Below are 55,650 nucleotides of genomic sequence, written 5' to 3'. Positions count from 1 at the left end.
TAGAGACCGCGGCTGCGCGGCGGAGCGTGCTCGACGGCCAGCGAGACCGCGCCGCCCATTTCGCCGCCGGTCGAAAAACCCTGCAGCAGCCGCAGGATCACCAGCAGAATCGGAGCCGCGACGCCGATCTGGCGGTATCCGGGAAGCACCCCGATGAGAATCGTGGCGATCCCCATCGCCACGATGGTGAGGATCAGTGCCTTCTTCCGGCCGAACCGGTCCGCGATGTGCCCGATCACGATGCCGCCGACCGGACGCAGCACGAACCCGACGGCGAAGGTGGCGAACGACGACAGCTGCCCGGTGAGCGGGTCCTCGGACGGGAAGAACACGGCCGGGAACACGACGGCGGCGGCTAGGCCGAACAGGTAATAGTCGTAGTACTCCAGCAGCGTGCCGATACTGGAAGCCAGCACCGCGGACCGGCGCGCCGAGCGCGCCGGAACCGAGCCTGCCGAGCCGGAGCGGTCTGCGCCCATGTCGCCCGCACCTCCTGATCCGATGGTGGATCAAGGCCGGTCGACCTCGACCCCAGCGCCCCCGAATCACGCATTTTCGAAATACCGTAGATGTGTCTTCTATTTCGGAAAGATTAGTCTATGCTGGCGGCGTCGGACAAGGGGAATCTCGGGGCGGGCCGACGGGTTTCTTCTCGTGCGCGCGGGCCGCCGAGCCGTGGAGGGGGCGTCCATGACGTTGAGCCGTCGTCGTCTTTTGCAGTTGTCCGCGGTCGCGGCGGGTGCGGCCGCGGTCGGGACCGGAACCGTCGCGGAGGCCGCCGGGAGGGAGCCGGACTGGGCCGCGTTGCGCAAACGGCTGCACGGCGCGCTGCTGCAGCGAAACCAGGCCGGCTACGAGGAAATCCGCCCGCCGTTCAACCTCCTCTACGACGATCGCTGCCCGCCGGCGATCGCCCGGTGCACCGACGCCGACGACGTCCGGAAGTGCCTGGAGTTCGCCGCGGTAAACACAATCAAGTTCGCGGCACGCAGCGGCGGGCACAGTTACGTCGCCTATTCCACTCCGGGCGACGGATTGGTCGCGGACCTGAAGCTGATGAACCGCGTGGAGGTCCGCCGGAACGGCACCGCCGTCGTCGGTGCGGGGGCCCGGTTGATCGACGTCTATCACGCACTCGCCGCCGAGGGCCGCGCGTTGCCGGGCGGCACGTGCGGTTCGGTCGGCATCGCCGGGCTCACGCTCGGCGGCGGAATCGGCGTCCTGATGCGAAAGTACGGACTGACCTGCGATCACCTGGACGGCGCGAAAGTCGTGACGCCGCGCGACTTTCGCGTGCGGTCGGTCGACCCGGGTTCGGACCTCGGCTGGGCGCTCACCGGCGGAGGCGGCGGGAACTTCGGGATCACCACGGAATTCACCTTCCGCACGGTGCCCGCGCCGCCGCGGGTCACGGTGTTCGTGGTGAACTTCCCCGAGGGCTCGGGCACCGACGTCTACGGGGCCTGGCAGGACTGGGTCACCGCCGCGCCAAGGGAATTCTGGTCGAACATCTCGGTGCTCGGCGGCCCGAACCCGGCGGCGGGCGTCCCCGGCTGTCTCCTCGGCGGCGAACAGCAGGCCCGCGAACTCATCGCCGATCTGGAGCGCCGGGCCGGGGTCAAGGGCACCGTCAGCGGTTTCCAGGAGATGGACTACCTCGGCGCGATGGATTTCTGGTCCGGAAGCCTGGGCCGCCGCCGATTCGCGGCCGCCTCCCGGGTGCTGGCGAAGAAGGCCGATCCCGCGCGGTTGAGCGCGCTCGTCACCGGCGAGACCAAGATCGCGCTGGAAATCAACCCGCTCGACGCGGCGGTCTCCGACGTCTGCCCCACCGAGACCGCGTTCGCGCACCGCGGGGTTTTCGGCGACGTGCAGGTGTATCTCAGCGCCGACCCGGACGTCGATCGGGAAACCGCGAAGCACGAGGTGAACGACGTTCAGGCGCGGCTGGCGGAATTCGCCACCGGCGGCGCGTACGTCAACTACCTCAACGACGACCAGAAGGACTGGGCCACGGCGTACTACGGGGTGAACCTTCCGACGCTCCGGGCGGCAGCGGCGAAGTACGACCCGAGTGGGGTGCTCGCGTTCGAGCAGGGTCTCTCGCCGCGCCCGGTGTGAAAGCCGGTCTGCGGCCGGCGCAGGACTCCGGCCGCAGACCGGCGGGCCAACCCCGCGGCCGCACACCTCCGATGCTCTTGCGGTTCGTGAGGGGAACCCTGCGGGAATGGGCCATCCAGTCAGCCCGCCGCGGCTAGGCGGCGACCTGCAGAATCCAGGTGACCCCGAACCGGTCCCGGAGCATGCCGAACGCCGGAGCCCACTGCGACGGGCCGAACGGCTCGATGACAGTCGCGTCCTCGGACAGCTTCTTCCAGAACTCGCCGACCTCCTCGACGGAATCGCCGCCGGCCGACAGGAAGAACTTCTCGGTGGTGATGGTCATCCCGTTCTCCCGGGTGGTCTCGCCGACCGGCGCGGCGGCGGCGACGCCAGGGGTGTCGTAAGCCATCACCTGGAACCCGCTCTCGTTCACCACCTGGCCGAACACCACGTGGTCCGCGCCTGGCGCGTCCTTGGGCATGCCGAAGTCGCCGTACGTGGCGATCCGGAGCTCCCCGCCGAACACCGACCGGTAGAACTCGAGCGCCTCCCTGGCCTCGCCCCGGAAGTTCAAGTGGGCGACGGCGTGCACTGCCATGATTTCGACTCCTCGATTCCCGCGCCGGACTCGTTCCCGCGCTGGAACCGAGACTCGCAGCAGTAGCGGTCAGGCAGTGACCGCTACTTCCGGCATGATCGAAACCATGCGAAAGGTAACCGACGCCGAGCGGCGCGACCGGATCGGGCTGCGGCACGCGTTGGCGACCGCCGCGTCCGGAGTGGAGGCCGCCGTCCGCGCGGTCACCTGCTTGCACGCGACTGAGGCCAGCAGCGTCTATCTGTCCGCATACGCCCGGTCTCGGGCCTCCCGAGAGTCCATTTCGGACGCTTTGTTCGGACGGCGGACTGTGGTGCGGCAGCTGGCGATGCGCCGGACCGTCTTCGCCTTCCCAGTCGATTTGCTCTCCGCCGCAAGGGGAAGCGCCTCAGCCCGGGTCGCGAAGCAGATGACCGCGCGGCTGGCCAAAGACGCCGAACTCGCTGGAATCGACGACGGTCCGGGGTGGGTCGCCGACCGGTGCGCCGAGGCGCTGAGGGCGATCCGCGAAGAACCCGGCACCACCGCGCAACTGCGCGCTCGCATTCCCGAGCTGAACACGCGGATCGCCGCCGAGGGACGGCCCGCGGTGCTCGCCCCGGTCGGCTCCCGGGTGCTTTCCGTGCTCGCGTCCGGCGGTTCGGTGGTTCGCGGGGACAACGCCGGGCGCTGGCAAGCGTCGCGGCCAGTGTGGACAGCGGTTGAGCAGTGGCTCGGCGAGGATCCCGGCGTCCTGGACGAACGGGAGGGTTACCGGGAGCTGGTGCGGCGCTGGCTGTGGTCGTTCGGGCCGGGGACCGAGGACGACCTGGTGTGGTGGCTCGGCGCGACGAAAACCGCGGTCCGCCGGGCACTGGCGGACCTCAGCGCGACACCCGCCCTGCTGGAGGACGACACTCCGGCGTGGCTGCACCCCGATGACGCGGAAGAAGTCCGCCTCGACCGGGACTGGGCGGCGCTTCTCCCGACCCTCGACCCGACGACGATGGGCTGGCGCCGCCGCGGCTTCTACCTCGGCGACCACGGCCCGCACCTCTTCGACGGCGCGGGCAACGCCGGTCCGACCGCGTGGTGGAACGGGCGGATCGTCGGGACCTGGACGCAGCAGCCGGACGGGACGGTGGAGGTCGTGCCGATCGAACCGCTGTCTCTCGCTGCCGCGGCGGCGCTGGAAGCGGAGGCGGCGAAGCTGACCGCCTGGTTCGACGGGGAGACGATCGCTACGGGTTACGTGCCGCCGATCGTCCGCGGCCGGGTCAGCCGTGGGTCCGCCGACGCAGCTTCGGGTCGGTAAGCGAAGGCGGGACGTACGACACGTCGATCGGCCCCACATCGGCGCCCGGCGCGACGATCTCGTCAATCCGGTCCAAGACATCGTCGTCCAGCCGGGTCTCGGTCCCCGCCAGCAAGTCGTCCAGCTGCGACAACGTCCGCGGGCCGAGGATCGCGGACGTCACGGCCGGATGGTTGACCGCGAACGCCAGTGCCAGATGGGTCAGCGAAAGCCCGGCTTCCTCGGCGACTCGCGCGAACTGTTCGACCGCGGCGTGTTTGCGTTCGTCGCTCATGTGCCGCGGGACGAACCGCAGCTGCGCTTCCCGCGGTCGCTCGCCGCCGGGTCGGTAGCGGCCGGTCAGCAGGCCCATCGCGAGTGGGCTCCAGACCAGGACACCCATCCCGTACCGGTGGCACACCGGCAGGATTTCACTCTCGATCCCCCGGTTGAGCAGCGAGTACGTCGGCTGCTCGGTCCGCAGCCGGGCCAGTCCCGCCCGCTGCGACACCCACTGGGCCGCCACGATCTCGGACGCCGGGAAGTTCGAGGACCCGACCGCGCGCACCTTGCCGCCGCGCACCAGGTCGGTCAGCGCGGAGAGGGTTTCCTCCAGCTCGGTGTCCGGGTCGGGGTGGTGGAGCTGGTAGAGATCGATGTGGTCGGTTCGCAACCGCCGCAACGACTGTTCGACCTCCGCGACGATCCAGCGCCGGGAGCTTCCACCGCGGCCAGGCCCCATCGAGCCGTTGACCTTCGTGGCTACCACCACGTCGTCGCGGCGGCCCCGCAAAGCCGCGCCAAGGATCTCCTCGGACTCCCCGCCAGGCCCGTAGACGTCAGCGGTGTCGACGAAGTTGATCCCCGCGTCGAGTGCCCGGTGCACCATCCGGACGCACTCGCCGTGATCGGGATTGCCGATCTGCCCGAATTTCATCGTGCCGAGACAGTAGGCGCTGACCTTGATTCCAGTCCGCCCCAGAAGCCGCATCTGCATGTGCCGGTTCCTTTCCTGATCACGCCACGGTCCCAGCGGAAGCGGCCAGGCAGTGTCCGCTACCGCGCGCGACGCCTGCGAAAGCGATCAGGTGACCGACGTCCTGCTGCCGTCCCGAATCCAACGCGGAGACCGGGTCCGGCTCGTCTCCCCGGCCAGCTGGCCCACCGAAGAACTGCTCGCGGACTCCGTGCGGACGCTGGAGAGCTGGGGGCTGACCGTCGAAGTCGGCAAACACGCCCTCGACCGGCACGGGTACCTCGCCGGGCGCGACGAGGACCGGCTCGCCGACCTCAACGACGCCTACCGAGATCCGGGAGTGCGCGCGGTCATCGCGACCCGCGGCGGGGCCGGGGCGTACCGGATCGCCGACGGGATCGAGTTCGCCGCCGTGCGCGCGGATCCCAAGCCGCTCATGGGGTTCAGCGACATCACCAACCTGCACCTGGCACTGTGGCGGCACTGCCGGATCGCCGGGATCCACGGCTTCCTCGCCGGCGCGCGCTCCGCCGGATCGACCCGGCGGCTGCTGTTCGAAACCGAACCCACGACGCTGCACCGGGACCCCACCGCACTCACCGCCGCGGTGTCGTTTCCCGGCACCGCCACCGGGAACCTGGTCGGCGGGCATCTCGGCTCCGTCGTCGGGTTCATCGGAGCCGGACTGCCCAGCCTCGACGGCGCGATCCTGTTCCTCGAAGCCCCGCGCGCGATCGGGCTTGGCCAGGTCGACCGGCAGCTGACGCACCTCATGCGGTCCGGTTCGCTGCGCGGCCTGCGCGGGGTCGCGCTCGGCCGGTTCCCCGGGTTCGAGGACTACACCGACCGCGGCTGGACCGTGCTGGACGTGCTGCGCGACCGGCTCGGCGCGCTGGACGTCCCGGTGCTCGGCGGCATCGACGTCGGCCACGGCGGCGACCCGCTGTCAGTCCCGCTCGGACCGGTCGCGAAGCTCGACGGAGACACGCTCACCGCCGGACCCGCGGTCAGCTAAGAGCCCCAGCTCAAATGCCGGTAGTACAGCCCGTTCTTCGACTCCCGCCACTCCCCGACGGTGTCCGGCTCCCGGCCGATCTCCGGCGCGTAGACGTCGCCCTCGAAGGACTCCCGGAGTTCGGTCACCTCGATCCGGTCGGCGAAGGGCAGCGACTCCTGGTAGATCCGCGCACCGCCCATCACCCACACGTCGCCGTCGGCGGCGGCAAACGCTTGCTCCAGGCCGGGGAACGTCTCCGCGCCCTCCTGCGGCGTACGGGACACCACCAGGTTCCGCCGCCCCGGCAACGGCCGGAAGCGCTCGGGCAGCGACTCCCACGTGCGGCGTCCCATGAGCACCGTCGCGCCCGCGGTCACCGTGCGGAAGTGCTTCATGTCCTCCGGGATGTGCCACGGCAACGCGTTGTCACGCCCGATGACGCGGTTCGCCGCCTGCGCCCAGATGAGTCCGATCATCAGACGGCCACCGGAGCCTTGATGCCGGGGTGCGGGTCGTAGCCCTCCAGCGAGATGTCCTCGTAGCGGTACTCGAACAGGCTCTCCGCCGGCTTCAGGCTCAGCGCCGGGAACGGCCGCGCGTCCCGGGAGAGCTGCTTGCACACCTGGTCGACGTGGTTGTCGTAGATGTGGCAGTCGCCGCCGGTCCAGATGAAATCGCCGACGCGCAGGCCGACCTGGCCGGCGATCATGTGCGTCAGCAGGGCGTAGCTCGCGATGTTGAACGGCACGCCGAGGAACAGGTCCGCGCTGCGCTGGTAGAGCTGGCAGGACAGTTCGCCGTTGGCGACGTAGAACTGGAAGAACGCGTGGCAGGGCGGCAGCGCCATCTGCGGGATGTCGCCGACGTTCCACGCCGACACGATGATCCGCCGGGAGTCCGGGTTCTCGCGCAGCGTCCGCAGCACGTCGCTGATCTGGTCGACGTGCCCGCCGTCGGGCGTCGGCCAGGACCGCCACTGCACGCCGTACACCGGACCGAGGTCGCCGTCCGGAGCGGCCCATTCGTCCCAGATCGTGACGCCGTGCTCACGCAGCCAGGTGACGTTCGAGTCGCCGCGCAGGAACCACAGCAGTTCGTACGCGATGGACCGGAAGTGCACCTTTTTCGTGGTGATCAGCGGGAATCCGTCGGCCAGCCGGTAGCGCAGCTGGTGCCCGAAAATCGACCGCGTGCCCGTACCGGTGCGGTCCCCCTTCGCGGCTCCGGTGTCGAGCACGTGCTGAAGCAGGTCTTCGTACTGCGTGTCCGGCATGTCCGCGGATGGTAGTCGAACCAGCGCCGTGCCAGCGGGATGTCAGCCGCAGCGGTGACGCTGGTCGCACCACCGCCGAGAGGGGACCCGCCGTCGCCATCGCCCTGCGGCGAGAGACGCCGAGCATGCCCGAGGCGCAGGAGGAGCACATCGCCGAAATCGCGCAGCGGCAGCTCGATCATCTCCGGTTCCGTCGCTGGTGATCTACGGCGTCCACGAGCTGCGCGTGACCTGGCGCGGCCCATGGCGTCAACGGACCAGTTGACGTGAGCAATCGTCAACCTATACGTTGACGACCATGACGGACTCCGTACAGGCCATGGCCACCCGGTACTTCCGGCAACGCGAGAACCCCTTCTTCATCGAGCTGGTCCGCGCGGCGAGATCCGGCCGCCCGCCCGGCGAGGACCTCAGCGCCGACGACGCGGCGGGGGCGTTGCACCTGGTCCCGGGCGTCCGGCACGACCTGGACCGGGCCGAGGTCACACTGATCGAATCGGTGCTCGACCGCGGCTGGACCTGGGAACAGCTGGGGGCGGAGTACGGCAACCGGTCCAAACAGGCAATGCAGCAGCACTACCGCCGGCGCGGCGGGAACCGTTCCTGGCCAGCCAAGGAACGCCCGCCGCGCACCGAGCCGCCGCACCGGCTGACCGACGAAGACCTGGATCCGGCCGACGTCGCGAAGGTGCGCGAGGCGATCAGCGCCTTGCTCGCCACCGCGCACGATGTCGCCGAGACCCACACCGTCGACGGGACGTGGACCGCGGGCGAACCGATCCTGGAGGAGATCTCGGCAGTCGGCCTGGATCCGTTGCCCCGTTTGGAAGTCGCGTGCCGCACCGCTGCCGGGGCCATCGAGGACATGGTCGCCGCGGGCTGGGAACGCCGCGATCCGGGATGGACGGAACGGCGACGGCTGTCGTGGACGGTGCGGCTGGAGGACGAGATGCGCGACATGGCCTCCTGGCTCGACCGGGAACCGCAAGGGCGGCTCCTCCCCCGCCTCGACCGTCCGCTCGCGGTCGGGACGACCACCACCGAACGAGCCGACCACGTCGAGATCGCCGCCGGGGACGTCGCGCAGGTACAGGAATCGATCAACCTGACACTCGCCCGGCTCGAAGCCCACCGCGCCGTGTTCGACCAGGTCATCGACGAGCTGAAGCGACGCCAGGCCGAATTGCCCTGAGCGGATTCACCGGGACCGCGACCACCGCCGTTGCTTGTCCTTCGCGAACGGCACCTCCGAAAGCAGCCCACGCGGAATGAGCACCAGCGCTTCCCCGGCGAAGCTGACACCGATCGCCAGCTGATCGGGCCTCGCCTGTTCGTGCAAGCCGAATTTCATTGCCAGCACAGTGAATCCGAGCGACGCGGCGACGCCGAGCACGAACAGCGCGAGGCTCGATTTCCGGTAGCGCTGCCACAGTTCGCCCTTCTTCGCATACAACCGGATCGTCGCGCCGCGCGCCGCGCCGAAGGCGAGACCGACCACGCAGCTGCCGACGATCCACCACACGTCGGTGCTGGTCAGCCCCTTGAAACCAACGACACCCGCGATACCGATGGCGATCAGCACCACCGGCGGCACCACGGTGTCGCGCCAGTTCAGCGGCTCCCCGAGCATCCGGAACACCAGCATCACCACGACGCCGGCGACCAAGCTCACAAGCACCCACCCGCTCATCGCGGACCCCCTTCCCCCCTGCGCCGGAGCCTCGTGGGTGCTGATGCCGGTCAGAACCGGCATCAGCACTCACGACCCCCTATTTAGCACCATCATGCTAACTGCCATCGTGGCATCGCCGTGCTATAAACGCAACCATGCCGAAGATCGTGGTGCCCGAAGACCGGCGGAAGGCCGTCAGCAAGGCCGTGGTCCGAGTCGTCCGCCAGTCCGGCGTCGAAGGCGCCACCCTCGGCAATGTGGCCAAGGAAGCAGGCCTCGCGATCGGATCGATCCGCCACTACTTCGCCGACCACGAAGCGATGATGATCTTCACCATGGACCAGCTCGGCCACCGGATCGGCGAGCGCGTCGCGGTTCGCGCGGACCGGCTGCTCGCCGCCGGAACCGACCGCCGGACGCTGGTCGAAGACCTGCTCGCCGAGTTCCTCCCGCTCGACGACGAGCGCCGGGACGAGGCGATGGCCTGGCTGGCGTTCGCCGTCGCCGCCCGCACCCGCCCGGCGTTCCGCGCGAGCGCCGACACCCAGCACCAGCACCTGCGCGACCTGATCACGCGGATCCTGCGCGAGGCCGTCGCGCTCGGCAGGCTCCCCGAAGAACTGGACCTGACCGTCGAGTCGGTCCGGCTGTCCGCGCTGCTGGACGGACTGACCATGCAGGCGGTGCTGCACCCGGAATCGACGCCGCCGGAACTGCTCCGCGCCGCACTGCGGCAAAGCCTGCCGTAACGCCCGGTCCCTTGTGGACCGAACCCCGGCAAGCGCGGTTCATCGCATGTGAACGCGTGGTGAATATTGCGAATTACCGGTCATCGCGGTGCTCGAAACCGCGGCGGTGCCCGTCATTTTCCCGCAGAACCGGCTGTGAACACTCACACCGCGTGCCGGAGCCGTTGCCCTGCGGGAGTGGGCCAGCACACAGTGATGCTCGGCCGGGGCAACCCCGCCAAGCTCCCTTCCCCGTCTGGCACAAGGAGATTCGATGGATTACCGACCCACTCGGCGGACAGTCCGGATTACGGTGGCGACCGGGGCAGCCGCGCTTGCCGTGGCGCTGCTGCCGGGTACCGCGCTGGCCCAGTCGAACGGTGACGCGAGCCAGCCGAACGGCCTCATCAAGACCGCGACGCACACTCAGGTGCGCGAGGTCCAGCCGCTCGGCGGAAGCGTGCACGCGGCGGCGCTGCCCGCGTCGAAGCAGCTCCAGTACAGCCAGCAGGTGCAGCAGAACGACCAGTGGTGCTGGGCCGCGGACGGCTCCAGCATCGAGCAGTCGCAAGGAGGCAGCGCCTCGCAGGCCCAGTTCTGCGCGGCGGGCAAGGGCACCCAGGCCGGGTACTGCCCGAACCAGGCCGCGCAGATCTACGAGATCGTGCGGGGCTTCCAGGGCACCGGGTTCTCCGCGCAGGACGCGGGCGGACCGATCAGCTACTCCTCGATCCAGAACCAGGTCAACTCCGGGATCCTGAACCTGACCGGCATCTACTGGACCTCCGGCGGCGGGCACGCCGAGGTGATCTACGGATACGACAGCTCGAACCAGTCGCTGATGGTCGGCGACCCGTGGCCGAGCTACCAGCGGTACCAGACCTGGGACTACAACCAGTACCGCAGCAACGGCCAGTTCAGGTGGAACGACACCGTCGTCAACATCAAGAAGGGCTGACCGGGCGCCATGAGTGAGATCTGCCGGAAGTTCGCCGCCGGCGCGGCGATCGCGGTCGCGGCGCTCCTGTCCGCCGGTCCCGTCGAGGCCGCCGGGGCCTCGTGGGTCGCGCCGCCGTCGGAGCAGGACGTCGCGGCCGCGGTCAAAGCCGCGGAAACGACGCGTGCGATCAGTTTCGCCACGTCGAACTTCCGGCAGGTCGGCCACACCGATCCGGGCCGGATCACCCTTGAGCACAAGGGTTTCCCGGTCTACACGCTCAATGCCGACTTCGTCACGGCGAAACCGGGGGCCCCGGCCGGGGTGCTGCGGGCGATCGCGGTGACCGCCACCGCGGCCACCGGGGCGAAAGCCACCCTCCGCGCCGCGCCCGACCAGGCCGCGCCGGGAGGCTGGTCGGTCGGGAACGTGTTGTCCGGCAACGACGAGGAGACGCTCAGCGCCCGGCTGCGCCCGGGTTCGGTGCTGCTGAACGAACCGCAGATCAACGGCTGGTACGACCTCGGCCGCGACGGCGTCGTGCTGTTGCAGGCCAGCCTTCCGCAGTCGCCGGTCGGCCAGTTCACGCCGATCGCCGAGTACCAGCAGCAGGTGCATTCCCGGTACGCGGACAAGCTGCCCGGCTCGGATTACCAGCGCGGCGGCGGGATCGGGTTCGCCCAGACCCTCCAGCGCGACACCGGACCGGCCGGTTCGCTGGTCGTCGCGCTGATCGTGGTCGGCTCCGCGGTGGCGATCGGCGGCGCGTTCGTGGCGTGGCGCTGGACGAAGCGGCGGATCAGTCCCAAATGAGATCGACCCCGGCGATGCCTACGCCGAGTTCCTCGAAGTAGGCGCTGACCGTGTTCCCCGGCCCGCAGAACAGCGGCTCGCGGACCAGCAGTTCCAGGTCTTCCCTCGGCCGGACGGTCCGCAGGCAGCGCGCGGGCAGCGCGGCCGGGTCGAAGCGCAGCCGCAGCAGGTAGGCCGACATTCGGGAGCGCACGACCCGATGGAAACTCCCCGGCCGGACCGAGGCGGCGGGACGCAGCGTGAACCCGAACGTGTGCGTCTCCCCCTCGGCGAGGCCCCGGTCGAAGAGCACCTCGAACACCATCCCCGCCGACCGCACGCTGCGGCGCACCCGCCCGACGCGGCAGCCGTCGACCGCGATGATCTCGGTCGCCGTCACGTCGCTGCCGTCCTCGTCCTGGTGCGTCACCAGGAAGCTGTCCGGGCCGGATCTTCGCGCGCGCACCACCATGGTCGACGAGATCTCCTCGGTCCGGCCTTGCGCGCCGAGCGTCAGCACGTCGACCACCGTCGCGACGTCCAGGTCCGCGTTCTCCTCGACGCCGGGCGTCCCGCTCAGCTCGTCGCGCAGTGCGAACGTCTCCGCCCAGCTCTGCTGGAGTTCCGGCAGGGACGGCCTGCGGTCGGCGTCCGCGCTCCGGTGCGGCCCGATCAGCACGACCAGGCTGTCCGGCGGAAGGTTCAGCACCGACTCCAGAGCGCGCACGACATCGAGCGACCGGGGCGCGGACGGACTCCGCAGACCACGCTGCCAGTAACTCAGCGTGGACTCGGCGACCGAAACCCCGTGCGCGGCGAGATGCGCGCGGAGCCGCGAAAGGGACAGTCCGCGCCGATCGACAGCCTCGGACAACGCACGGTGAAACGGGCCGGACCGGACTGTTCGCGCCGACCACCGGACCGCCAAGCTCTGCTGCTGCATCTGGCTTCCCCTGCTCGTGCCGAATAGCTGTTCAGCATGAGCAGTTCGTGACCGGGCAACAACCGTCCATGGTCGAGAATCGGACAAATCCCCCCACTTGCGGGGGTTCAGCTGTCCTGGAGAACCCGCCAGAAGGCGCAGTTGCTCGTCGGCCAACCGGTCGAAGAAGAGCGTCCGCGGGTCCTCGCGATGGCGGCGCCGAGCGAGGTCGGTTATCCGCATGCCGCGTCCCCGCATGCGCCACAGCCGCTCGTGCGTCAAGAGGAATCCGCTCCACGCCTGCGGTCCCCAGCGAAATAAGCCATCGAGAACTCCGTCAACCGTTGTGCCGCAGCGGAAAGATAGGCGTCCGCACGCCGCACCACCGTCAACGTCCGATAGCAATCCGGAGCATCCAGCTCCAGCCCGACGGCTGTCTCGTCCTTGGCGGCCCGCCGGGCGACCTCCGGCACCAGCCCGATCCCCAACCCGCTCGCGATCAGCTGGCCGGTCGCGCCGGGTTCGTCGCTCTCGCAGGAGTAGTTCGGTTCCAGCCCGGCCTCGGCGAAGAGCCGGTCGGCGAGGGTGCGCGGCCAATAGCCGGGCCGGGTGGTCACCATGGGCTCGTTCGCGAGGTCCGCCATCCGCACGCGTTTGCGCCGCGCGAGCCGGTGCGTGCTGGGCACGGCGAGAATCACCTCCTCACGCAGCAGTTCCCGCGCTTGGAGGCCGGGCTGCCGCAGCGGCTGCGAGGCGAAGCACAGGTCGACCTCGCCCGCGCACAGCTGCTGCGCCATGGTTTCCGCCGACGATTGGTACAGCCGCAGTTCGATGCCGGGGTGCTCCGCGCGGAAGGCGCTCATCAGGCCGGTGAGCGTGAGCAGGGTTTCCGACGCGACGGCGACCCGGCCGTGGTCCAGACCAGCCAGGTCGACGAGTTCCTGACGGGCGTCGTCGAGTTCGCGCAGGGCCCGGTCGACGCGGCGCAGGAACGTGGTGCCGAAGTGATTGAGCCGCAGGCCCCGCCCGGCCCGTTCGAACAGCGGCACGCCGAGATCCGCCTCCAGCCGCGCGATCGCCCGGCTCAATGACGGCTGGGCGATGTGCAGCTCGGCCGCTGCCTGGCTGAGGTGGCCGCGGTAGGCGACCGCCTGGAAGTAGCGCAGGTGCAGCAGATCCATCTCATAGCTCCGAGGTCATGAATACATGGCGAACTTGGTCTTGGACGGCATGAGAACTTCAGCTTAGCGTCTGAACGGGGGAATTCTTACGCGCACTAGGGGGAACAGTGGCCGAAGCGGCCCTGACACGCGGGCGGACGTTGCTGGTGGTGCTGCGGGTCGTCGTGACGGTGCACGCCGTCGCGATCCTGGGTCAGCCGGTGTTCGCCGGACGGTATCTGATCGGCGACTACGACATGCTGGCGCTGCACGAACTCGGCGCGAACATCGTGTCGACGCTCGCGCTGGTGCAGCTCGTGCCTGCCGCGCTGTACTGGTGGCGCGGCGGCGTCCAGTGGCCGTTCTGGGCGAGCCTGCTGCTGGCCGGCGGCGAGACCGCGCAGTACTTCGCCGGCCAGGCCGGTGCTCTTGACCTGCACATCCCGCTCGGCGTCGCGCTGGTCGCGATCGCGCTCGGCACACTGTTCGGCATCTGGCGGACCGGGGCTCGGCGATGAGCGGGATGTCACGCCGCCGGTTTCTCGGACTGGCGGGCGGTGCCGGAGTCGTGCTCACGGCCGGGTTCGTGACCCCGCGGTTGTTGCGCCCGGCCGCCGCTACCGGTGAGCTGCTGACCAGCGAAGTTCCGCTGCCGCGACCGTTTCAGGTTCCGTTGCCGCTGCCGCCGGTGCTGCGCCCGGTTTCCCGCGACGGTGGCGTCGACCGGTACGAGATCGTGCAGCGGGCCAGCACCGCGGAGATCCTGCCCGGACTGCGCACGCCGATCTGGGGCTACCAAGGCACCTTCCCCGGCCCGACGATCGAGTCCCGCAGTGGCCGGACCACGATCGTCCGGCACCGCAACGAACTTCCGGTCCCGACCGTCGTGCACCTGCACGGCGGACGCACGCCGCCGGAGTCCGACGGCTACGCCACCGATCTCGTCCTGCCCGCCGACGGCCGGTACCTGTCCAGCGCCGGGCACGGGCATTCGGGGATGGCCGACCCGGACGCCGTCGTGACCGCTGGCAGCCGCGAGTACACGTATCCGTTGCGGCAGAAGGCCGCGATGCTCTGGTATCACGACCACCGGATGGATTTCACCGGCCCGGCCGTATACCGCGGACTCGCCGGGCTGCACATCGTGCGCGACGCCGAGGAAGACGCACTGCCACTGCCGCGCGGCGAGCGAGAGATTCCGCTGATGATCACCGACCGCGCGTTCGCCGAAGACGGGTCGATGCGATACCCGTCGCTGGATCCTTCGCTGCGAACCGTGCCGGGAGTCGAAGACGCTTACGCGGCAGGCGTTCTCGGCGACGTACTGCTGGTGAACGGCGCGCCGTGGCCGGTCGCCGAGGTGTCGGCGACCCGGTATCGCCTGCGATTCCTCAACGGTTCCAACGCTCGCCGGTACGATCTCGCCCTCAGCCCACCGCCGCCGAGCGGACCCGCGTTCACGCAGATCGGCTCGGATCAGGGTTTGCTCGACGCACCGCGCGGCCACGCGCATCTGCCGATCGCGCCCGCCGAACGGTACGACCTGGTGGTCGACTTCGGCGCTTATCCGGTCGGCACCGAGGTCACGCTGGTCAACCGTCTCGGAACCGGGACCAGCGCGCAGGTAATGCGTTTCCGTATCACGCACCGGGCGAAAGACGAGAGCCATATTCCGGCGAAACTGTCCGAAGTGGAGCGACTCGACCGTGCACAAGCGACGGTGACGCGCGAGTTCGCGTTCCGAAGTGGACAGTTCGACGGCAGGCACGGCTGGACCATCGGCGGCGAGGCCTTCATCCCGACGAAGATCGCGGCTCAGCCGAAACTCGGCGACGTCGAGATCTGGCGGTTCGTCGCGGATCTGCACCATCCGATCCACCTGCACCTGGTGCACTTCCAGGTACTTTCCCGGGGCGGCAAAGATCCCGCCCCGCACGACGCGGGCCGGAAGGACACTGTGGACCTTCAGCCCGGCGAAGCGGTCGAGGTGATCGCGCGGTTCGACGGATATCGCGGGCGGTACATGTTCCATTGCCACAACGCCGAGCACGAGGACATGGGGATGATGGCCACGTTCAGGACCGTTTAGCCAGCTCGCGCCCAGGTTTTTCGCGCGCCTGCCGGTCACGAATGCGCACACCAGCAGCGGAAGCACCCCATCCGCGTCGCGGCAAACCCAGTCCGGCGCCGACGGGACCGGTCCCGGAACGTCCGTGAAGGACCGGCCACGGGGCTAGGCGGGTGCGGGTGCGGGTGCGGCCAGCCGATACCCGGCTCCGGCGACTGTCTCGATCACCGGCGGCGAACCCAGCTTCCGCCGCAACGTCATCACCGTGACCCGCACTGTGTTGGTGAACGGGTCCGTGTGCTCGTCCCAGGCCTTTTCCAGCAGCTGCTCCGCGCTCACCGCCGTCCCGCCGGCTCGCATCAGCACCTCCAGCACCGCGAACTCCTTCGGCGACAACGGCAGGAACCGGCCGTCCCGGGACGCCTGGTGCCGGGGCAAATCCAGCACCAGACCGGCCGCCTCCAGCACCGGCGGCAGCGCCGGACGCGCCCGGCGGGCCAGCGCGTGCACCCGGGCGACCAGTTCCGCGAAGACGAACGGCTTGGTCAGGTAATCATCCGCGCCGAGGTTCAGGCCTTCGATGCGGTCGGTGACGTCGGCGGCCGAGGTGAGCATGAGGACCCGGGTCTCGCCGCCTGCCTGGACGATCGCCGCGCAGACCTCGTCCCCGTGGACGGTCGGCAGGTCCCGGTCCAGCACGACCACGTCGTAGGAGTGCACGGCGACGCGTTCGAGAGCCTCGTCGCCGTCGTAACAGACGTCCACCGCGATGGAATAGCGGCGCAAGCCCTCGGCGATCGAATCCGCCAGGAGCGGTTCGTCCTCGACAATCAGTACCCGCATTCGATCATCATGCCTTGACCCGAGATAAAGGCGAGATAAGGATCAAGCGGGCAACCGCGCCTCCACAGTCAGCCCGCCGTTCGGATTCGCCCGCGCGCAGACGTCCCCGCCGTGCGCGCGGGCGACGGAACGCACAATCGACAGCCCCAGTCCGGAGTGCTCCGCCGCGCCGGTGCGATCGGGTTTTCCCCGCCGGAAGGGTTCGAACAAACCCGCGACCTCCCGTTCGTCCACATTAGACCCGGAGTTGCGCACACTCAGCGCGGGTGTCGCACCGATGGTGATCGACACCCAGCCGTCCGGGATGTTGTAGCTGATCGCGTTGCTCACCAGGTTCAGCACCAGGCGTTCGAGCAGCACGGCATCACCGATCACCGTCCGCGCGCGCAGCCGGGTCTCCACCGTCACGCCAGCCTCTTTGGCTTGTGCGGCAGTGAGTTTCACTACGGCACGGACCACTTTGTCCAGTCGCACCGGTGCCCGTGCACTCAGGCCGCGATCACTGCGCGCGAGCACCAGCAATCCTTCGATCAGCCGTTCACTGCGTTCGTTGGTCCGCAGCAAATGCGCGCCCAGTTTGGTCAGCACGGGACCGGCCTCGGGATTCTCCAAAGCGACTTCGATCAGCGTCCGCTGCACCGCGAGTGGCGTGCGCAACTCGTGCGAAGCGTTGGCTACAAACCGTTTCTGGCTGTCGAACGAACCGGCGAGACGGTCCAGCATGCTGTCGAAAGTGTCGGCGAGCTCCTTCAGTTCGTCGCGCGGGCCGTCCAGGTTGATCCGCTGATCGAGTTTCCCGGCTTCGAGCCGCCGCGCGGTCGAGGTGATCGTGTGCAACGGCCGCAGTGCGCGTCCGGCCATGAACCAGCCGAACAGCAACGCCAGCGCCGCGGTGACCACCAGCGCGACGGCCGACGCGAGGACCAAAGCGGACATTGTGGAGCTGCGGTAATCGGTGAGCACGACTGTCGCCACTCTCTCCGCCGACGCAGGGACAGCCTGCACTGGGAGTGTCGTCGCCTCCGCCGGGACCGACTCGACGTCGGCGGCGACCTGGCTCAGCTTCAATGAGGCGTCGTCGCCGAGATATTGCGCGGGCGCGGGCAGTTCGTTGCTGACCACGAGGTAGGTCACCACCACCAGCACGAGCCCGGCCAGCAGGAAGAACCCGCCGTGCAGCGCGGTGAGCCGGGTCCGCACGGACAGCCGCAGCGGCCCCCGGCGCGGGCCGGCGCTCTTCTCGGCCAAGGGATCCTCCCAGGTCGTGGCTGCCGGCAGTCTGCCGGATCCGGGCATAAGGAGAGGATAAACAAGATCGCTTAACGGGCCTGTATCGCCGCGTCGGTACTACTGGGCCACCGGCGGGAACGACCCGCCCGAGCGAAGGAGAATCCCGATGCGGAAAGCACGTCTGGCGGCCGTCGGAGCCGGACTGGCGCTGGCGCTGCTCACCGGGTGCTCGTCCGGGGACACCGCGCCGCAGGTGCCCTCGATCTCCAGCCCGAAGGCAAGCCCGGAGCAGGACGCCGCCGCGGGAAAAGCTGATCCCGCCGCGGACCGGGACGCGATGCGCGCCTACGCGAAATGCATGCGTGAGCACGGTGTCGACACACCGGATCCGGGTGAAAACGAAGCCCCGACCATCAACTTCTCCAACGATCCCAAGACCATGGCGGCGCTCGAAGCCTGCAAGAAGCTGCTGCCGGGCGGCGGAATGCCGAAGAAGCTGACGCCGGAGGAACTGGACAAGGCCCGCAGGGAAGCCAAATGCATGCGTGACCACGGCGTCGACATGCCGGATCCGGACGCGAACGGCGGTGCGCGGGCGCTGCCGATGAAGGACGACGGGACCACATTCGAGGTAGCGCTCAAGGCGTGCGGAATGGGAATGGCCGGAAAGTGACCGGGAAACGAGGACGCTGGTTCATCGCCGCGGGAGCGACTGCCGTCGTGCTCGGCACGACCTCGGCCGTCGTGCTGACCCACGTCGCTTCCGGCGGCGAACCGGCCGCGACGGGGAAGCCGGTGGCGACCGCCGAAGTGACCAAATCGGACTTGAAAGCGGAGGAGAACACGACCGGGAAACTCGGCTACGGCAAGGAATCCGCACTGGGCGGGAAGAAAAACGGCACCGTGACCTGGCTGCCCGGCCGGGGCGACGTGCTCGGCCGCGGCAGCACGGCCTACACAGTGGACGCCAAGCCGGTGCCGCTGTTCTACGGAAGTCTGCCGTTCTACCGCGTGCTGAACGGCGGCGTGGACAAGGGACCGGACGTCAAAGAGCTTGAGGAGAACCTGAAAGCGCTGGGATACGGCGGTTTCGGCAGTCCGGACGAGAAGTTCACCTCCGCGACCGCTGCCGCGCTCAAGCGGTGGCAGAAATCGCTCGGCCTCGCGCAGACCGGATCGTTCGATCCGGCCGACGTCGTGCTGGCTCCCGGCGAGATCCGGGTGTCGTCGGTGACCGGTCAGCTCGGCGGCCCCGGCGCGGGCGAGGTTTTCAAGTACACCGGCACGGCACGCGTCGTGGAGGCCGAATTGGACGCGACCAAGCAGAGCGTCGCGGTCAAGGGCTCGAAGGTGTCCGTCTCGCTCAATGGCCGCACGCTGACCGGCACTGTCACCGACGTCGGCGACACCGCCGCGGAGGACAAGGAAACCGGCAAGGCCAAGGTCACCGTCCAGATCCGGATGGCCGACCCGGCCGCCGCCGGAGACGTCGCCGACGTTCCGGTCTCGGTGCGGTTCACCAAAGAGGTCCACCAGGACGTCCTGGTGGTCCCGGTCGGCGCGCTGGTCGCGCTCGCCGAGGGCGGATACGCGGTCGAAATCGACGAGCAGGGCAAGCGGCGGCTGGTCAGCGTCGAGACCGGGTTGTTCTCCGGCGGCCAGGTCGAGGTCACGGCCACCGGTCTGCACGCGGGCCAGCGGGTGGTGACCACGTCATGATCCCCGTGCTGGCCGCGTATCGGGTGTCGCGCACCTACGGCGGGAACGTGCCCGCGCTGCGGAGTGTCTCACTGTCCTTTTCGGACGGGGAAATGGCGGCGATCGTCGGACCGTCCGGTTCGGGCAAATCCACGCTGCTGCAACTGATGGGCACCCTCGACCGGCCGACCGAAGGCCGGATCGAAATCCGGGGCCACGACGTCGCACAACTGTCCGACCGCAAACTCGCCGCGCTGCGCTCGCGGTGGATCGGGTTCGTGTTCCAGCAGTTCTTCCTGGACGACGGCGAAACCGCGGTAAACAACGTGTGCGGCGGCCTGCTGTACAGCGGAGTCCCGAAACGGAAACGGCGGACGCGGGCGTTGGAGGCGCTCGACCGGGTCGGGCTCGGGCATCGCGCCGGACACCTGCCAGGCGAACTGTCCGGCGGCGAACGGCAGCGGGTCGCGATCGCGCGGGCGGTGGTGAACACGCCGCCGATCCTGCTCGCCGACGAGCCGACCGGGAACCTCGACACCGGCAACGGCGCGGCGGTGCTGTCCTTGCTCGCGGAACTCAACGCCGACGGCACCACGGTCGTGCTCATCACGCACGACCGGGAGATCGCGGCCGGAATGCCGCGGCGGATCGAGATCCTCGACGGGGAACTGCGCCTCGACACCGGCGCGGCCGACCTGGCGGGAGCGCCGCGATGAGCGCACCTGCCCCGCCCAGCCCGAACCGGCTCGGTCCCGCCGATCTGCTTTCCCTTGGCGCGCACGGAATGCGCACTCGCCCGCTGCGCGCGATGCTGTCCGCACTCGGCATCGCCATCGGCGTCGCCGCGATGGTCGCGGTACTGGCCATCCCGGCGTCGGCGGACCAAGCGCTGCAGGACAAGCTCGCCGCGATGGGCACCAACCTGCTCCGCGCCGAAGCCGGGCAGACCCTCATGGGCGGCTCGGCGAAGCTGCCGGACTCGGCGGTCCCGATGGTGCGGCGGATCGCGCCGGTCGAGGGCGCGGNCGCGGTGGAGGTCGGCAAGGTCAACGCCAAGGTGTACCGCAACGACCGGGTCGGCAAGGACGATTCGGCAGGCGTCTCGGTGTTCGCCGCGCGGCCGGATCTGCTGCCGGTGCTCGGCGGAAAGGTCCGCACCGGGACGTTCCTCAGCCCGGCGAACCAGCGCTTCCCGGCGGTCGTGCTCGGCTCGGAAGCGGCTTCGCGACTCGGCATCGACCACCTCGGCCCGGCGCGGCCACCGCAGGTCCTGATCGGCTCGTCGTGGTTCAGCGTCGTCGGGATTCTCGCCCCGATGCCGCTCGCGCCGGAGGTCGAACGGTCGGTGCTGATCGGCTGGGACGTCGCCGAACAGGTCTTCGGCTTCGACGGCCATCCGAGCACGGTGTACCTGCGCGCGAGGGAATCGCAGGTCAGCGCGGTCCGGTCGGTGCTCGCCGCGACGATCAACCCGGCCGCGCCGAACGAGGTAGCGGTCGACCGGCCCTCCGACGCGCTCGCCGCGCGGCAGCTGACGAAGAACACCTACGGCGCGTTGTTCCTCGGCCTCGGCGGGGTGGCGTTGCTGGTCGGCGGCGTCGGCGTGGCGAACACGATGGTGATCTCGGTGCTGGAACGACGGCGGGAGATCGGATTGCGGCGCGCGCTCGGGGCGACCAGAGGCCAGGTCCGCGGGCAGTTCCTCGCCGAATCGGTGCTGCTGTCCGGATTGGGCGGGCTCGTCGGGGTGGTGCTCGGGGTCGGCGCGACGGCGGGCTATGCGCTCAGCCAGGGCTGGCCCGCGGTGCTGCCGCCGGTCGCGCTGGCGGGCGGGGTGGCGGTTTCGGCCGCGGTCGGCGCGATCGCCGGGGCGTATCCGGCGATGCGGGCCGCGCGGCTTCCCCCTGCTCAAGCACTGGCCTGACCCCGTTGACGGCCCGCAGGACCGGACCGCGTGAACGCCACCCGGTCGTGCGGGCAATCATCAACACTGGACTCCCGTCTAGTGCTATCGTGCAACTAAGGTTACAAGCACTAACGTTCGATTAAGTCCTTAACTGATGCCGGGCTGTCGAGGTACCGCAGGCACTACCGCGTCCCGGCAGTGCGGGGGATCGGCCCCGCGCGCCGGACCGCGGATCCTCGGCCCAGCGGAGGATGCGGCGCGGCCGCCGGGAACGACTGGTCTGTGAGCTGACATGAGCGCATTGCCCGAACGAGTGGCGATCATCGCCAACGACCCGATCAGCGGCGAAGGAGCCGCCGCCTACCTGCGCGGCACGCCCCGCTACGCCGTGATGGCTGCCGGCGAGGTCCCGCGCGCGGACGTCCTGCTCGTGATCGTGCCGGAGGTCCGCGAGAAAACCCTGGCCGACCTGGCGCGGATCCGCCGCACCGCGCTCGTCGCGGACGTGCGCGCGGTGCTGGTCACCGACCGGATCGAGAAGGCCGAACTGGGCAGGCTCGGCGGATTCGGCCTGTCCGCGGTGCTGTACCGCGGTTCCGCGACGCGCGAGAAAATCCTGGACGCACTGGCCGCCCGGGTGCCGTCGGCCGAACCGGAAGACACCCGCGCGACGAGGCTGACGCACGAGTTCCGCACCAGCGAGGGCGAAGCCCGCTACCCTCGGGGCTTCCTCGACCGGCACCGGCTGCAGAGCCGCGAGGTGGAGATCCTCGGCCTGCTCGCGGACGGCTTCGGCACGGTCGAAATCGCCGACCGGATGGCGTATTCGGAGCGGACGATCAAAAACATCATCAGCACGCTGCTGGTCCGGTTCGATCTGCGGAACCGCTCGCACGCGGTCGCCTACGCGCTGCGGACCGGCATCATCTGAACGGCCGCACCGGGAGCCCCGGGCCTTCGCGGGCCGCCCGCCTCAGATCGCGCCGTTCCGGAGCGCGCAGGCGACCGCGTGCGTCCGGTTGCGCAACTCCAGACGCTGCGACAGGTCGTGGATGACGTTCTTCACCGCGCGTCCGGAGAAGGTGGTTTTCTCCGCGGTTTCCGCCGTGTCGAGGCCTTCGGCCAGCAGGCGCAGCACGTCGATTTCCCGTTGGGTCAAGCCGGAACTGTGCTTCGGACAGGGTTCGATCGGGCGGCGGAAGTGGCTGAGCAGCGCGCCGCGGGCACCCTGGAGCGGCTGATGACGTTGGCGCCGGGGAAATTCCACCTGCTCGCCGGGTACGGGCTGGTCGCGGCGTGGTCGCCGGGTAGTTCGTGCTGCCGCTGTCCTACGCCGTCGTACGCCTTAAAGCCGCCTCATAAGCCGCGCGGTTGCGGTTGAGCCATTTCGCGAAGTACTGATCGGACTGGGTGTAGACATATCCCGGCGGGACGAACAAGACAGCGAAGACCACGAACCCACCAATCCCGATGATCGCCAGCTTCAACTCAGCGTCCGGCGGCGGGGAGGACATAAAGGACAGTCCACAAACGACAGCAGCCAAGCAACCCATCCCCACCGCGGCACTGAAAGCGCCACGCACGTTCCCCGGCGTACGACCAGCAGACGGATGCGCACCCGGGCTCAACGCACGCTCGGTCGCGGGCCTGCTCCGCCAGCTCAAGACTCCGCCGAGCCACAGCACCGCGAAGAAGACACCGCCGCCCGCCAAACTGAACCCTCCCGCCGCGGAATGGGCCAGCACTCCGACCAAAAGCCCGCTGAAGCCGAAGAGCGCGGCGAGGCTGGCCGTCATCACCCGGTATACCCGACGCATGGTGACGATCGCCTGCAGCCGCGTCGTGTAGTCGCGCAGCCGCTGTTCGGGAGTGTCCGCGACCGCGCGGACCTGGTGTCCGCTCACGGCTTCCGAACGAAACCGGCCGCGCGGAGCCGCTTCGTTTCGCGAACGTCGATGCTCGTGCGGGCTCCGTTCGTCACGGTGACGTCGCCGTTGAGGACCCCGAGCGCGATGATCACGAAGCCGAGCGTGCGGATCAGCATCGCCCAGCCCGCCTTGCCGAGCCCGATCCGGCCGCCGTCGCGAAGCCGGACGAGGCGGATGCCGGTGAACAACGCGCCGAGGCCGCGTCCGTTGCCGTAGAACCAGCCGTACAGCAGCGGCAGCACAAACAGTCCCACTATCCCGATCACACTCGCGCCGACCGCGGCGTCGACGCTGTGCGACTTGAAGTAGTACGCCACCGCCGCAGCCACCGACAAACCGGTGACCAGGAGGAAGTCGACCAGCCAGGCCCAGATCGTGGAAGCGGTGCGCGCCTCGACGTATAGCTCGCCGTTCTCGAACTCGCGAATCCGAGCCGCCGCGCCCTTGCCGAGAACGGGTTCGGCCTGCGTGCGGAGGCTGACCATGACCTCTTGCTGAGTGTTCACGCCATCCTCGACGCCGATCGGGGGCTGGAGGTTCCCTCGACCGGCGCGCATCACCCTGACACGGGGGGCGTAGCAACTCGCCCCAGCCGCTTTCGCGGGGTGATCGTGAAATTGTCCAGCACCTACAGTCACCGGCTCGGCCAGGTCCGCACCCTCGACGACGGTGTCGAACTGCGCTGAGACCCGGCGGCAAGCCTCAGGCGAAGCTGTAATCCTCCAACGGGAATCGTGCCGCCTCCCGGTGGGCGCTGATCGTCGATGTCGGCCGGAGCAGGGTCGCCTCGCCGTGCTGGTTGAAGTAGTAGCTGTTGGCCGTCGCGCACTGGCCGAGCGCGAACACCGAGTGCCCGACCTTGTGCTTCATCCGGTCGAGGAACTCGTCGTTCGCCCGCTGGGTCACCTCGAACACGTCCGAACCGCGGGCGCGCATCCCCTTGAACAGCCGGTCGAGGTGCTTCATCTGGCATTCGATGGTCGTGAAATACGACAGGCCGCTGTAGGAATACGGGCTGTTGAGCGAAACCAGGTTCGGGAACCCGGGCACGGTCACGCCCTCGTAGGCCTGGAACCGGTTGTCGCGCCACCACTTCCCGAGGTTCTTGCCGTCGCGGCCGATGATCTCGATCGCCGGGAAGTTCACGTCCCACAGGTTGAAGCCGGTGGCCAGCACGAGCGTGTCGATCTCGGTGCGCTTGCCGTCCGCGGTGACGATCCCGGTCTCGTCGATCCGTTCGATGCTGGTGGTTTCGAGGTGCACGTGCGGGCGGGTGAAGGCCGGGAAGTAGTCGTTGGAGAACGTCGGCCGTTTGCAGCCGAAGGAGTAGTCCGGCGTCAGCTTGCGGCGCAGTACGGGGTCGCGGACCTGGCGGTACAGATGCGCGCGGCACCAGCGTTCGGCGATCCGGTTGGCACCGCGGAACTGCCGGTACTGGACGACGCCGGAGATCATCATCAGCTCCAGCACCGAACTGCCCGCCAGCCGCACCGCGCGCTGTACCAGCGGCAGCTTCGCGAACGCCTGCTGCAGCGGCTTCGGCACGGCGTAGTCCGGCTTCGGGCTGACCCAGATCGGCGTGCGCTGGTAAACGGTCAGCTCCCCGGCGACCTTGGCGATCTCCGGGATGAGCTGCACGGCCGTCGCGCCGGTGCCGATCACCGCGGCACGCTTTCCGGCAAGGTCGTAGCTGTCGTCCCACTTGGTGGTGTGGATGACCTTGCCCGCGAACCGGTCGATGCCCTCGATGTCCGGCATCTTCGGCTGCGACAGGAAGCCGGTGGCGGTGAGCAGGTACTTCGCGGTGACCGTCTCGCCGCCTTCGATGCTGACCCGCCAGCTGGAGCCGTCCCAGGTCGCGCCGGTCACGACGGCACCGAAGCGCATCGAGGCGCGCAGACCGTACTTGTCGGCGACGTGCTCGGCGTACTTCTTCAGCTCCGCGCCCGGCGCGAACAGCCGCGACCAGTACGGATTGGGTTCGAACGAGTAGGAGTAGGTGGACGACGGGATGTCGACGGCCAGCCCCGGATACCGGTTCACGTGCCAGGTCCCGCCGAGGTCGTCCTCGCGATCGAGAATCAGCAGGTCGCGGTAGCCGAGGCGGCGGAGCTGGATGGCCGCCCCCATGCCGCCGAAGCCCGCGCCGACGATGACTGCGTCGTACTGCGCGTCCATGTCCGACCTCTCGTCCGGAACTACTTGTCAGTAACGGAACGGTATGTCACCTCAGCGGACTTGGCAATACACTGCAATGCGTGACAGCCCAGGAGAGCCCCCGCACCACCCGAGCCGAGCGCAAGAAGCAGGAACTGCGCCGCGAGATCATCGACGCGGCGTTCGACTGCTTCGCCGACCTCGGCTACCACGCCACGGGCATCTCCGACATCGCCACGAAGCTCGGCATCGGGCACGGCACCTTCTACCGCTACTTCCAGAACAAGCGCGACATCGTCGACCACGTCATCGACGACCTGGTCGCCCGCATCGTCACCGCGCTCACCGCGGAGAACGCGCCGGACGCGGTGTCCACTTTGGACGCCTACCGCGAGCAGACCGCCCGGATCGGCGACGCGCTGGCACAGATCTTCGGCGAGGACCCGCGCGTCCCGAGGCTGCTGCTGTTCGAGGCCGCCGGTATCGACAAAGCGATGGCAGCGCGCGTACTCGACTTCTTCGAACTGGCCACCGAGCTGACCGCGGCATATCTGTCGCATGGCGTGGAGCTCGGATACCTGCGCGCGGATCTCGACATCGAAAACAGCGCGCGGGCGATCAACGGCATGATCCTGGCGTCGGCGATCGCCTCGCTGCGCAACCCGGATCCCGAGGAGCAACGCCGGGTGAGCGAGGCCGTGCGGCGGATGATGTACGACGGGATCGCGGCTAGGCGGGAGTGATCTCGGTCAGCTTGTCGGGGTTGCGCACGAAACACAGCGTCGACACACCCGCATCGCCCGCCCGGACGGTGACCGTGGTCGTCGCCTTGCCGTCCTGAAGGAAGACCGCACCAGCGCCGCCGTTGATGATCGCTGGCACGATCGTGACCTCCTCCATCGTCGAGATCCCGATAAGGAACTGCGCGATCCGGTCCCGGCCGAACAACGGCTTGCGTGCGGCCATGGCTTTGCCGCCGCCGTCGGAGTACAGCACCGCGTCCGGCGCGATCAACGCGGCCACCCTGCCGATCTCACCGGACAGCACCGCCTCGACGAGCGTCGCCAGCGCCTCGGCATCACGATTCCCCTGATCCGGCAAGGAATCCCCGATCGCCGAGGTCACCGCCCGTTGCGCGCGCGAGACGAGTTGCCGGGCCGCCGCGGGCGTCGTCTCCAGTACTTCGGCGACCGACGGGTAGTCGACGTCGAGCACCTTGCGCAGGACATAGGCCGCGGCCTGCTCCGGGGTCAACGTGCTGAGCACGAAGTCGAGCGCCTGGCCAAGACCGTCGCGATGCAGCACTTCCCACTCCGGCGAATCCCCCTCGACCACCGGATCCGGCAGCCACGGACCGGGGTAGTTCTCCCGGCGGCGCCGCTGCGCGCGGACCGCGTTGAGCGCCAGCCGCGAGACCATCACCGACAGAAACGCGTGCGGCGTGCGGACCGTTTCGAGGTCCACCCGGGACCAGGTCTCCCACGCGTCCTGCACGACGTCCTCCGCGTCGTAACGCGATCCGGTGATGTGGAAAGCGGCGGCGAGCATCGTCGGCCGATGCGCGGTGAAGACGTCGCCGTGCTCCATGCTGGCCAAGTCTAGGCACCGGCCGGCCACGAGTACCTGCCCGCACGGTCCCGTTCCTGGCTCAGCCACCGCACGGTCATCCGGCAGATCGTCTCCTTGACGAGCCCGCCTGCCCGCCCGTCGATCGCGATCGCGCGCTCGGTGTCGTCCGGGTGCAGGAACTGGACGCGCCCGCGCCCGCTGCCGAGATCGGTGCACTGGAGCACGTAGCCCATCCGGAACGGTTTCCCGGCTCGTCCTTCGCGGCGCGCGGTGATGACGTCGGCGACGTGCGCCCCCATCGGCAACGCCGTCGCGCACGCGGCGCGGAAGGAGCTGTGCACAGCGTCGCCCGCGCCGAGGATGTTCGGGTGTCCGGGGACGGTCAGCTGCTCGTCCACCAGCAACCGGCCGAGGTCGTCGACCGGCAGTCCCGAATCGGCGGCGAGACTCGGCACGGTGAACCCGGTCGTGTCCACGACGAGCCCGTCGATTCCGGCCGGATCGACGCGCCTGCCGAGTTCGATCTCGACCCCTTGTCTGGCGAGAAACCGCAGATGCGCCTGGATCGCGCGCCGGTCCGGGGCGGTAGAGACCAGCTTGACCGCGCGCCCGGCCTCGCGCAGCGCCCCGGCCAGCTCGACGCCGGTCAGGCCCGCGCCCACGATGGTGACCGGAGCGTCCGGTGCCTCGGCGAGGGCGGTGCGGAGCCGCTCGGTCTCCTCCTCGGAGACGATCCGGCAGGCGCCGTTCCGGTCGCTGGTCCCGGATCCGACCGCGTAGACGAGGGTGTCGTAGGGCAGGTTCTCGCCAGCCGCCAGCTGGATCTTGTCGTCGCCGATCTCGGTCGCGGTGTCCTGGACGACCTCGACGGCGGGGTTCAGCACGGTCTGAAGATCGAGCCGGGCGTTCTCCCGGAGACCGGTGGCCACGCGATGGAGCCGGATTCGCTCGACGAACCACGCGTTCGGCGTGACCAGCACCACTTCTTCGCCGCGCCCGGCGAGCCGGTTCGCGGCCATGACCCCGGCGTATCCCGCGCCGAGCACTGTCGTCGTCATGCTGTCCTCCTCCGCTTTCGGGGTTTTCAGCGGATGGACACCGGTCGCGGGAAATCTGTGACAGCCGGGTTCAGCCGCGGCGGGACAGGTAGGTGCCGCTGGGGTCGTCTCGGTAACTTCCGAACGGCGCGCATGGGGTGAAGCCCGCTCGGGTGTACAAAGCACGGGCCGGGGCGAAGAAGTCCATGCTGCCGGTTTCCACGGAGATGCGTTCGATGCCGCGGTCTTTGGCGTCCTGGAGCAGGTGATCCAGGAGCGTGCGAGCGATGCCTTGCCCGCGTCGCACGGGGTCGGACAGTCCAGAGCCGGACGTGCGGACGCTGGAGTGCGGCCAGGTCGAGAGCGTGCCGGCTTTCGGGCGGGGCGGTGGGGTCCAGTTCGTCCAGGTGAGACTGGAGGAAGGCCCGGAGTCGCGGGTCCGCGAAGTCGGCTCGCTCGATCAGCAGAGGCATGGCCCCAGGCTGCCCGGCGGATGTTTCGCGGTTGTTAGCGCCCGATGTGGCGTTGAGCGCACCCAACGCCACATCGGAGCGGCCTACAGTGCCAACCGCGGCCAGGAAGCCGTGTCGCGCAACAACTGCCGGTCGTGCGTGGCCACCACCACCGCGGCCGGAGTCGAGTGCAGGGCTTCGGTCAGCTCGTCGACCAGCGTCGCGGACAGGTGGTTCGTCGGCTCAGCCTCGCCTGCGGCGGACTCGCGATGGCGGTCTTCGCCGCCGTCGAACGCCGCGTACCCGCGCCGCTGGTCCGGCCAGGATTGGTGCGGCAGCGCGAATTCAGGCTCGGCATGTGCCTCGTGCTGCTCACCTACGCCGGGATCAACTCGTTCTTCCTCGTGCTTTCGCTTGCCCTGCAAGACGGTCTGGGCCTCAGCCCGCTCGCCGCCGCGCTGACGTACCTGCCGTTCGCCGCCGCCTTCCTCTCGATGAGTCTCCTCGGCAGCCGCGTGGGCCGAGCCCCGCTGGCCGGCGCGGCGACCGCAGGCGCCGGCTATGCCGTCCTGATCACGCTGTCGGCCACTCTCGGCACCGGCTGGTCGTTCGTTCCCGCGCTGCTCCTCATCGGCGCGGGCCAGGGCCTCCTCGTGCCGCCGCTGCTGAACCACGTCCTGTCCGCCGTCCCCCGCGCCGACGCCGGGACGGCTTCCGGCGTGCTGGCGACTGGTCAGCAAATCGGCGGAGCACTGGGGGTCGCGGTGGTCGGCGCGGTCTACTACTCCGCGCTCGACGGGTCGCCACTGCACGCGCTCGCGCTGGCGTGCGGCGGGATTCTGGCTCTCACCGCCGGCGCGATCGCGGTTCTGCGGCTGCTGCCGCGGAATTGACGTGGGTTCGCCGCCAGCACGATCGGCAACGGCCGTTCAGCAGCTCGGCCAACGGCCAGCGCGCCGCACCGACCTTGTCGCGAATCCCCTGGTCGGTCCGTGATAGCCAGCCGGACGACCCTCGCTACCTAGCGCAGCACCGCGAAGTACGCGGGCATGTCGGCGTGCACCAGCATCCGAGACGACCGCATCGACGCTGCGGTCCCGAACCGGCAACCGCGCGGCGTCGGCCTGGGCGATCGGCAGCCGGGCGCGGAGCATCCCGCTGGACAGGTCAACGCCGAGCGGCGTCCAGCCCAGCTCCCGCACCAGGTTTCACTGGCTGGGCGCGGCGAACTCCTCCTGGTACCAGTTCGCGATCTCGGCATAGGCCGCCACCGATTACGCGTTAGGCGAAGAATCCTTGCGGGCACAGAGAATCGTGTCGTGCAATTCCCCGCCAGGAACCTTCCGCGTCCGGTTCTCGGCGGCCGTGATCTCCCATCGCCCCGCATCCAGACCGACGTCGTGGACGGTGATCGTCGACTCCGGCGGATGCAGCTCCCCGTGCTGGTGCCCGACCACCAGCAACGTCCCGCCCGGCGCGACCCACTCCGCGAGCCGCTCGAACAGCGAGCCCGCCGCGTGCACGTAGTGCGTAGCGACCAGGTCGAACTGCCCGTCCGGAGCCCAGTTCAGCAGGTCAGCGCACACCCACTCGACCTCGCTCGACCGTTCGCGCGCATGTCGCAGCACCTCCTCGGACAGGTCGACCGCCGTCACCCGCCATCCGTGCCCGGCGAGCCAGAGCGCCTCGTTTCCTTCCCCGCAGCCAGCCTCCAGCGCGCGTCCGGGCGGGAGTTTCCCCGCCTCTTCGACCAGCTTCGGATGCGGCTCGAGCTTCGCGTGCCCGGCGGTGCCATGCCAGTGCTCGTCCCAATAGGACTGATCGAATGCGTGCGGCACAACGGTTCCTTTCCTGGGTTCCCGTTCCACCTTGCAAACCCGCCGGCACAGCTGGCAAGCAAACTTGCCAATCTGTCAAACTCGGGGAATGGACGACGACCGAGCCCTGGACGCAGTCGGCCCCCGGTTGCGCGAGCTGCGCCGGAAGCGAGAGGTCACGCTGGCCGAGCTGGCCGCACAGACCGGCATCGCCGCCAGCACGCTGTCGCGACTGGAATCCGGCAATCGGCGGCCCACGCTGGAACAGTTGCTGCCGCTGGCTCGCGCACATGGCGTGCCCCTCGACGAACTGGTCGACGCCCCGCCAACCGGCGATCCGCGCATCCATCTTCGCCCGATCAGCTGTGCCGACGGCGTGACGATCCTGCCGCTGACGCGCCGTCCGGGCGGAATCCAGGCGTACAAATTCATCCTGCCCGGGCAGCGGGCAAAGCAAGAGCCCGAGCCCAAGACGCACGAGGGCTACGAGTGGACGTATGTCCTCAATGGACAGTTGCGGCTGGTGCTCGGCGAGCACGACATGACGCTTTCCCCGGGCGAGGCAGCGGAATTCGACACCCGGATACCGCACTGGTTCGGCGCGGCGTCGGCGGAACCGGTGGAGTACCTGTGTCTGGTCGGACGGCAGGGGCAGCGCGCGCACGTGCGGGCCGCACCTAAGGCATGGCCGTGGCAGGCAGCCCGAAGGCCGGGAAATGCGCTGCGCCGAGGAACGACGTGAGGTCGCAGATCCGGTCCTCCCGCAGGGTCAGCACGGTGATGGACCACGCCTCGTGCGGGACAGTCCCCGAACCGCCGAGGTAGAACGCCACCGCGGGCTGGGCGTTCGCGCTGGCCAGCCGGAAGCGCCAGCGGGGACAGCGGGTCATCGGGCCCTGGAAGGCGAACTCCGTCACGGCGGCGCGGCCGCGATACCAGTGCGGCAGCGGCGGCATCGACCAGGTGACGTCTTCGGTCAGCAGGCTCACGAGACCGTCGACATCGCCTTCGGCAAGGGCGGTCGCGAAACCAGTCGCCAGCTCTTGGCAGCGGGAGTCGCCGAGGAGCCGCTGCTGAGTTCGGGCGGGAACGTGCGCCGAGATGGTCCGGCGGGCGCGGGCCAGGGCGGAGTTCACCGAGGCCACGGACGTTTCCATCATCGCGGCGATCTCGGCGGCGGAAAAGCCGAGGACGTCGAACAGCAGCAGCGCCGCCCGTTGGTTGCCCGGCAGATGACGGCACGCGGCGACGAAAGCCAGCTCAACCGCCTCGCGTTGTTCGTAACTGGCCTCGGGGAAATCGGGGCACGGACCCAGCCAGGCCACGTCGGTACGCGGGGCTGAGTCGAGGACGACCTGCTCGCCCGCCGGGCCCAGGTCGACCGGCAGTGCGCGGCGGCCGCGCTGCTCGATGAGGTCCAGACAGGTGCGCGTGGCGACCGTGTACAGCCAGGTGCGCAGCGTGCTGCGGCCCTCGAACCCGGCCCGCCCGCGCCACCCTCGCACCAGCGCCTCTTGCATGGCGTCGTCGGCGTCGTGGATCGAGCCGAGCATCCGGTAACAGTGCGCACGCAATTCCACCCGCAACGGGGCCACCGCACGGGTGAATGCGGCTTCCGAAGAAATTTCCCCCACGACCGACGATTCTGCCGCATCCGGCCGGTCTCACCTGGCAACCACTACCGAGGAGACCTGAAATGACCGCCGCCTGGCCGCAGATCCACGCCGAACGCGCCGCACTGGCCGACGATCTGTCCGATGCCGCATGGAGCACGCCATCACTGTGCGAGGGGCTCTCCGTCCGCGAGGTGCTGGCCCACCTCACCGCGGGCGCGTCGCTCACGCCGTTGCGCTGGACGGCGGGCGTGCTCCGCTGCCGGTTCGACTTCGATCGGCAGGTCGCGATGCGGTTGGCCGAGCACCTCGGCGACAGCCCGGCCGACACGTTGGCCCGCTTCCGCCGGGTCGTCACCAGCACGACGAAACCGCCGTTGCCGGTCGTGGCGATGCTCGGCGAGACCGTCGTGCACGGCGAGGACATCCGCCGTCCGCTCGGCATCCGCCACGAGTATCCGGTCGAGACGCTCACCACGGTGGCCCGCTACTACCTCGGCTCCGACCTCGTCGTGCTCGCCAAAGGGCGCGTCCGCGGCCTTCGCCTCGAAGCAACCGACAGTGACTTTTCCGGCGGCTCGGGCCCCCTCGTGTCCGGCCCGACGCTCGCGCTGATCATGGCCATGACCGGCCGCTCCCGGTTCCTCGACGACCTGGACGGCGACGGCGCCGAGATCCTGCGGCAGCGCTGACGGTCTTGCGCCGCGCCGCCAAGAGTTCTATAACAGTGGAGTCAGTTATAGAACTCTAAGGAGCCGCTCATGCGCACCCCACCCCAGGAAGGACGTTTCGGGGAGTACGGCGGGCGCTGGGTGCCGGAATCACTGGTACCCGCCTGCCTCGAAGTCGCCGACGCCTTCGAGAAGGCATGGGTCGACCCCGGCTTCCGCGAGCAGCTCCAGACGATGCTCGCCCGGCACGTCGGCAGGCCCACGCCGGTGACGCCCGCCGAACGGTTGTCCGCGGAACTCGGCGTGACCGTCGCGCTCAAGCGGGAAGACCTCACGCACACCGGGTCGCACAAGATCAACAACGCGGTCGGCCAGGCGCTGCTCGCGAAGCGGATGGGCAAGCAGCGGCTGATCGCCGAGACCGGAGCCGGGATGCACGGCGTCGCGACGGCCACCGCGGGCGCGCTGCTCGACCTCCCGGTCACGGTGTTCATGGGCGAACAGGACGTCGAACGCCAGTCGCACAACGTGTTCCGCATGCGCTACCTCGGCGCGGAGGTCGTCCCGGTGCGCTCGGGCAGCCGCACGCTCAAGGACGCGACCAGCGAAGCGATGCGGCACTGGGTCAGCTCGACCGAGGAGGCGCACTACTGCCTCGGCTCGGTCGTCGGACCACATCCGTATCCGTGGATGGTGCGGGAGTTCCAGCGCGTGATCGGCGACGAAGCCCGCGAGCAGCACGTGACGGTGCCGGATTTCGTCGTCGCGTGCGTCGGCGGCGGATCCAACGCGGCGGGCACTTTCGCCGGATTCGCCGACACCAGCGCACGACTGGTCGGAGTGGAAGCGATCGGCGGATCGGGCGCGACGTCCGGCCAGGCCGGGGTGCTGCACGGATCGCGGTCGCTGTTCCTCCAGGACGAGCACGGGCAGATCCTCGAAGCCCACTCGATCGCCGCCGGACTGGATTACCCCGGTGTCGGACCGGAACACGCGCACCTGCGCGACCTCGGGCGGGCTCAGTACGTCGCGGTCAACGATGAAGCAGCGGTCGCCGCGGCCGCGCGACTGGCACGCACCGAGGGAATCATCCCGGCCCTCGAATCCGCGCACGCGCTCGCCTGGGTGGCCGAAGCCGCTGGCACGCCGGATCTCCCCGCTGGCTCAACGGTGCTGCTCACCCTGTCCGGCCGGGGCGACAAGGACATCACCACGCTCATCGCTCGCGCCGAGGAGTCCCGCGCATGAAAACCGATCGCAAAATCCTGATGCCGTACCTCACCGGCGGCATCAATCCACAGTGGACGGACTATCTCCCGGCGCTGGCCGAAGCCGGTGCGGACGCGATCGAAGTCGGCATCCCGTTCTCCGACCCGACGCTGGACGGTGTGACCATCCAGGAAGCGTCCACCGTCGCTCTCGCTAACGGAACTACTCCTCAGAGTGTCCTCAATGCACTGTCAGAGACCACAGTGGACATCCCGATCATCGTGAGCACCTACGCCAATCTGGCCGTCCGGAAGGGTTTCCGCACCGAACTGCGAGAAGCCGGAGTCGACGGTCTGATCGTGCCGGATCTTCCGCTGGAGGAAGTGCCCGCGATCGAGGAGGGAATCGAGCTGGCATTGCTGGTCTCCCCCGCGACGCCAGCCGACCGCGCACACGAGATCGCCGCGCGCAGCCGAGGTTTCGTCTACGCCGTCTCGTCGATGAGCACCACCGGCGAACGCGACCAGCTGCCCGCCTCCGCGATCGACCTGGCCACCCGGCTGAAGAACGCCACTGACCAGCCGATCCTGGTCGGCTTCGGCATCTCGCGACCAGCGCACGCCGCCGAGGCCGCCCGGGTGGCCGACGGCGTGATCGTGGGCGCGGCGATCATGCGGCGGGTGCTCGACGGCGCCGGTCCGGCGGAGGTCGGCGAGTACGTCGCGACCATGCGGGCCGCGCTGGACTAGAATCCGCTGGTCCCCGCAGAACTGGACCAGAACGGACGCGCATGGCCCGATACCGAGCGATCGCCGCGGATCTCGCCGCGAGGATCCGCGCCGGGGAGTACGCGCCCGGCGCGGCCCTGCCACCGCAGCGGGAGCTCAGCGCGTCCTACGGCGTCACGCTCATGACGCTCCGGCAAGCGCTGCGCGAACTCAGCGACGAAGCCCTGATCGTGCAACAACCCGGCCGCGGCACCTTCGTGGCGCCGACATCGGCCTCGTACCAGCTGGGCTCCTTGCGCAGCTTCACCGAGGACCTGCGCGATCAGGGTTACGTCGTGCGCACCGAGGTCGTCGGCCAGGCAGTACGCCGGTTGCCCACTCGCGTCGCCGCGCGATTGCAGGCCAGGGCCACCGATTCCGGCCTGCGACTGGAACGAGTGCGCGAGTTCGGCGGTCGAAGGGCAATCCATCAGGTGTCATGGATCGCTCCCCCGCACGGAGAACGGTTGCGGAACACCGATTTCACCACAACTTCGCTCTACACCGCACTGTCCGAACTGGACGTCGCGGTGGACCGGGCCGCCGAAACGATCCGCCCGGATTCTCTCGACGACAAGCTCGCCCAGCTTCTCGACGAACCGGTCGACACCCCGGTCCTGGTCAGCGAGCGCACCACGAGCACCCCGGACGGCACGATCGTCGTCATCGACCGCGCGACCATTCTCGGCAGCATGATGCACATCAGCACCGAACGCGCGGCCGACCGGCTGTCACTGCGCTGGGGCGCCGGAAGCTGAATCCCGGTGCCCGTGCGCCAAAACCGCCAGGTGCACCGAAAGCCGAGTGTCCGGATCGGACAGATCGACGCCGAGCAACCGCTCGATCGTCGCCAACCGCGAGTACGCCGCCGGACGACTCAGGTTCAACGCCTTCGCGAACTCTGTCATCGAATACCCCGCCTCGACAAACGCCCGCAACGTCGCGAACGTCCGGCTGGCCCGCGGTTCCGGCAAGGTCAGCAACGGCCGCAGCTGCGCCTCGGTGAACTCGTGCAACCGCGGATGCTCCCGCAGCCACCACAACAACCCGCGCACGCCCAGGTCACCAGCCCGCCGAAGTCCGGGCGCACCAGGCGATTCGACATCCGCGACATGCACCGCCTCCTGCAATGCCGCCGGCAGCTCCCCGAGCCGACGCACCGGGCCGGCCGCCCCGAACGCCGCCGCCAGTCCAGCCGGAACCGCGGCGACCACGCGCTCCAGCAACGCTTTTTCCGCAGTAACCGAGGCACACGGGAACACCGCCGCCACCCGGCCTTCCGCCAGCACGCCGCCGATCCCGTCACTGGTCAGCACCGCGTCCAGCAACGCTCGCTCCTGCCCGGCCCGAGCCGGACGGCACACCAGCACCGCGTAGTACGCCGCCGCGGCCAGCCCCAACGCCCTAGCCCGCGCGCGGACCGAACCCTCGTCCGCTCCGTGCAGCAGGTCCCGCAGCAAATCGCCCTGCGCCTCGATTTCCACCGACAGCGGCGAGTGTTCCAGCAGCTTCCCGACGGTCAACGCCTCAGCCGCGCGTTCGAGCACCATCCACGCCGACGGCTGCTCTGCCGAGTGCGCGGGCACGACCAGCCGGCCCCAGCGTTCACGCGGCGGCCCCACCGGCGTGCACATCCAGCCCTCCGGACCGCCGACCGCGGTCGCCGCGGAAAACGGCACCCGCCGGGACCGGGCCGGCCAGTCGCGCAGCAGTGATTCCGCCGAACCCGCCCCGGCGAACGCGAGCGCCCGATGCGTCCGGTCCTCCAGCACCACCGGCAGCCCGATCAGGTCCGCCGCGTGCGCGAGGACCGCGTCCGGTGCCTGCGACGCCGAACCGACCGTGCTGAACGCCTCGTGCGCGCGCTCGGCCAGCCGCAACCGCTCGTAATGCGCGTTGACGATCCGCGCGTGCACGATCTCGGTCACCTCGATGAAGCGGATCGTGCCGCGCAGCTCCACCAGCGGGAACCGGACCGCCCGGGCGGCCTGCACCAACCCGCTGGGCAACGCCTTCGGCCGCTCCCACGGATCCACGACCAGCCCGATCGCGCCGGCCTCGCGCAGCGAACGCACGTACGCCACCGGGTCGAAGCCCGGTTCGGCGAACGCACGCCCGATCGAGAGCACCAGAACGTCGCTGGTCAGCGTCCCGGCGACGTCGCTCAGCTCGCTCACGTGCACCGACCGCACCGGCACGTCGACCCGGTCCGCCGCCGAGCGCACGACCGGCGACCCGGCGGCCATCACGGGCAGCTCCAGGACGTCTCGCAGGGTCAGGTCCACGCAGGCAGCATAACCCGACGAAATGTACCGGCCGCGGTCAACAATGCGACGATTCGTCGGTTACCCGTGCCCCGTCCGCGAGGGACCCTCAGAGGGCGAATACCAGGACGAAAGGTGGCTCGATGAGCGATTCCGTGCCGACGCTGTCCCAGTGGATCGCCGGCGGCGAGGCAGCAGGCTCGCCGGACGGCTACGGGGACGTCACGAACCCGGCGACCGGGAAGGTCACCGCGCGCGTGCCGCTCGGCTCGGCCGCGGACGCCGAGGCCGCGATCGCCGCCGCGAAGGCCGCGTTCCCCGTCTGGCGCAAGACCTCGCTGGCCAAGCGCAGCCGGGTGCTGTTCCGGTTCCGCGAACTGCTCGACGCGCGGTCGGGAGAACTCGCGAAGATCATCACCGCCGAGCACGGCAAGGTGCTGTCCGACGCGGCGGGCGAGGTCGCGCGCGGCCTGGAGGTCGTCGAGTTCGCCTGCGGGATCCCGCAGCTGCTCAAGGGCGCGGCGACGGCCAACGCGTCGACCGGCATCGACGTCACGACGNGCTGCGCGAACCGCTCGGTCCGGTCGCTGTCATCTCGCCGTTCAACTTTCCCGCCATGGTCCCGATGTGGTTCTTCCCGATCGCGATCGCGGCCGGGAACACCGTGGTGCTGAAGCCGTCGGAGAAGGTGCCGACCGCCGCGAACTGGCTCGCCGAGCTGTGGCGCGAAGCCGGTCTGCCCGAAGGCGTGTTCAACGTGCTGCACGGCGACAAGACCGCGGTCGACGCGCTGCTGCACAGCCCGGACATCGAGGCGGTTTCGTTCGTCGGCTCAACCCCGATCGCGCAGTACGTCTACGAGACCGGCACCGCGAACGGCAAGCGCGTCCAAGCGCTCGGCGGCGCGAAGAACCACCTGGTCGTGCTGCCCGACGCCGACCTCGACCTGGTCGCCGACCAGGCGGTCAGCGCTGGTTTCGGGTCCGCGGGCGAACGCTGCATGGCGGTGTCGGTGGTGGTCGCGGTGGGCGATGTCGCCGACGCGCTGGTGCCGCGGATCGCCGACCGCGCGAAGACGCTGGTGACCGGCGACGGCACCCGCTCCTGCGACATGGGCCCGCTGGTCACCGCCGCGGCGAAGGACCGGGTCTCCGGCTACATCGCGGCAGGTGCGGAGGCTGGCGCGACGCTGGTCCTGGACGGCCGGGAAGGCGAATTCGACGCGGACGGCGAAGGATTCTTCGTCGGCCCCACCGTGTTCGACCACGTCCGCCCGGACATGCCGATCTACACCGACGAGATCTTCGGCCCGGTCCTTTCGGTCGTGCGGGTGGAAACGTTCGCCGAGGCGATCGAACTAATCAACGCCGGACCGTACGGCAACGGCGCGGCGATCTTCACCAACGACGGCGGCGCGGCCCGCCGGTTCTCCGCCGACGTCGAGGCGGGCATGGTCGGCGTGAATGTGCCGGTGCCGGTCCCGGTGGCCTACCACTCGTTCGGCGGCCGCAAGAACTCGCTGTTCGGCGACACCCACGCGCACGGCGGCGAGGGCGTGCACTTCTTCACCCGCGCCAAGGTCGTCACCACCCGCTGGCCGGGCCCCGAACAGGGTGGCCTCGACCTCGGTTTCCCGCGGAACGTCTGAGAGGGATCAGCGATGGACACTCAGTCGGCAGCAGCCCGGCACCTGTGGATGCACTTCTCCCGCATGGGAAATTACCCGGACTCGCCGGTCCCGGTGATCACCCGCGGCGAGGGCGTGCACGTGTGGGACGACCGCGGCCGCAAGATTCTCGACGGGCTGGCCGGGCTTTTCGTCGTGCAGGCCGGACACGGCCGCCGCGAACTCGCAGACGTCGCCGCACAGCAGGCGAACGAGCTGGCCTACTTCCCGATTTGGGGCTATGCCACGAAACCCGCGGCGGAACTGGCCGAACGGCTCGCGCACCTCGCGCCGGGCGACCTCAACCGCGTCTTCTTCGCCACCGGCGGCGGCGAAGCGGTCGAGTCCGCGTGGAAGGTCGCGAAGCAGTACTTCAAGCTGACCGGAAAACCCGGCAAGCACAAGGTGATCAGCCGCGCGGTGGCCTACCACGGCACCCCGCACGGCGCGCTCGCGATCACCGGGCTGCCCGCGATGAAGAAGGACTTCGAACCGCTGGCACCGGGCGGGTTCCGGGTGCCGAACACCAACCTGTACCGGCATCCGGAGTTCGCCGGCGACCTCGAAGCATTCGGCGCCTGGGCCGCGGACCGGATCGAGGAAGCGATCCGGTTCGAGGGCGCGGACACGGTCGCCGCGGTCGTGCTCGAACCGGTGCAGAACTCCGGCGGCTGCCTCACGCCGCCGCCCGGGTACTTCGAGCGGGTGCGGGAAATCTGCGACCGGCACGACGTGCTGCTGGTCGCCGACGAGGTGATCTGCGCCTTCGGCAGGCACGGCGCGACCTTCGCCAGCGAGAAGTTCGGCCTCCAGCCGGACCTGCTGACCTGCGCCAAGGGCCTCAGTTCCGGCTACAGCCCGATCGCCGCGCTGATCGCGTCGGACCGGGTGATGGAGCCGTTCCTCGGCGCGAAGGTCGCCTTCCCGCACGGGTACACCTTCGGCGGGCATCCGGTGTCGGCCGCGGTCGCCCTCGCGAACCTCGACCTGATGGAACGCGAGGGCCTCAACCAGCGTGTACTGGACAACCAGGACGCGTTCCGCTCGACCCTGGACAAGCTGCTGGACCTGCCGATCGTCGGCGACGTCCGCGGCGACGGGTACTTCTGGGCGGTCGAACTGGTCAAGGACAAGGCGACCCGGGAGACGTTCGACGCCGACGAGCGGGAACGCCTCGTCCGCGGCTTCCTGCCGGGCGCGCTGTTCGAACGCGGCCTCTACTGCCGTCCGGACGACCGGGGCGACGTAGTCGTCCAGTTCGCCCCGCCGCTGATCGCGGGGCAGGCGGAGTTCGACCAGATCGAGCAAATCCTGCGAGACACGCTGCTCGAAGCGCAAAAACTCGTCTGAGCCACCTGGCGAGGGAGGNCGAGGGAGGAGGCCGGGACCGGGTGGTCCCGGCCTTCTTCCGGGCCGTCGCTGACCATGGTGACAAGGAGTCCACGAGGCGACGCGCATGCCCGAGCACGAACCCGGCCTCGACCGCCGGCTGGCCGACGCCGTCGAACGGCTCGGGAACGGCCTGCGCGCACTGTCCCAGCGCAGCGCCCGCGCTCAAGGCCATTCGCCGCTGCAACAACAAGCAGTGCTGTCCCTTTCCGGTCAGCCGGCACGCCGACGATGTCCGACGCGGTCAGCGCCCTGGAACGCAAGGGACTCCTCATCCGCTCGCCAGGTTCGGACGGACGCCGCCGCCTGCTCGCCCTGACCGACCGCGGTTTCCAGGTCTCCGCCGAGTTGTCGGCGTGGGACGAACAGCTGGTGGCCGCGCTGCCGGAGCCGGACCGGGCCACGACGCTGCACACGCTGTTGCGGGTGATCGCGGACCTGCAGCGCAGCGGCGCGATCAGCGTCGCCCGGGTGTGCACGACCTGCCGGTTCTTCGGGCCGGACGAGCACCCCGGCCCGAAGGCCCCGCACCACTGCCACTTGATGCGGAAACCCTTGGCACTGACCGAATTGCGCACAGACTGCCCAGAACACGCGCAGGCAACGGCCTGACCTCCTTGCACGCCTCGTGGAGCAGGTTGCCGGGCTGGTCGAGACCGCACCGGAGCGCGAAGGTGATGCGCTGTGGCCAACAGCGCAAATTACCGGATAAAGATTCCGTTCACGCCAATTTCGGCACCATCTCGGAATACGCGCGTCGAAGCTGTCCGGCACTGCGGATTTCTGGTTATCCCTCGCTGTCGCGCACTACGAGCGCGATCTGCACCCGGTTCACCACGCCGAGCTTCGCGAACAGGCTGCTCGTGTGCGCCTTCACCGTCGCCACGCTGATGTGCAGCCGCGCGCCCACCTCGGCGTTCGACAGCCCTTCCGCGATCGCCCGCGCGGTGTCCCGTTCGCGTTCGGTCAACGCGGCCAGCCGCGCCAGTGCCGCCTCCCGCGCGGCACTCCGGGTCGCCGACGACTGCGGACCCATCGCCGCGGTGATCAACCGGCTGGTGGCGGCCGGGGACAGCGCGGGGTCCCCGTCGGCGACCGCGCGCACCGCGGCCAGGATGTCCGGCGGCGGGGTGTCCTTGAGCACAAACCCGAGCGCGCCGGCGCGCAGCGCGCCGAGCACCATCTCGTCGGAATCGAACGTGGTCAGCACCAGGATCCGCGGTGGGTCCGGCCAGCTGAGGATCGCCTCGGTCGCGCTCAGCCCGTCACGACCGGGCATCCGCACGTCCATCAGCACGACGTCCGGCCGCAGCCTGCGGACCTCGGCGATCGCGGCGTCGCCGTCCGCGGCCTCGCCCGCGACCTCCAGGTCGGCTTCGCCGTCGAGCATGAGCCGCAACGACATCCGTACCAGCTGATCGTCGTCGACGATCACGACCCGCACCCGGTCCACTCACTCGCTCCCTTCGCCGCGGGCAGGCCATGGCAGCCACGCGGTCAGCACGAACCCGCCGTCCGGGTCCGCGTAATGGTCCAGTTCACCACCGGCGAGCCCGACCCGCTCGGAAAGCCCCAGCAACCCGAACCCGGCCGAAGGCGGCGGCGGCCCGCTCTTCGCCGCGCCGGAATCCCGCACCGTCACGCGCAGCCCCTCGCCCTCCCCGCCCGCAACGGTGACGCACACTTCAGTGCCAGGCGCGTGTTTTCCGGCATTGGTCAGTCCTTCTTGGACGATCCGGTACGCCGTGCGCGCGAGCAGATCCGGCGGTGTCCCGACCGACTCCGGGGTATAGCCGACATTGACCCCGAGCGCCCGAGCGTCAGCGACCAACGCGGGCAGATTCGCGAGCGACGGCTGCGGCGGCTCAAGCCCGCCCGGACTGGCCCGCAGGACCCCGAGCACCTCGCGCAGTTCCTCCAGCGCCTGATGCGCGCCGTCAGCGATTCCCCTGGCCAGCAGCGACACCTGCTCCGGTGGCAGATCGGTGCGATGCCCCAGCACCCCTGCCTGCATCGCGACCAGCGAAACCCGATGCGCGAGGACGTCGTGCATCTCGCGCGCGATCCGGTGCCGCTCGACAATCCGCGCCTCGGCCGCCCGCGCGACCTGCTCGCGTTCCGCGCTCTCCGCACGTTCCCGCAGCGACTGCAACTCCTCGCGCCGCGCCCCGATCGCCGCCCCGACCGCCACGACGATGCCGGTGATGAGCACGATGAACAAAATAGAGAACCACCACGGGTCCGGATCGGAACCGCGCGGGTAGAGCCCTTCGGTGACCGCCGCGGTAGCGACGCACGCCACCCCCATGAAGGTGGTCTCAAGCGGCCGGCGCCGAGTGGCGAGCGACCCGAGCACGAGCAGCGCGGCTCCCCCGGCGGAGGCCGACACCGCCGAGACGATCACCACCCCGGTCGCGACCGAGAGCGGATACTTCCGCCGCCACATCGACGCGACCAGGCAGCCGAGCCCGATGACCGGGTCGCCGAAAATGAGCCACCCGATCCGCGGGTCGTCGGATCCCTCCGGCAGCTGGGAGGCGACCGCCAGCCAGGCGAGCACGCCGAGCAGGGCGGCCACGACCAGCCGCCACCCCTGCTGCCACGGTTTGAGCTTGACCTGCGAAACGACCACGAGCCCATCTTCGCCGATCCGCCCCCGCCGTGCAGCCGCCCGCGGCACACTCCGCACCTGGACCAAAGTAGTAACCCTCGACTTTGGTCGACCCAGGTCCGCTCCGCAGGTCCGATGCGCGTCGTGGCCGCGACCCACACACTGAGACCATCGCGAACTCAGGGAGAGCACATGAGCAAGGGCGGCTACTCAGCAGTGCAGATCGCCGGAATGGTGATCACCGTCGTATCCGCACAGGCCGCGATCCGCAGTTTCTTCGACCACGACGCGCGTCAATTGTGGGGCGCGCTCGACTGGATCCCCGGCGGCTGGGGCGGACAGCTGGCCGCCCTGGTGGTGCTGACCCTCGCCGGAATGGTCCTCGCCGGCTGGGCCCACGACCGCGCCAAGGCGAAAAGCTGAGTCCACCGCGGACTCAATGCACTTCCGGCCCGAGCGCCGCATAAGTCTCCGGACGCTTCCGTCGCAGATATTCCGCCATCGCCAGCCCCGCGACAATCAGGATCGGCAGCAGCCAAGGCAACAACCCGATCCATGCCGCGTCGGATCCGGCCATCGTCGGAAAATTCAGGACCGCCAGCACAATCACCCCGATCAGTCCCGCCCCGCCAAGCCCCGGTGCGGCAAACGTGCTCCACCAATGCGGGTCCCGCCGCTGCCGGAAGAACACCACCACCGCGATCGACGCCATCGCCTGCAGCACGAGGATCGCCAGCGTCCCGAACCCCGTCATCGACGACGTCAGAAACGCGACCGGATCGAGCCCGAGCACCGCGAAGATCGCCGCGACGACCGTAGCGAACCCGATCTGCGCGGCACTGGCATTACGCGGCGTACCAGAAACCGTACGCCCCAACGCCTTCGGCAGCACACCGTCCCGAGCAAGCGCGTAGATGTACCGGCTCGCCGAGTTGTGCAACGCCAGCAACGCGGCGAACAGACTCACCACGAGCAGCAATTGCATGACATCGGTAAGCACGGTCCCGAGAACGTCCTGCGAGGTAGCAAGAAGCAGGTCGCCCGCCGCAAGATGATCCTGCGCCACGGATTTCGCGTTCCCCACGCCGATCGCACTGACCAGCGCAAGCGAAGTAACCGCGGCGAACACCCCAATCGCAATCACCGCGATATACGTAGCGCGCGGCACCGACTTGTTCGGGTCGCGCGCTTCCTCGCTGAACAAAGCGGTCGCCTCGAATCCGATGAAACACGTGGCAGCGAACAACAACCCAAGCCCAATCGACCCGGACGTGACGACGGCAGGCGACAACGCACTGAGCGAATACCCGGACTTCACGAGCACCGCGACATCGAACACGACCAGAATGCTGACCTCGAGAATCAGCGACACCGCAAGCACCTTCGCCGACACGTCCACCCCACGACGACTCAGCAAAAACACCGCGACGACCGACAGCGCGGCCCAAAACTCCCACGGCAAGTCCAAGTGAAAGACCCGGTTGACCACGCCCCCCGTCAACGCCCCGGAGGTCCCCACCGCCCCCGCGACGAAACAGTTGTACCCAGCCAACGCCACAAACGCCCCGGAAAGCCCCGCCGGACGCCCTAGCGCCGCGGTAAGATAGGCATAGAACCCGCCAGCGTTCGACACGTACCGGCTCATCCGCGCGTACCCGACACCGAACAACAGCAACACAATCCCGGCGATCAGGAACGACGCAGGCATTCCGCCGCCATTGCCCAGCGCGATCCCGAGCCCCGCGATCACCACCATCCCGGTCAACGGCGCGACCGCAGCGAGCACGAGAAACGCAATCCCGCCAGTGCCAAGCGCATTAGCGCGAAGCTGCCCTCCGACAGCCTCCGATGTCGACTGCTGTGCCATCCAGGCCTCCCGATCCGCTCCAGGGCGCCCGTTGCCCCGCGGCGTCCCAGTGTGCTTGCTCAGCGGCCGATGGCCTTGTCGTCGCAGGCAGAGGTCTTGCCAATCCGCGCACCCCCGCTCCAGCCGAGGTCCGTGAGGCAGACTCTGATTCCCCCAGGGTTCCCTTCACGATCCGCCCACGGTCCGTGAGGGACCCCTCACGACCCGCCCGCCACCATCCGCCGGAATGCCCCGCAACCGCGAACCCACCCGCGACGGCCACGCACCCAAGCCGCGCATCCACCCGCCACGGCCACCCACCCAAGCCACGCACCCACCCGCCACGGCCACGCCCAACCAATCCCACCAACAAACCCGCAGCCGACGCACCCGACGATCGAGGCACCCAGCCCCTCCCCCACACCCCGATCCGAAGCCTCCCTGCGGTTCGGGGGTGCTTGTCAAGGCATCTTTCCCGCCTTGACAAGCACCCCCGAACCGTCAGCACACTCAGGGCTTCGGGGTGCCCCACGCCAAGACCACGGGCGATGTCGCCCCCAGGCGACGAGCCGATCACCCCAAAACCTCCCGCAACCGGCCAGCAAACGCCTCCGGCTCCCCCGCATACCCATGCTCCCCGCCAAGAAACCCCCCGTGATGACTGGGAAACACAGTCACCCCAGACCCAACCCGAGCAGCAATCGCCCGAACAGTCCGCCCAGTAAACGTATCCCCGGTCTCCTCCCCCACCGCGAACACGACCCGAGTCGAAGCATTCCGCAACGCGGCGACATCCGGCACATAGTCAATAACCGGCCGAGACCGCTCAGACAACAACGGATCATCCCGCTTGCCGTCATCCTCCGCAGGCATCCCGAACTGCCCCGGCTCGGCAACCGGCTGCGCGAAGTACTCCTCAGTGAACTCCCCGGCCCAACTGGTCAGCGCGATGAACGCAGCCATCCCGTACCCCCAGCCCCGGGCCAGGTACACGGCAGTCATCGCATCGCAGGCCCGCTTGGCCGCCTCGACATCCGGCAACGCCGCGATCGCTGGCGGCTCATGCGCCACCAACGTCACGACATCCTCGGGATGCTTCGCGACCAACGCCATCGCGGTAACCGCCCCGCCACTGCTGGCGAACAGGTCGACCGGTCCGACCCCGAGGGCCTCGACCACCGCGTGCACGTCCCCAGCCTGAACCTCAGGCCGATTCTCCGTAAGACCGTCAGACCGCGTACTGCGCCCAATCCCCCGCGGGTCATAGGTAACCACCGTTCGATCCGGAAAGAACGACAGCAGCGTAGTGAACCCGCTGGCGTCCATCGGCTGCCCGATCATCATCAACGGGCGAGACCCCTCCCCGAGCGGCTGGTGGTGCACGTCGTAAACGATGTCCGCACCGTCAACCACAAGATGATGAGCAGACACAGCGACCTTCCCCTGCCTCGTGAAACCCGTTCAAGCAGCCTACCGGTCACCCGGCATGAAAGTCCACAATGGACCAAAGCACCCCGCGATCCTCATCAGCTATGCTGAAGACGTGGCGAATTCGGCAGGCAGCAAAGGAATGCCGCGTCCCGAGCGGGAGCGGCTGATCCTCGACGCCGCCGTCCAGGAGTTCGGCACCCAGGGCTACGCCCACGCCTCAGTAGCCGCCATCGCCGGCCGGGCGGAGATTTCCAAACCGCTGGTGTACGGCTACTTCGAGTCCAAGGACGGCCTCTACCTGGCCTGCCTCCACCGAGGCGCGGCCCCGCTCGTCGACGCCGTCACCGAAGCCCAAACCGGCACCGGCCTGACCCGCGCCCTCGGCACCCTGGAAGCGATCTTCCGCACCCTGGAACCCCGCCGCCTTGACTGGGCCGTCCTCTGGGACCCGACGCTGCCCCCACGCTCGGCAGTGGACGAAGCAGCCCGCGCCTACCGCCGCAAACTCTCCGTGCTCGGCGCGGAAGGCACCCAGGAAGCCTTGGCCTCAGCCGGTTTCGCCGATCCCGCCGATGCCTCGCTGTTCGCCCGCATCTGGTACGGCGCGGTCGCCGCCACTGTCAACTGGTGGCTCGAACACCCCGAGGAACCCGCCGAAACCACTACCCAGCGCTGCGCCCGCATCCTCACCTCCCTGCGCGGCTGATCTCGCAGTCCACCCACTCGAAGTATCCGCTTCCCGACACCGGCCGCCCCCGGAACGCGCCGGAATACGTGTAAGCACCGACGTAACCGCGCCCATGGCCGTACCGCAGCGGACTGTCCACCACCGCCTCCAGCGTCACGACCTCCTCCGCACCATCCCGCACCGTCCACCGGAACCGCTCCGGGACGCGCATCTTCCGCCCCCGCGGATCGACCTGCGGCTCGGCCCGATGCTCCACCTCGACCCGCACATCCCGGAACACCGCCGCGGCACCGTCGAGCGTGCGCAGGTGCGCGAGCCGGCAAGCCGTCGCCCCGGCCGCGCGAACATCGGTGAGCAACAGCTGCGTCCGGTCATCGAGATTGATGATCTGATAGGTGAAGAAGTCAATCGGCAGCTTGAACCGCCGCGGCAGCGGCGAACGCCGAAGTGCTTGCGGGGAAAGGGATCGCGCGTACTCAACGGTGCAGAGACCGCCGATTTCAGTCTCACCGGTGTCGTCAGTGATCATCCCGGTGAAGGTGGCGAGAAGGCTCAAGTGGTCGTAAGCCGGATTGCGCACAAACCACGAGACCTGCGGCGTCGCGGTGATCGCCAGGTCCGCCGAGAACCCGTCGTACCGCGCGTGCACCTGATACGACGGGTGCGCTGCTTCGATAGCCAGATCCGAATCCCACTCCAGCCGAGAACCGTCGTCGGCGAAACGGCATTCCGTACGGGAATCGTAGGCCTGGTAGTGATGATGCCCGGGTGCGGCAGTGGACGAGAGAACGGTCGTGGTGCGGCGGGCGTCCGAGGTCGCGAGGTAGTCGTTGTCGAAACAGACCGCGCCGGTGCTGCCGATCAGGGTCATGGTGTTGAGGTAGCGGTGCGGCCGCGGCAGTTCCGGCACGAAAATGCCGTAATGCGTCCACGCCCAGGTCCGCGAGCCCGGATGCGGCCGCAGCAGGCCGGGCCGGTCGAACGGCTTCACGGACTCCTCGATCCGCTGGTCGAAGCGAGGAAACACCTTGTTCACCACGAACGGCGCGGCAGCGGTCAGCACGCTCATCTTTCCTCCTCAATGATTATTACCCTAGAGTAAGTTACCTTAGAGTCAATTCGGAAGGGAGCAGACGGATGACACGGTCCTGGTGGGGTTGGGGCGACCTCGAGGAAGCACTGACCGCCGAAGAGACCGAAGCGCTGGTCGCCCGCACGGCCGCCTTCCTGCCCGCCCACGACTTCACCGACCACGCTCCGCCCTCGCCGGACGACCTGCCGGTGCCGCCGTCCCGGCTCCGCCCGCCCGCCGCGCTGGCCCGGCTGTGCTCGACCGACCCGGCCGACCGGCTGTCGCACGCACGCGGCAAGGCGTTCCGCGACGTCGTGCGGAATCTGGAAGGGCGGGTCGAAGCGGTGCCGGACGTCGTCGCGCGCCCGGAGTCCGAGCAGGACGTGCTCGACCTCCTGCATTGGTGCTCGACCGGCGGCACGCCGGTAATCCCGTACGGCGGCGGCAGTTCCGTCGTCGGCGGCATCGAACCGCGGTTCCCCGCCCCCGCGGTGTCACTGGACCTCGGCCGCCTCGACCAGGTCGTGGAGATCGACCGGACGAGCCGCGCCGCGCGGATCCAGGCCGGGGTGTACGGGCCGGCGCTCGAAAACCAGCTCCGCCCGCACGGGCTGACGTTGCGGCACTACCCCCAGTCGTTCACGCACTCCACGCTCGGCGGCTGGCTGGCGACCCGCGCCGGCGGCCACTTCGCCACGTTGGCCACGCACATCGACGACCTCGTCGAATCGCTGCGCGTCGTGACCCCGGCCGGTGTCAGCGAGTCGCGACGGCTGCCCGGTTCGGGGGCCGGGCCATCCCCGGATCGGATGTTCCTCGGCTCGGAAGGCACTCTCGGCGTGATCACCGAAGCCTGGATGCGCCTGCAAGAACGCCCGCAGTGGCAAGTGAAAGCATCAATCAGCTTCGCCCGCTACTCCGACGCGGTGCGAGCGACCCGGGCCATCGCCCAGTCCGGCCTGTACCCGGCGAACTGCCGGCTCCTCGACGCCGCGGAAGCGTTCCTCAACACCGGCGTCCAGGCAGACGGCTTGCTGTTGCTCGCGTTCGAGTCCGCCGACCATCCGGTGGACGCCTGGCTGGACCGCGCGCTCGAACTGACCGCGGACCACGGCGGCACCGTCACCGCCCGCCGCGGCGAGTCCGGTTCGGCCTGGCGGTCGGCGTTCCTGCGGATGCCCTACCAGCGCGACGCCCTCGCCCGCCGGTCGATGGTGGTGGAGACCTTCGAGACCGCCTGCACCTGGGACGCGTTCGAGTCCCTGCACGAAGCGGTCACGACGGCCGCGAACGCGGCGATCGCCGAGATCTGCGGCGCGGGCGTGGTGACCTGCCGGTTCACCCACGTGTACCCGGACGGCCCCGCGCCGTACTACGGCATTTACGCGACCGGTCGCTGGGGCAGCACCGTCGCGCAGTGGGACGAGCTGAAAACCGCGGTATCCGAAGCGATCCTGGCCAACGGCGGCACGATCACGCACCATCACTCGGTCGGCCGCGACCACCGCCCGTGGTACGACCGGCAGCGCCCGGACCCGTTCGCCGCCGCCCTCTCCGCGGCGAAAGACGCCCTCGACCCGGCCGGGATCCTGAACCCGGGCGTCCTTCTCCGCTGACCCGTCACCGCCGCAGATACCGCAACGCCCGCGCCGCCGCGTGGCTGCCGCACATCCCGTGCGCACCCGGCCCCGGCGGCGTGGCCGCGGAACACACGAAATGCCCGGGGACACCCATATCGTAGGGCTGCAACGTCGTCCGCGGACCGAAGACGAGCTGCCGTGTGTCTTTCGCCCCGGTGAGGATGTTGCCGCCGACGAAATTCGGGTTCCCCGCGGCGAATTCCGCCGACGAGGTCGTCACCGAACCAATGACCCGATCCCGGAAGCCCGGTGCGAACCGTTCGATCTGCGCGGTGATCGCCTCGGTGGCGTCACCAGCGTATCCGTGCGGCACATGCGCGTACGCCCACACCGGATGCACATCTCCGACCGAACGCGACGGGTCAGCCAGATACTGCTGTCCTAGCAGCACAAACGGCCGCTCCGGCATCCGTCCATTGTGTACTTCGCGTTCACCGGCAGCGATCTCCGCCGCCGATCCTCCCAAATGGACGGTCCCAGCGGCGCGCGCTTCCGGCGACCGCCACGGAATCCCGCCCTGTACCGCGAAGTCCACTTTGAACGCGCCGGGACCGTAGCGAAACCGCTCGTACGCCCGCCGGATCCGCGGCGGCAACCGGTCGCCGAGCACCTGCGCGAGAGTGTCCGGTCCGACGTCCCACACCACCACGTCCGCCCGCGGCAGCCGCGAAACCGACTCCACTCGCACGCCGGTCTCGATCTTCCCGCCGAAATCGGCGACCAGCGCGGCCAAGGCGTCGCTGATCGCCCGCGACCCGCCCTCCGCGACCGCCCAGCCGTGCCGGTGACCAGCGGTAATGATGCCGAGCCCGATCGCCGACGACAGTGGGCGGTCGAGCGGACGGAACGCGTGCGCCGCGACCCCGAGCCACAGCGCGCGGGCCTGTTCGGTACCGAAGCAGCGGGCCAGCACGGTCGCCGGAGCGACTGTCGGCAGACCGAACCGGCCCAGCAGCAACGGATGTTTCGGCACTCGCAGCAGCGGCCCGAGGATGTCCTCGCTCAGCGCGTCGTAGTTGCGCGCGGGCGAAGAAAAGAGCGCCGACCAGCGACGTTCGTCCGGGCCGAGCCCGGCGGCGGTGCCGGAGACCGAGCGGCGCAGAACACCGGCGGTGCCGTCGTCGAGCGGGTGCACGCAGTCGATCTCCGGCAGCTGCCAGCGCAGGCCGTACTGGTCGAGCCCGAGGTCGGTCAGCACCGGGGAGCCGACCGCCATCGGATGCGTCGCGGAGCAGTGGTCGTGCCGCAGGCCGGGGACGATCGCCTCGGAGGTGCGGGTGCCGCCGCCGATCTCGCCGGCGGCCTCCAGCACCGTCACGTCGACCCCGGCGCGAGCCAGCACGGCCGCCGCGGCGAGCCCGTTGGGTCCGCTGCCGACCACCACCGCGGTGGTCATGCCAGCACGCTGCTCGTCGCCGCCGGGCTCGCGGTCCAGGTGACGGTGAGCGGAATCGGGCCGTTCGGCAGCCACGGCTGTTCGTCGACCGCGTCGGCCACCGTCCAGTGGCCACGCTCGATCACCCCCAGCGCCGCGTCAATCACCTGGTAATGCTGCACCTTCGAGTGAATCGCCTGCGACTCGACCCACACCACGATCCACTCGCCGGGCGCGAACCCGACGCGCTTCTGCACCGCGTTGACGAAGTCGAGGTTGTGCAGGTGCCCGTCGCCGAAGTTGAACCCGATGATCGAGTTGCAGCCGAACTCTCCCTCGCGCACAGTCCGCGTTTCGAGATCCGGCAGGTTCTTCGCGAGCACCGAGAACAACCCGCGGCCCTGGCTGTGCATCGACCGCCACGCGATGGTCTGCTGCATGGTGATCTCGGCGATTTCCGCCGGGTAGCCCATCTCCTGCAACTGGTCGACCTGGTTTTTCGTCGGCCGGTGCGGCAACGTGTTCAGCTTCGCCTCGGCACCTGGCGCGAACGCCCACAGCGCCGACGCCCAGTTCCCCGCGTACTGCCGCATCGACGGCAGGAACGACACCAGATCCGGGCGCAGATTGCCCAGGATCGGGAAGAACAGCAGCGCGGCCGCGATCACGACGGCCAGCCAGCCCGGCATCAGGTCGCCGACGCCGTACCCATCGCTGGCCGGGAAGCCGAGGAACAGGAAGATCGCGAGGTAGCCGAAGAGAATGTTCCACTCCAGCGGCACCGCCAGCGGGAACGTGGACGTGATGAACAGGTGGAACACCACCATCAGCGCGACCCCGGCGAGCGTCACCCAGTGATTGGTGGAGAACAGCAGCACCAGCGGCGTGATGATTTCCACCGTCGTCCCGCCGACGTGCGCCATGAACGACGCGAGCTTCGACGGGCGGATGTCGGCCGGGAAATTCCGGTAATGCGCGCGCTTCAGCCATTTGAACGGAACACACGGACTGTTGGACACCATCGGCGGCACCACATTCGTGAAGTGCTTGCCGAACTTCGAGACGCCCGCGCCGATCCAGACAATGCAGATCAGCAGTTTCGCGGCGATGATCATGGTCACGAACGGCAGGAAGGCGAAGAACACCAATGCGGGCAGATACTGTTCACCGCGAGCGGCGAGAAAAATTGTCTTGTCCCGCAGGCCGTTCAGCACGTACAGCACGATCGGCGCGATCAGCAATGCCGGGCGCACGAGTCCCGAGGTGTTGCCGGGCAGCGCGGCCGACAGTGCGGCGTCCTGGACACCGGGAAGCACGATCGCGGTCAGCAGCGTGGCGAGGAAAGCCAGGTACAGCAGCACGTCGAAGCCGTTCCGCCGGTCACCCGCGGTGAACGGCACGCGCTTCCACGGCCGCAGCCGGATCGTGCCGGGCCGCGCCCAGAACAGGATCCCGCCGGTCATCGGCTTGAACTTGCCCGCGATCGGGCCCCAGGAACCGGCGACGCCGAACGCTTCCAGGAAGACCGTCCACAGCACGAGCTTTTGGTAAACCACTGGCTCGTGCCACCACGCGGCCACGTCCCAGAACGGGCCGGCACCGGACGTCGAGGTCGCCAGCGCGACCCCGGCCAGCACGTAGAGGAAAACCAGCTTCACCACGTACGTCGCCGGAATCATCTTGGGCGAGCCGAATCCGAACTGGACCCAGTGCAGTGCGAGCGCCTTGGTTCGTTCGAACAGTGGCTTCCGCAGGAAGGTTTCCGGATCGACCGGGGGAAAGTCCCCTGTCTTGAACCCCATTGTTCTCCGCCTTTCTCCGGGCAGCATCGACCGGGCCCGCAGCCGCGGGCACGGATTTGTCGTGCAGAATCGGATCAGCCGGCCGCGGCGAGTTCCCGGCGCAGCGCGGGTTTGTCGATCTTGCCGACCGGGTTCCGCGGCAGCGCGGGCACGATGCCGATCCGCGCCGGCACCTTGACCCGCGTCAGCCGGACCCGGCAGTGCTCAAGCAGTTCGGCCTCGCTCACGACCGCGCCCGGGTACAGCGTCACGGTCGCCACTGGCACTTCGCCGAGCACCGGATGCGGCGCGCCGACCACCGCGGCTTCCAGCACCGCCGGGTGTGCGTGCAGTGCGTTCTCGATCTCCTTGGGGTAGAGGTTCTCCCCGCCCCGGATGATCATGTCCTTGATGCGGTCGACCAGGACGAGATAGCCGTCCTCGTCGAACCGCCCGACGTCGCCGGTGTGCAGCCAGCCCTCGACGATCGTCGCGGCGGTCGCCTCGGGCCGGTTGAGGTAGCCGCGCATCACGTTCGGGCCGCGGACCACGACCTCGCCGGGACCGTCGGTCACCAGCCGACCCCGCGAGTCCATCAGCGCGACTTCCTGTCCGGGCAGCGGACGCCCGACCGTCCCCGGTTTACGCGGCCCGGCCAGCGGGTTCAGCGTCGAAGCACAGCTTCCCTCAGACAGCCCATAGCCCTCGACGACCACCACGCCGAACCGTTCCTCGACGCGCCGGATCAGCCCGGCGGGCATCGGCGCGGCCCCGCAGACCACCAGCCGCAGCGACGAGGTGTCCGGCCGCACGGTGTCCGGGAGACCCGCTAGCCGAGCGTAAATCGCTGGTACGGCGGAGAAATACGTCGGACGGACGCGTTCGATCGTGTCGAAGAAGTCATCGGCGCGGAATCTCGCGGTGATCGTCGAGCGGCCACCGGCGAGCAGCGGCGCGAGCACGCTGACCACGATTCCGTTGACGTGGAACAGCGGCAGGACCAGCAAACTGTGGTCTGCCGGTCCGAGTCCGAGCGCGTCGACGATCATCGCGGTCATCGCCCGCACGTTGCCGTGGTCGAGCACCACGCCTTTCGGCTGTCCGGTGGTGCCGCTGGTGTAGATGAGCAACGCGACCGCGTGGTCGTCGCCTGCCACCGGACGCTCGTCGGGAACGGCGGTCGCCAGTTCCTCGATCCGCATCGTCACCAGGCCCGAATCACCTTGTCCCACCACGACTTTCGCCCGTGCGTCGGCGATCTGGAACGAGGCTTCGCCGTCGGTCAGCTCCGGGTTCACCGGCGTGACCGCGGCACCGAGGCGCCAGGCAGCGAACAACACCACCGCGAACTCGACGCGATTCGGCAACCAGACCGCGACGACGTCGCCCGCGCCGACCCCTCGGGCCCGCAACGCGGCCGCCGCGCCGCGCACTCGCACCGCGAAACCGGCGTTGCCGAGTTCGCTGTGTTCGTCAGCGAGGCAGGGCCGGTTCGGGTTTCGCCGGGCCCGTTCTTCAGGCAGCGCCGCGAGGTGCATCGTCGAAGTCCTTTCCCAGGGCGGCTCAGGTGGGAAATGACGGTAAGGACGGGCCGTGACCCAAGCCATAGGCCGCAGAACCGAAGGCTCCGCCGGTTGTTGTGCCGGGGTCACAACCGCCCGCACCGAGGGAGTGAACGACGCCGCTCGCCTGTCGCCGGGGGCGGTCCGGTGGTTACCCTGACCGCCATGTCCGACGCCGTCGACGCCGTCGTGGCCGAGATCGCGCACGCCATCGACGCCGACCTCCCCGCCCGCACCGCCGAGCTCACCGACTGGTTCGTCGAGATGATCCCGGAGTTCCGGCACGACGAGACGGTCCGCAAGCTCATGATCGCCAGCACGTCGGCGAATCTGGTCGCGATCCTCGACATGCTGTCGCATTCCATCCCGCTCGACCGGATCACCGTCCCGCCCGCCGCGGCCGAGTACGCGCGCCGGTTCGCCCAGCACGAGCTGTCGCTGGAAGCACTGCTGCGCGCCTACCGGCTCGGCGAGCACCGGTTCGAGCAATGGGCGATCGAGGCACTGGGACGGCAGCCGAACATCGACACCCGGCTCGCGCTCGGCGTGCTCGCCGAACTGTCGCGCCGCACCAACCGCTACATCGACCAGGTCATCGAGGGTCTGATCGACATCTTCGAAACCGAACGCCGGCGCTGGAGCAGCCGCACCGGAGCCGCGCGGGCCGCGCAGATCCGGCTGGTGCTCGATTCGGACACGCTGACCGAGGACGCGGCACAGCAGCTGCTCGCCTTCCCGATGCGGCAGTGGCACTGCGCGGCGGTCGCGTGGCTGCCCGCCGAGGGCGCGGGAGAACTGCAGGCCGCGGCCCGGTTGCTCCAGGAGGTGTGCGGACGAGGTCCAGCGCTCACCATGCTGGCCGACGACCGCACGCTGTGGAGCTGGACGGTCAGCACGGAACGTGACGACATCGAGGTCGAACGCCTCCGCTCCGGCGTGGCAGCCATCGGCGGCGGCCTGCGACTGGCCCTGGGCGCGCCCGGCTACGGGCTGGCCGGGTTCCGCGGTTCCCTGCGCGAGGCGGTCCGGGCACGAGCGGTCGCGGAGACCGACGAGGACCAGAGCCAAAACGTGGTGCGGTTCGACGACGTCGCGATCGCCGCCCTGCTCACCGAACAGTCCGACGACGTCTACCGCTGGATCACGCGAGTCCTCGGAGACCTCGTCGCCGACGATCCCGGCACCGAGCAGCTGCGCGAGACGCTGCGAGTCTTCCTCGACACCGACGGCAGCTACACGCACGCCGCCGCCCGGCTGCACCTGCACAAGAACACCGTTCACTATCGCGTCCGCAAGGCCGAGGAACTGTGCGGACGGCCGCTCGCCGAACACCGGCTGGAAGTGGAAGTCGCCCTGCGTGCGGCCACTTTGCTGCGCAAGCGGCTGCCGTGGAACGAGCCCGGCTGATCCGTCAGTCCATTGTGGATCTTTTGCCTTCGCGCGGCGCCGTGTTAGCCTGTCGCCGTGCTGCGCCTCATGATGTCCGAGCGACTCGTAACCCGGCGCGCCGGCTGAACCAGGCTGCCGGCGCGCGATGCCGGTATGCGGTTTTTTGCTTCGGGACCTGGCCCTCTTTTCCCGCCAGACCTTCTTCCCGGAGTACGCCATGTCCTTGAGCACCTTTTCCTCCGCCCCCTACACCTCCGGCCCGGCCATGCTGGTCCGCCGCCGGATCGCGACGTACTTCGTCGGCGGCATCGACCAGATCCCCGCCTTGGTCGCGACGCTGACCCAGCACGGGAAGCTGATCCACGAGCTGTCCGTCGACGTCCGCGAGGGAGTCCGGGAGAGCAGCATGGTCAGCACCGTCCTGGTCAGCCCCGACGCGCTCGACGCCCTGCTGGACGCGCTGCGGGCCCTTTCGTCGGTCGTCTCCGCGGAACTGGCCTGATTCGGCCCGTCACGTGGCCTGGCGGCAGACTGGGGTCC

57 protein-coding genes and 1 pseudogene (1 of these 58 only partly in view) are annotated in these 55,650 nt (G+C 69.2%); 29 read left to right on the top strand and 29 right to left on the bottom strand.

Features of this window, described 5'->3' with window-relative positions; genetic code table 11:
• A protein-coding gene (locus A4R44_RS03650) for an MFS transporter (RefSeq protein WP_067576315.1) crosses the window boundary here: on the bottom strand, positions 1-479 show its beginning. It extends 859 nt beyond the left edge of the window; 479 of the gene's 1,338 nt are visible here — the first part of the coding sequence; its start codon is at positions 477-479; the stop codon falls past the left edge of the window.
• A 211-nt stretch (positions 480-690) separates the two neighbouring features.
• On the opposite strand from A4R44_RS03650, the gene A4R44_RS03645 reads away from it, so the two are divergent.
• Positions 691-2,121, top strand: coding sequence for an FAD-binding oxidoreductase (locus tag A4R44_RS03645; RefSeq protein WP_161269401.1), 1,431 nt, complete (start codon positions 691-693; stop codon positions 2,119-2,121).
• Positions 2,122-2,254: 133 nt separating this feature from the next.
• Here the strand turns inward: A4R44_RS03645 and A4R44_RS03640 are convergent, their stop codons facing one another.
• Complete coding sequence (locus A4R44_RS03640) at positions 2,255-2,701, bottom strand: VOC family protein (protein ID WP_067576314.1); 447 nt, start codon at positions 2,699-2,701, stop codon at positions 2,255-2,257.
• 106 nt (positions 2,702-2,807) lie between these two features.
• Between A4R44_RS03640 and A4R44_RS03635 the strand changes: the two genes are divergently transcribed.
• Complete coding sequence (locus A4R44_RS03635) at positions 2,808-3,995, top strand: winged helix DNA-binding domain-containing protein (RefSeq protein WP_067576608.1); 1,188 nt, start codon at positions 2,808-2,810, stop codon at positions 3,993-3,995.
• Here the strand turns inward: A4R44_RS03635 and A4R44_RS03630 are convergent.
• A complete protein-coding gene (locus tag A4R44_RS03630; protein ID WP_067576313.1) occupies positions 3,958-4,971 on the bottom strand; it encodes an aldo/keto reductase in 1,014 nt (337 codons plus the stop codon). The genes A4R44_RS03635 and A4R44_RS03630 overlap by 38 nt on opposite strands.
• A gap of 52 nt (positions 4,972-5,023) precedes the next feature.
• On the opposite strand from A4R44_RS03630, the gene A4R44_RS03625 reads away from it, so the two are divergent.
• On the top strand, positions 5,024-5,965 hold the full coding sequence (locus tag A4R44_RS03625; protein WP_232791481.1) for an LD-carboxypeptidase: 942 nt from the start codon (positions 5,024-5,026) through the stop codon (positions 5,963-5,965).
• Here the strand turns inward: A4R44_RS03625 and A4R44_RS03620 are convergent.
• The gene (locus tag A4R44_RS03620) at positions 5,962-6,423 is read right to left on the bottom strand and encodes a dihydrofolate reductase (protein WP_067576312.1); all 462 of its coding nucleotides are present in this window, start codon (positions 6,421-6,423) and stop codon (positions 5,962-5,964) included. The two genes, A4R44_RS03625 and A4R44_RS03620, sit on opposite strands and share 4 nt — an antisense overlap.
• Positions 6,423-7,220, bottom strand: a complete 798-nt coding sequence (locus A4R44_RS03615; protein WP_067576311.1) for a thymidylate synthase — start codon at positions 7,218-7,220, stop codon at positions 6,423-6,425. The genes A4R44_RS03620 and A4R44_RS03615 overlap by 1 nt, the downstream gene beginning before the upstream one ends.
• A 298-nt stretch (positions 7,221-7,518) precedes the next feature.
• On the opposite strand from A4R44_RS03615, the gene A4R44_RS03605 reads away from it, so the two are divergent.
• Positions 7,519-8,412 (top strand): hypothetical protein, encoded by an 894-nt coding sequence (locus A4R44_RS03605; protein WP_157904815.1) that lies wholly within the window; start codon positions 7,519-7,521, stop codon positions 8,410-8,412.
• Between the two features lie 6 nt (positions 8,413-8,418).
• On the opposite strand, the gene A4R44_RS03600 is transcribed toward A4R44_RS03605, so the two are convergent.
• Positions 8,419-8,910: a DUF1453 family protein gene (locus A4R44_RS03600; protein WP_067576308.1), complete on the bottom strand. Its 492-nt coding sequence runs from the start codon at positions 8,908-8,910 to the stop codon at positions 8,419-8,421.
• 137 nt (positions 8,911-9,047) lie between these two features.
• On the opposite strand from A4R44_RS03600, the gene A4R44_RS03595 reads away from it, so the two are divergent.
• The 3 genes from A4R44_RS03595 (at position 9,048) to A4R44_RS03585 (ending at position 11,370) form a co-directional block, all read left to right on the top strand.
• Positions 9,048-9,641 (top strand): TetR/AcrR family transcriptional regulator, encoded by a 594-nt coding sequence (locus tag A4R44_RS03595; protein WP_067576307.1) that lies wholly within the window; start codon positions 9,048-9,050, stop codon positions 9,639-9,641.
• Between the two features lie 253 nt (positions 9,642-9,894).
• A complete protein-coding gene (locus A4R44_RS03590; RefSeq protein WP_067576306.1) occupies positions 9,895-10,578 on the top strand; it encodes a papain-like cysteine protease family protein in 684 nt (227 codons plus the stop codon).
• 9 nt (positions 10,579-10,587) lie between these two features.
• A complete protein-coding gene (locus A4R44_RS03585) occupies positions 10,588-11,370 on the top strand; it encodes a hypothetical protein (protein WP_067576305.1) in 783 nt (260 codons plus the stop codon).
• On the opposite strand, the gene A4R44_RS03580 is transcribed toward A4R44_RS03585, so the two are convergent.
• Positions 11,357-12,292 (bottom strand): helix-turn-helix transcriptional regulator, encoded by a 936-nt coding sequence (locus tag A4R44_RS03580; RefSeq protein WP_067576304.1) that lies wholly within the window; start codon positions 12,290-12,292, stop codon positions 11,357-11,359. The two genes, A4R44_RS03585 and A4R44_RS03580, sit on opposite strands and share 14 nt — an antisense overlap.
• 257 nt (positions 12,293-12,549) lie before the next feature.
• Positions 12,550-13,452 carry a LysR family transcriptional regulator gene (locus tag A4R44_RS03575; protein ID WP_067576303.1) on the bottom strand — a complete coding sequence of 301 codons (903 nt, stop codon included), beginning with the start codon at positions 13,450-13,452 and terminating at the stop codon, positions 12,550-12,552.
• Between the two features lie 107 nt (positions 13,453-13,559).
• Between A4R44_RS03575 and A4R44_RS03570 the strand changes: the two genes are divergently transcribed.
• Both A4R44_RS03570 and A4R44_RS03565 read left to right on the top strand, forming a co-directional pair.
• Positions 13,560-13,949, top strand: a complete 390-nt coding sequence (locus A4R44_RS03570; protein ID WP_067576302.1) for a hypothetical protein — start codon at positions 13,560-13,562, stop codon at positions 13,947-13,949.
• On the top strand, positions 13,946-15,520 hold the full coding sequence (locus A4R44_RS03565; RefSeq protein WP_067576301.1) for a multicopper oxidase family protein: 1,575 nt from the start codon (positions 13,946-13,948) through the stop codon (positions 15,518-15,520). Before A4R44_RS03570 ends, A4R44_RS03565 begins: the two co-directional genes overlap by 4 nt.
• A 144-nt stretch (positions 15,521-15,664) precedes the next feature.
• Here the strand turns inward: A4R44_RS03565 and A4R44_RS03560 are convergent, their stop codons facing one another.
• Together A4R44_RS03560 and A4R44_RS03555 are read right to left on the bottom strand one after the other, a co-directional pair.
• Positions 15,665-16,342, bottom strand: coding sequence for a response regulator transcription factor (locus tag A4R44_RS03560; RefSeq protein ID WP_067576300.1), 678 nt, complete (start codon positions 16,340-16,342; stop codon positions 15,665-15,667).
• Positions 16,343-16,384: 42 nt separating this feature from the next.
• The gene (locus A4R44_RS03555; RefSeq protein WP_067576299.1) at positions 16,385-17,590 is read right to left on the bottom strand and encodes a HAMP domain-containing sensor histidine kinase; all 1,206 of its coding nucleotides are present in this window, start codon (positions 17,588-17,590) and stop codon (positions 16,385-16,387) included.
• Between the two features lie 148 nt (positions 17,591-17,738).
• On the opposite strand from A4R44_RS03555, the gene A4R44_RS03550 reads away from it, so the two are divergent.
• The 5 genes from A4R44_RS03550 to A4R44_RS03530 all read left to right on the top strand — a co-directional run bounded on the left by A4R44_RS03550 (position 17,739) and on the right by A4R44_RS03530 (position 22,107).
• Positions 17,739-18,245, top strand: a complete 507-nt coding sequence (locus A4R44_RS03550) for a hypothetical protein (RefSeq protein WP_067576298.1) — start codon at positions 17,739-17,741, stop codon at positions 18,243-18,245.
• The gene (locus tag A4R44_RS03545; protein ID WP_095213168.1) at positions 18,242-19,291 is read left to right on the top strand and encodes a peptidoglycan-binding protein; all 1,050 of its coding nucleotides are present in this window, start codon (positions 18,242-18,244) and stop codon (positions 19,289-19,291) included. Before A4R44_RS03550 ends, A4R44_RS03545 begins: the two co-directional genes overlap by 4 nt.
• Complete coding sequence (locus tag A4R44_RS03540; RefSeq protein WP_067576296.1) at positions 19,288-19,986, top strand: ABC transporter ATP-binding protein; 699 nt, start codon at positions 19,288-19,290, stop codon at positions 19,984-19,986. The genes A4R44_RS03545 and A4R44_RS03540 overlap by 4 nt, the downstream gene beginning before the upstream one ends.
• The gene (locus A4R44_RS03535) at positions 19,983-21,194 is read left to right on the top strand and encodes an ABC transporter permease (protein WP_067576295.1); all 1,212 of its coding nucleotides are present in this window, start codon (positions 19,983-19,985) and stop codon (positions 21,192-21,194) included. Before A4R44_RS03540 ends, A4R44_RS03535 begins: the two co-directional genes overlap by 4 nt.
• Before the next feature lie 274 nt (positions 21,195-21,468).
• Positions 21,469-22,107 (top strand): LuxR C-terminal-related transcriptional regulator, encoded by a 639-nt coding sequence (locus tag A4R44_RS03530; RefSeq protein WP_067576294.1) that lies wholly within the window; start codon positions 21,469-21,471, stop codon positions 22,105-22,107.
• 42 nt (positions 22,108-22,149) lie between these two features.
• Here A4R44_RS03530 and A4R44_RS03525 read toward each other — a convergent pair whose 3' ends face one another.
• From A4R44_RS03525 to A4R44_RS03510, 4 genes are all read right to left on the bottom strand, one after another.
• A complete protein-coding gene (locus tag A4R44_RS03525) occupies positions 22,150-22,335 on the bottom strand; it encodes a response regulator transcription factor (protein ID WP_369805808.1) in 186 nt (61 codons plus the stop codon).
• A 169-nt stretch (positions 22,336-22,504) separates the two neighbouring features.
• Positions 22,505-23,080 (bottom strand): hypothetical protein, encoded by a 576-nt coding sequence (locus tag A4R44_RS03520; protein ID WP_067576293.1) that lies wholly within the window; start codon positions 23,078-23,080, stop codon positions 22,505-22,507.
• Positions 23,077-23,610: an RDD family protein gene (locus A4R44_RS03515; protein WP_232791480.1), complete on the bottom strand. Its 534-nt coding sequence runs from the start codon at positions 23,608-23,610 to the stop codon at positions 23,077-23,079. The genes A4R44_RS03520 and A4R44_RS03515 overlap by 4 nt, the downstream gene beginning before the upstream one ends.
• 196 nt (positions 23,611-23,806) lie before the next feature.
• Complete coding sequence (locus A4R44_RS03510) at positions 23,807-25,282, bottom strand: NAD(P)/FAD-dependent oxidoreductase (protein ID WP_067576291.1); 1,476 nt, start codon at positions 25,280-25,282, stop codon at positions 23,807-23,809.
• 80 nt (positions 25,283-25,362) lie between these two features.
• Between A4R44_RS03510 and A4R44_RS03505 the strand changes: the two genes are divergently transcribed.
• Positions 25,363-26,004, top strand: coding sequence for a TetR/AcrR family transcriptional regulator (locus A4R44_RS03505; protein ID WP_037817003.1), 642 nt, complete (start codon positions 25,363-25,365; stop codon positions 26,002-26,004).
• Here A4R44_RS03505 and A4R44_RS03500 read toward each other — a convergent pair.
• From A4R44_RS03500 to A4R44_RS49915, 3 genes are all read right to left on the bottom strand, one after another.
• The gene (locus A4R44_RS03500; RefSeq protein ID WP_157904814.1) at positions 25,991-26,848 is read right to left on the bottom strand and encodes a sigma factor; all 858 of its coding nucleotides are present in this window, start codon (positions 26,846-26,848) and stop codon (positions 25,991-25,993) included. The two genes, A4R44_RS03505 and A4R44_RS03500, sit on opposite strands and share 14 nt — an antisense overlap.
• An 11-nt stretch (positions 26,849-26,859) precedes the next feature.
• Positions 26,860-27,888 (bottom strand): NAD(P)/FAD-dependent oxidoreductase, encoded by a 1,029-nt coding sequence (locus A4R44_RS03495; RefSeq protein WP_067576289.1) that lies wholly within the window; start codon positions 27,886-27,888, stop codon positions 26,860-26,862.
• Positions 27,889-27,958: 70 nt separating this feature from the next.
• On the bottom strand, positions 27,959-28,174 hold the full coding sequence (locus A4R44_RS49915; protein WP_232791479.1) for an N-acetyltransferase: 216 nt from the start codon (positions 28,172-28,174) through the stop codon (positions 27,959-27,961).
• A gap of 414 nt (positions 28,175-28,588) precedes the next feature.
• Between A4R44_RS49915 and A4R44_RS03485 the strand changes: the two genes are divergently transcribed.
• On the top strand, positions 28,589-29,212 hold the full coding sequence (locus A4R44_RS03485; RefSeq protein WP_232791478.1) for an MFS transporter: 624 nt from the start codon (positions 28,589-28,591) through the stop codon (positions 29,210-29,212).
• Positions 29,213-29,248: 36 nt separating this feature from the next.
• On the opposite strand, the gene A4R44_RS52165 is transcribed toward A4R44_RS03485, so the two are convergent.
• Together A4R44_RS52165 and A4R44_RS03480 are read right to left on the bottom strand one after the other, a co-directional pair.
• Positions 29,249-29,521 (bottom strand): methyltransferase domain-containing protein, encoded by a 273-nt coding sequence (locus tag A4R44_RS52165; RefSeq protein ID WP_369805807.1) that lies wholly within the window; start codon positions 29,519-29,521, stop codon positions 29,249-29,251.
• A 72-nt stretch (positions 29,522-29,593) separates the two neighbouring features.
• Positions 29,594-30,157, bottom strand: coding sequence for a trans-aconitate 2-methyltransferase (locus A4R44_RS03480; protein ID WP_067576287.1), 564 nt, complete (start codon positions 30,155-30,157; stop codon positions 29,594-29,596).
• Between the two features lie 88 nt (positions 30,158-30,245).
• Here A4R44_RS03480 and A4R44_RS03475 point away from each other — a divergent pair, with 88 nt between their 5' ends.
• A complete protein-coding gene (locus A4R44_RS03475) occupies positions 30,246-30,878 on the top strand; it encodes a helix-turn-helix domain-containing protein (RefSeq protein WP_067576286.1) in 633 nt (210 codons plus the stop codon).
• On the opposite strand, the gene A4R44_RS03470 is transcribed toward A4R44_RS03475, so the two are convergent.
• Positions 30,814-31,770, bottom strand: a complete 957-nt coding sequence (locus A4R44_RS03470) for a sigma-70 family RNA polymerase sigma factor (RefSeq protein WP_067576285.1) — start codon at positions 31,768-31,770, stop codon at positions 30,814-30,816. The genes A4R44_RS03475 and A4R44_RS03470 overlap by 65 nt on opposite strands.
• 62 nt (positions 31,771-31,832) lie before the next feature.
• Here A4R44_RS03470 and A4R44_RS03465 point away from each other — a divergent pair, with 62 nt between their 5' ends.
• From A4R44_RS03465 to A4R44_RS03450, 4 genes are all read left to right on the top strand, one after another.
• Positions 31,833-32,441: a maleylpyruvate isomerase family mycothiol-dependent enzyme gene (locus A4R44_RS03465; RefSeq protein ID WP_067576284.1), complete on the top strand. Its 609-nt coding sequence runs from the start codon at positions 31,833-31,835 to the stop codon at positions 32,439-32,441.
• 69 nt (positions 32,442-32,510) lie between these two features.
• Positions 32,511-33,668: a tryptophan synthase subunit beta gene (gene trpB, locus A4R44_RS03460; protein WP_067576282.1), complete on the top strand. Its 1,158-nt coding sequence runs from the start codon at positions 32,511-32,513 to the stop codon at positions 33,666-33,668.
• Positions 33,665-34,378 carry a tryptophan synthase subunit alpha gene (trpA, locus tag A4R44_RS03455; protein WP_067576280.1) on the top strand — a complete coding sequence of 238 codons (714 nt, stop codon included), beginning with the start codon at positions 33,665-33,667 and terminating at the stop codon, positions 34,376-34,378. The genes trpB and trpA overlap by 4 nt, the downstream gene beginning before the upstream one ends.
• Before the next feature lie 41 nt (positions 34,379-34,419).
• Entirely contained in the window at positions 34,420-35,154 is a 735-nt protein-coding gene (locus tag A4R44_RS03450; protein ID WP_067576278.1) for a GntR family transcriptional regulator, read from the top strand.
• Here A4R44_RS03450 and A4R44_RS03445 read toward each other — a convergent pair.
• The gene (locus A4R44_RS03445; protein ID WP_093573190.1) at positions 35,128-36,681 is read right to left on the bottom strand and encodes a PucR family transcriptional regulator; all 1,554 of its coding nucleotides are present in this window, start codon (positions 36,679-36,681) and stop codon (positions 35,128-35,130) included. The two genes, A4R44_RS03450 and A4R44_RS03445, sit on opposite strands and share 27 nt — an antisense overlap.
• Before the next feature lie 122 nt (positions 36,682-36,803).
• Here A4R44_RS03445 and A4R44_RS03440 point away from each other — a divergent pair.
• From A4R44_RS03440 to A4R44_RS03430, 3 genes and pseudogenes are all read left to right on the top strand, one after another.
• Positions 36,804-38,308, top strand: a pseudogene (locus tag A4R44_RS03440) (CoA-acylating methylmalonate-semialdehyde dehydrogenase).
• A gap of 12 nt (positions 38,309-38,320) precedes the next feature.
• Positions 38,321-39,676, top strand: a complete 1,356-nt coding sequence (locus A4R44_RS03435) for an aspartate aminotransferase family protein (RefSeq protein ID WP_067576276.1) — start codon at positions 38,321-38,323, stop codon at positions 39,674-39,676.
• Between the two features lie 270 nt (positions 39,677-39,946).
• Complete coding sequence (locus tag A4R44_RS03430; protein ID WP_067576274.1) at positions 39,947-40,327, top strand: MarR family winged helix-turn-helix transcriptional regulator; 381 nt, start codon at positions 39,947-39,949, stop codon at positions 40,325-40,327.
• Between the two features lie 175 nt (positions 40,328-40,502).
• Here the strand turns inward: A4R44_RS03430 and A4R44_RS03425 are convergent, their stop codons facing one another.
• The gene (locus tag A4R44_RS03425) at positions 40,503-41,168 is read right to left on the bottom strand and encodes a response regulator transcription factor (protein ID WP_067576272.1); all 666 of its coding nucleotides are present in this window, start codon (positions 41,166-41,168) and stop codon (positions 40,503-40,505) included.
• A complete protein-coding gene (locus A4R44_RS03420) occupies positions 41,169-42,347 on the bottom strand; it encodes a sensor histidine kinase (protein ID WP_067576269.1) in 1,179 nt (392 codons plus the stop codon).
• Positions 42,348-42,518: 171 nt separating this feature from the next.
• On the opposite strand from A4R44_RS03420, the gene A4R44_RS03415 reads away from it, so the two are divergent.
• Positions 42,519-42,749, top strand: a complete 231-nt coding sequence (locus tag A4R44_RS03415; protein ID WP_067576267.1) for a hypothetical protein — start codon at positions 42,519-42,521, stop codon at positions 42,747-42,749.
• A gap of 13 nt (positions 42,750-42,762) precedes the next feature.
• Here A4R44_RS03415 and A4R44_RS03410 read toward each other — a convergent pair whose 3' ends face one another.
• Entirely contained in the window at positions 42,763-44,193 is a 1,431-nt protein-coding gene (locus A4R44_RS03410; RefSeq protein ID WP_067576265.1) for an APC family permease, read from the bottom strand.
• 552 nt (positions 44,194-44,745) lie between these two features.
• Positions 44,746-45,603: an alpha/beta fold hydrolase gene (locus A4R44_RS03405; protein ID WP_067576263.1), complete on the bottom strand. Its 858-nt coding sequence runs from the start codon at positions 45,601-45,603 to the stop codon at positions 44,746-44,748.
• 112 nt (positions 45,604-45,715) lie between these two features.
• On the opposite strand from A4R44_RS03405, the gene A4R44_RS03400 reads away from it, so the two are divergent.
• Entirely contained in the window at positions 45,716-46,309 is a 594-nt protein-coding gene (locus tag A4R44_RS03400) for a TetR/AcrR family transcriptional regulator (protein ID WP_232791477.1), read from the top strand.
• On the opposite strand, the gene A4R44_RS03395 is transcribed toward A4R44_RS03400, so the two are convergent.
• Positions 46,290-47,360 carry a DUF6670 family protein gene (locus A4R44_RS03395; protein WP_067576261.1) on the bottom strand — a complete coding sequence of 357 codons (1,071 nt, stop codon included), beginning with the start codon at positions 47,358-47,360 and terminating at the stop codon, positions 46,290-46,292. The genes A4R44_RS03400 and A4R44_RS03395 overlap by 20 nt on opposite strands.
• A gap of 68 nt (positions 47,361-47,428) precedes the next feature.
• On the opposite strand from A4R44_RS03395, the gene A4R44_RS03390 reads away from it, so the two are divergent.
• Complete coding sequence (locus A4R44_RS03390) at positions 47,429-48,979, top strand: FAD-binding oxidoreductase (RefSeq protein WP_067576260.1); 1,551 nt, start codon at positions 47,429-47,431, stop codon at positions 48,977-48,979.
• 4 nt (positions 48,980-48,983) lie between these two features.
• Here the strand turns inward: A4R44_RS03390 and A4R44_RS03385 are convergent, their stop codons facing one another.
• From A4R44_RS03385 to A4R44_RS03375, 3 genes are all read right to left on the bottom strand, one after another.
• Positions 48,984-50,399: an NAD(P)/FAD-dependent oxidoreductase gene (locus tag A4R44_RS03385; protein WP_067576601.1), complete on the bottom strand. Its 1,416-nt coding sequence runs from the start codon at positions 50,397-50,399 to the stop codon at positions 48,984-48,986.
• Positions 50,396-52,180, bottom strand: coding sequence for a DUF3556 domain-containing protein (locus A4R44_RS03380; protein WP_067576257.1), 1,785 nt, complete (start codon positions 52,178-52,180; stop codon positions 50,396-50,398). Before A4R44_RS03380 ends, A4R44_RS03385 begins: the two co-directional genes overlap by 4 nt.
• A 74-nt stretch (positions 52,181-52,254) precedes the next feature.
• Complete coding sequence (locus tag A4R44_RS03375; protein ID WP_067576255.1) at positions 52,255-53,697, bottom strand: class I adenylate-forming enzyme family protein; 1,443 nt, start codon at positions 53,695-53,697, stop codon at positions 52,255-52,257.
• A 189-nt stretch (positions 53,698-53,886) separates the two neighbouring features.
• Here A4R44_RS03375 and A4R44_RS03370 point away from each other — a divergent pair, with 189 nt between their 5' ends.
• Together A4R44_RS03370 and A4R44_RS03365 are read left to right on the top strand one after the other, a co-directional pair.
• Positions 53,887-55,128, top strand: a complete 1,242-nt coding sequence (locus A4R44_RS03370) for a CdaR family transcriptional regulator (protein WP_095213165.1) — start codon at positions 53,887-53,889, stop codon at positions 55,126-55,128.
• A 199-nt stretch (positions 55,129-55,327) separates the two neighbouring features.
• Positions 55,328-55,612 carry a hypothetical protein gene (locus A4R44_RS03365; protein ID WP_067576595.1) on the top strand — a complete coding sequence of 95 codons (285 nt, stop codon included), beginning with the start codon at positions 55,328-55,330 and terminating at the stop codon, positions 55,610-55,612.
• Positions 55,613-55,650: the final 38 nt, after the last annotated feature.

Origin of the sequence: Amycolatopsis sp. M39, assembly GCF_001651785.1 — a bacterium.
In the GTDB taxonomy this organism is placed as follows: domain Bacteria; phylum Actinomycetota; class Actinomycetes; order Mycobacteriales; family Pseudonocardiaceae; genus Amycolatopsis; species Amycolatopsis rubida.
This window is presented reverse-complemented; position numbering and strand designations above follow the sequence as displayed.

Excerpts from the sequence above, each read along its gene's own strand:
- A4R44_RS03645 (WP_161269401.1), top strand. The coding sequence starts at position 691 with ATGACGTTGAGCCGTCGTCGTCTTTTGCAGTTGTCCGCGGTCGCGGCG.
- A4R44_RS03640 (WP_067576314.1), bottom strand. The coding sequence starts at position 2,701 with ATGGCAGTGCACGCCGTCGCCCACTTGAACTTCCGGGGCGAGGCCAGG.
- A4R44_RS03635 (WP_067576608.1), top strand. The coding sequence starts at position 2,808 with ATGCGAAAGGTAACCGACGCCGAGCGGCGCGACCGGATCGGGCTGCGG.
- A4R44_RS03630 (WP_067576313.1), bottom strand. The coding sequence starts at position 4,971 with ATGCAGATGCGGCTTCTGGGGCGGACTGGAATCAAGGTCAGCGCCTAC.
- A4R44_RS03620 (WP_067576312.1), bottom strand. The coding sequence starts at position 6,423 with ATGATCGGACTCATCTGGGCGCAGGCGGCGAACCGCGTCATCGGGCGT.
- A4R44_RS03615 (WP_067576311.1), bottom strand. The coding sequence starts at position 7,220 with ATGCCGGACACGCAGTACGAAGACCTGCTTCAGCACGTGCTCGACACC.
- A4R44_RS03605 (WP_157904815.1), top strand. The coding sequence starts at position 7,519 with ATGACGGACTCCGTACAGGCCATGGCCACCCGGTACTTCCGGCAACGC.
- A4R44_RS03600 (WP_067576308.1), bottom strand. The coding sequence starts at position 8,910 with ATGAGCGGGTGGGTGCTTGTGAGCTTGGTCGCCGGCGTCGTGGTGATG.
- A4R44_RS03595 (WP_067576307.1), top strand. The coding sequence starts at position 9,048 with ATGCCGAAGATCGTGGTGCCCGAAGACCGGCGGAAGGCCGTCAGCAAG.
- A4R44_RS03590 (WP_067576306.1), top strand. The coding sequence starts at position 9,895 with ATGGATTACCGACCCACTCGGCGGACAGTCCGGATTACGGTGGCGACC.
- A4R44_RS03585 (WP_067576305.1), top strand. The coding sequence starts at position 10,588 with ATGAGTGAGATCTGCCGGAAGTTCGCCGCCGGCGCGGCGATCGCGGTC.
- A4R44_RS03580 (WP_067576304.1), bottom strand. The coding sequence starts at position 12,292 with ATGCAGCAGCAGAGCTTGGCGGTCCGGTGGTCGGCGCGAACAGTCCGG.
- A4R44_RS03575 (WP_067576303.1), bottom strand. The coding sequence starts at position 13,452 with ATGGATCTGCTGCACCTGCGCTACTTCCAGGCGGTCGCCTACCGCGGC.
- A4R44_RS03565 (WP_067576301.1), top strand. The coding sequence starts at position 13,946 with ATGAGCGGGATGTCACGCCGCCGGTTTCTCGGACTGGCGGGCGGTGCC.
- A4R44_RS03560 (WP_067576300.1), bottom strand. The coding sequence starts at position 16,342 with ATGCGGGTACTGATTGTCGAGGACGAACCGCTCCTGGCGGATTCGATC.
- A4R44_RS03550 (WP_067576298.1), top strand. The coding sequence starts at position 17,739 with ATGCGGAAAGCACGTCTGGCGGCCGTCGGAGCCGGACTGGCGCTGGCG.
- A4R44_RS03540 (WP_067576296.1), top strand. The coding sequence starts at position 19,288 with ATGATCCCCGTGCTGGCCGCGTATCGGGTGTCGCGCACCTACGGCGGG.
- A4R44_RS03530 (WP_067576294.1), top strand. The coding sequence starts at position 21,469 with ATGAGCGCATTGCCCGAACGAGTGGCGATCATCGCCAACGACCCGATC.
- A4R44_RS03510 (WP_067576291.1), bottom strand. The coding sequence starts at position 25,282 with ATGGACGCGCAGTACGACGCAGTCATCGTCGGCGCGGGCTTCGGCGGC.
- A4R44_RS03500 (WP_157904814.1), bottom strand. The coding sequence starts at position 26,848 with ATGGAGCACGGCGACGTCTTCACCGCGCATCGGCCGACGATGCTCGCC.
- A4R44_RS03495 (WP_067576289.1), bottom strand. The coding sequence starts at position 27,888 with ATGACGACGACAGTGCTCGGCGCGGGATACGCCGGGGTCATGGCCGCG.
- A4R44_RS03485 (WP_232791478.1), top strand. The coding sequence starts at position 28,589 with ATGGCGGTCTTCGCCGCCGTCGAACGCCGCGTACCCGCGCCGCTGGTC.
- A4R44_RS03475 (WP_067576286.1), top strand. The coding sequence starts at position 30,246 with ATGGACGACGACCGAGCCCTGGACGCAGTCGGCCCCCGGTTGCGCGAG.
- A4R44_RS03465 (WP_067576284.1), top strand. The coding sequence starts at position 31,833 with ATGACCGCCGCCTGGCCGCAGATCCACGCCGAACGCGCCGCACTGGCC.
- trpB (WP_067576282.1), top strand. The coding sequence starts at position 32,511 with ATGCGCACCCCACCCCAGGAAGGACGTTTCGGGGAGTACGGCGGGCGC.
- trpA (WP_067576280.1), top strand. The coding sequence starts at position 33,665 with ATGAAAACCGATCGCAAAATCCTGATGCCGTACCTCACCGGCGGCATC.
- A4R44_RS03450 (WP_067576278.1), top strand. The coding sequence starts at position 34,420 with ATGGCCCGATACCGAGCGATCGCCGCGGATCTCGCCGCGAGGATCCGC.
- A4R44_RS03435 (WP_067576276.1), top strand. The coding sequence starts at position 38,321 with ATGGACACTCAGTCGGCAGCAGCCCGGCACCTGTGGATGCACTTCTCC.
- A4R44_RS03430 (WP_067576274.1), top strand. The coding sequence starts at position 39,947 with ATGTCCGACGCGGTCAGCGCCCTGGAACGCAAGGGACTCCTCATCCGC.
- A4R44_RS03415 (WP_067576267.1), top strand. The coding sequence starts at position 42,519 with ATGAGCAAGGGCGGCTACTCAGCAGTGCAGATCGCCGGAATGGTGATC.
- A4R44_RS03410 (WP_067576265.1), bottom strand. The coding sequence starts at position 44,193 with ATGGCACAGCAGTCGACATCGGAGGCTGTCGGAGGGCAGCTTCGCGCT.
- A4R44_RS03395 (WP_067576261.1), bottom strand. The coding sequence starts at position 47,360 with ATGAGCGTGCTGACCGCTGCCGCGCCGTTCGTGGTGAACAAGGTGTTT.
- A4R44_RS03390 (WP_067576260.1), top strand. The coding sequence starts at position 47,429 with ATGACACGGTCCTGGTGGGGTTGGGGCGACCTCGAGGAAGCACTGACC.
- A4R44_RS03385 (WP_067576601.1), bottom strand. The coding sequence starts at position 50,399 with ATGACCACCGCGGTGGTGGTCGGCAGCGGACCCAACGGGCTCGCCGCG.
- A4R44_RS03380 (WP_067576257.1), bottom strand. The coding sequence starts at position 52,180 with ATGGGGTTCAAGACAGGGGACTTTCCCCCGGTCGATCCGGAAACCTTC.
- A4R44_RS03375 (WP_067576255.1), bottom strand. The coding sequence starts at position 53,697 with ATGCACCTCGCGGCGCTGCCTGAAGAACGGGCCCGGCGAAACCCGAAC.
- A4R44_RS03370 (WP_095213165.1), top strand. The coding sequence starts at position 53,887 with ATGTCCGACGCCGTCGACGCCGTCGTGGCCGAGATCGCGCACGCCATC.
- A4R44_RS03365 (WP_067576595.1), top strand. The coding sequence starts at position 55,328 with ATGTCCTTGAGCACCTTTTCCTCCGCCCCCTACACCTCCGGCCCGGCC.